Raw genomic sequence first — 57671 nt, 5'->3', positions numbered from 1 at the left:
AAGAAATATTTATTCTCGGCTTGCTGGGGCAAATTGGCTCCTTAGGGCTAGCGACGGCATACCCGGAAGAATATTCATCAATTCTTTCAAAGGCCGCGGCAACACACACAGATATCGAATTAATTGATCTCGAACGCACTGAATTCGGGCTTGATCATAATCAATTGACAAAAGAGATGCTGGCAGACTGGGGACTGCCACAAGTATTCCAGATGGTCGCTTTACATCAAGAAAATCCAGCGCTGTCTGAATTTGCCGAGGGCAATCGGAACTGGTATCTCTTAAATGTATTACATGTAGCAAATCATTTTTCCTGGATGTGCTTATCGCATGAACATCAACGGCACAAAATGGTGCAGAAATTGATTGTGATTTCCACCAGACTCGGCTTGGAGGTGAATAAGCTTACTGAGTTGGGCGATAAGGCGGTACAGGAATGGCGTGAATGGAGTAAGTTATTCGGTATCCACTCGGCAGAGATGTCCCCCCTCAAACAGATCCTACAAGCCTCGGCACCAACTGAGTTCGAAATACTTGATGCCGGTGTTTCGGAGATTGGCTTGGAGACAAGCTATGCATTACGCATCCTGTTGGTGGATGATGATTATGCTACGTCATTGATGTTGAGACTCTTGCTGACAAAGGCCGGGCATGAGGTAGCTACTGCTGGTAATGGGGTGGAAGCATTAAGCATGATCGGTAAATTTATGCCGCAACTTATCATAACAGACTGGCATATGCCTGAGATGGATGGCATCGAATTTTGCAGGGAGCTTAGAAGAAACCAGCTATGGCGCAATATCCATTTATTTGTCATGATGGCACAAGAAAGTACGGATAATTTGGAAGGGGTATTTGAGGCTGGAGCCACCGATTACTTGACCAAGCCGATTAATTCAAAAGTGCTAGGCGCGAAATTATTTTCAGCACAGCGTATGGTTCAGTTGCAGGAAGAGTTGAATCTTGAACATAAGCAGTTACGTATTATTGCCGCAGAGTTGGCGGCTTCGAACCATCGATTAGAGCAAATGGCGCTTACCGATGTGCTCACCGAGTTGCCCAATCGCCGTCATGCAAATGAGTATCTGGAGCAGCAGTGGGCGATGGCGGATCGCGGTGGGCGTCCGTTATCTTGCATGATGATAGATGTGGATTCCTTTAAGAATGTTAACGATACTTATGGCCACAAGGTGGGGGACGAAGTGCTGAAACGGGTGGCGCAAATTTTACGCTCATCCGCACGCAAGCAGGATTTGGTTTGCCGTTATGGCGGCGAGGAATTCTTAGTGATATGCCCGGATGCAGATGCGGAGCAGGTCTATCAGTACGCGGAAAGGTTGCGTCAGAAGGTAGCTGCGGGAAATATTCATATGAATTTAGTAGTCACTATTAGCATCGGGGTGTCTACTAAAGAACCAACATTGTTAAATGCTGAAATGTTACTGCAACTTGCCGATAAGCGGCTGTATATAGGTAAAAAACTTGGGCGTAACCGTACTGTTGGGAATTAATTTTATTCCCCGGTTTCTGTGAAAAATTGCGCACAAAAGTGGTAATGATAATTGCTAGCCTCCGTAGTTATGCGAACATAGTATTGATTGAATTTTCAAGGCAGCGACAGTTCATATATCCAGATTTTCCAATCTGCATAATTGCATATAAAGGTTTTCTTGCTGATTCTGCTCCGTGAGTCTGAACAGAAATATTTAATTTGTGACGCGTGCACTCACTAAAATTTGTTGAGTGGTATGTACGGATAGCTACACCGTCACTCAACAAATTTAATATTAATCAATATAATGTGAGGCTGGTTGGTGAGTTTATGAATTATTAAGGTGGAGTAAGCAAGGTAATAAATTAGACAACAACAACTTCGTCCGTAAACTCCAGTTGCACTTTCTCGTCCTTGTCCACCGTGACGATCACCTTGCCGCCGTTGGATAGCTTGCCGAACAATAATTCGTCTGCCAGCGCGCTACGTATGGTGTCCTGAATCAAACGTGCCATCGGGCGTGCGCCCATTAGTGGGTCGAAGCCAGTCTTGGCGAGGTAGTCTTTGAGCGCATCGGTGAAGATGACTTCCACTTTCTTCTCATGTAGTTGTTCCTCAAGCTGCATCAGGAATTTGTCTACTACGCGCAGGATCACTTCTTTATCCAGTGCGGCGAAGGAAATGGTAGCATCCAATCGGTTACGGAATTCCGGTGTGAATAGCCGCTTGATTTCGGCCGTTTCGTCACCGCTCACTCCGCTCTTGGTGAAGCCTATCTGTGCCTTGCTTAATGCATCGGCCCCCGCATTGGTTGTCATAATAATAACCACATTACGGAAATCTGCCTTGCGTCCGTTGTTGTCGGTGAGAGTACCGTGATCCATCACTTGTAACAGAATATTAAAAATGTCCGGGTGTGCTTTCTCGATTTCGTCTAGTAGTAACACGCAATGAGGCTGCTTGTTGATTGCTTCAGTGAGTAGACCACCCTGATCGAAACCGACATAGCCGGGTGGCGCTCCAATGAGGCGCGACACGGCGTGACGTTCCATATATTCAGACATGTCAAAGCGGTGTAGCGGCATGCCCATTGCAAAGGCAAGTTGACGCGCTACTTCGGTTTTTCCCACTCCGGTTGGGCCAGAGAATAAGAAGCTGCCGATGGGTTTTTGCGGGTTGCCCAAGCCACTCCGGGACATTTTTATGGCGCGTGCCAACACGTCAATGGCGGCATTCTGGCCGAACACTACGGTCTTGAGATCGCGATCCAGCGTTTTCAACAGATTGCGATCATCGGAAGAAACGGTGCGTGAGGGTACGCGCGCAATCTTGGCGATGATGTCCTCGATTTCATGCTTGCCGATAAGTTTTTTCTGCTTTGATTTTGGCAGTATGCGTTGTGCCGCACCCGCTTCATCTATCACGTCAATTGCTTTGTCAGGAAGGTGTCTGTCATTGATAAAACGCGATGAAAGCTCGGCCGCACTGGTTAGTGCAGCGGCGCTGTATTTGATACCGTGATGAGTCTCGAAGCGAGACTTCAACCCTTTTAGAATCTCAATGGTCTGCTCAACTGAGGGTTCTGGCACATCTACTTTTTGGAAACGGCGCGATAGCGCATGATCTTTCTCGAAAATGCCGCGATATTCTTGATAAGTAGTAGCACCGATGCACTTAAGTGTGCCATTTGAAAGTGCGGGTTTGAGTAAGTTGGAAGCATCCATGGTGCCGCCCGAGGCTGCGCCTGCGCCTATGAGAGTATGTATTTCGTCGATGAATAGAATGGCATGAGGTTCATCGGCTAATTCTTTGAGTACAGCCTTCAGGCGTTGTTCAAAGTCGCCGCGATATTTAGTGCCGGCCAGCAGTGCGCCCATGTCTAATGCATAGATCTGAGCGTTTTTGAGAATTTCTGGCACGTTGTTTTCCTTGATTCGGCGCGCCAAGCCTTCGGCGATAGCGGTCTTACCCACACCAGCCTCACCGACCAGTAGCGGGTTGTTCTTGCGACGGCGACACAAGGTTTGAATAACTCGCGTCAGCTCGGTTTCGCGTCCGATTAGCGGGTCGATTTTGCCAGCTAAAGCTTGTGCGTTGAGGTCAAGCGTGTAGTCGTACAGGGCACTCTTCTGGCTCGGTTCTTGTTCTATTTCGGCATCTGCTGATTTCTGGGTACTTGATTGAGCCGCTTTATCGATTCCATGTGCAATATAGTTTGCTACATCCAGCCGGGTGATAGCACGCTGGTTTAGGAAAAACACGGCATGAGAATCTTTTTCGCTAAACAGGGCAACCAGGATGTTGGCGCCGGAAACTTCTTTTTTGTTAGATGATTGCACGTGTAAAATGGCGCGCTGGATGACTCGTTGGAAGCCGACAGTGGGCTGCGTGTCTACTTCGCTACTACCGGGCGCTACTGGCGTATGAGTATTAATAAAATCGGTCAATACCGCGCGCAATTCTTCAATATCTGCTCCGCAGGCGCGCAATACATGCGCCGCAGAAGAGTTATCCAGCATGGCAAGTAGCAGGTGCTCAACCGTGATAAATTGGAAGCGTTTTTGGCGTGCTTCGACGAACGCCAAGTGTAGGCTGATTTCAAGTTCTTGCGCGATCATAATTATGTTTCCTCTAATTCGCATCGTAGCGGATGTCCGTGCTGTTTGGCAAATGCCGATACCTGTTCCACCTTCGTTTCTGCGATATCCTTAGTATAGACTCCGCATATTGCCAACCCTTCATGGTGTACTTTGAGCATCAATTGAATGGCGCGTTCACGGTTCATCGAAAAAAAAGTTTGCAAAACTTCTATTACAAAATCCATCGTGGTGAACTCGTCGTTAAACAGTATCACTTTATATAGTTTGGGTGGTTTGATTTTGCTCCGTTCTGCTTTCAGCAGGGATGTGCTTTCATATTTTGTTGCCATAGTTGCTATTGTTACATTTATGTATGACAGTATGTTCAATGATTCATGAGGTTTTTTCAAGTACTTTTGAAAATTATTCTGAAAATAAAGTGCATAAGTCTTGACGAAATCGCTCAAACAGGAGTAAAAAGTGCATGGGTGTTTGAATGCAAGTTACCTGCAGTACTGGTTTTGCCATGTACGCTCTTGGAATTCAAACAGTTTAACGGGAATCCACCCGGTTTTTTAGTTAAGGAAGTGAAACATGGCAAACGGTACAGTTAAATGGTTCAATGATGCAAAAGGTTATGGTTTTATTACTCCGGATGACGGTAGCGAAGATCTATTCGCGCATTTTTCCGCAATTACTATGAGTGGCTTTAAGTCTCTTAAAGAGGGCCAAAAAGTTACTTTTGATATTGTTCAAGGTCCTAAAGGTAAACAAGCTGCCAATATTCAGGCCCCTTAAATAGGTTCTTGGTTTAAAAAAGCCCGCTTAAGCGGGCTTTTTTATTTTTTTTATTAATTTAAGATCGGGCGGATTCAAGTTCGAAGTGCAACACTGGTTTCATCAGGTGTTCTCATTGCATTTTTGAGTTTGATCGATACTTCTGGCGGCATCAAGGGCAAGCACCACACGTGGCGCGGCTTAGCCGCCCTTGACCCCGCCAGAAGTATCAACCCCTTGGTCTTTATGCAATAAAGGTGGATTGGCAATGTGTTGCACTTCGAACTTGAATCCACCTCGTCAAATAAAATTTTCGATGTGAAACACAGAGTTTTAGCAGGAGTTTATCAATCGCAGAACCAATCCTAACCCTGCTTATACCTCACTTATAGAGCTGGCCATCAAGTAGTGAGATTCGTTATACTCGCTAAGGTTGGAATCCGGATGTTCTGAGCAATTTGCTTGATGGCCGTTTCTATAAAGTTTGCAACGGCTCAAATAGCATGGCTAACTCTTCTGTGGAAAGAGGAGCGATAGCTTCTCCGTTATCATCCAGAATGCCTCGCGCTAAGTCACGTTTTTTCTCCTGCATAGCAACAATTTTTTCTTCCACCGTGCTTTCAGTGATGAGCTTGTAGACGAAAACTGGGTTTTCCTGGCCTATGCGGTGGGCGCGGTCAGTAGCCTGATTTTCTACCGCAGGGTTCCACCACGGATCGTAATGAATCACAGTGTCGGCGGTGGTGAGATTCAGCCCTACACCGCCCGCTTTGAGACTGATCAGGAAGATGGGTACTTCTCCGCTCTGAAAACGTTGTACTGGTGTGGCGCGATCGCGGGTGTCTCCGGTAAGCTTGACATAGGGCAAGCTAAATTTGACAAGTTCTAATTCGATCAATGCCAACATAGAGGTGAACTGGGAGAATAACAGGATGCTCCGTCCTTCTTCCACCATGTCCGGCAGCAAGGACATAAGGAGATCCAGTTTTGCTGAATGCGTTACCTGCTTCGCAGCAGGCAATTTAAGCAGGCGTGGATCGCAACAGGTTTGACGCAATTTAAGCAGTGCGTCAAGAATAATAATATGACTGCGATTCATACCCTTCTTGTCGATTTCCAAGCGTATTTTTTCGTGCATGGCTACTCGGATAGTTTCGTATAAGTCGCGCTGAGCGCCGGATAGTTCGCAGGAGCGTATGATTTCTGTTTTGGGTGGCAATTCTTTGGCTACTTGTGCTTTGGTGCGGCGCAGCAGGAATGGGGCAATGCGGCGTGAAAGTACCGCGCGCCGGGTGTTATCACCTAGTTTTTCGATGGGTGTGCGAAATAGCCTACGAAAATTTTTGTCATCGCCCAATAATCCTGGCAGCAGAAAATGAAACAGCGACCACAATTCACCAAGGTGATTTTCCAGCGGTGTTCCAGTGAGCGCAAGCCTGTGGCGTGCTTTGATTTGATGCACAATTTGAGTGGCTTGCGACTTTGGATTTTTGATAATATGACCTTCATCAAGGATTAGCAAATGAAACTCTTGCCCAGTCAACACCTCTTTGTCGCGTGGCAGCAAGGGATAGGTGGTGAGCACCAAGTCATAAGCTCCGATAGATTCGAAATGTTGCTTGCGCAATTGTCCCTGCAATACCAATACGCGTAAATCCGGCGCAAAACGCTCTGCCTCCCGCAGCCAGTTGAACATCAGGCTGGTGGGTGCGACCACCAGGCTAGGATGGTTCATGCGCCCGGATTCTTTTTCTACCAGAAGATGGGCTAAGGCCTGTACGGTTTTACCTAACCCCATGTCGTCAGCCAGAATGCCGGCCAGTTCATATTCGCGCAGAAATTGCAGCCAGTTAAGCCCTTCTTGTTGATAGCCCCGCAAATCGGTCTTCAGACCAACTGGCGGCGCAACCGGCTGAATCCCGTTGAAATCGCGCAGCTTGCGTCCTAATTCACGTAAACGCTCGCCGCCCAGCCAGCGCAAACCCGCAACCTCTTCCAGCTCTGCCAGGCGCCCCGCCTGAACTGCGGACAACTCGATTCGCTGCAAATTATGTACTGCATCTTTATCGAATAGCTCCACCAGTACTGACAGAATGTTTTGTATGCGGGAAATCGGTAACGTCACCAAGCGGCCATCAGCAAGGCGTGCCACGAGCGGCATGTCTTCAGCGCTAAGCTGCGCCAGCGCCTGCATGCTCATTTGTTCTGGAAACTGGCGAATTAAATCCAGCAAGACGGGCAGCAAATTGACGGGTAGCCCATCTATCTGAATCCCCAGCTCCAAGTCGAACCAGTTATTGTTACCGTCGTTTTCATTAACGGTGGCGGTCCAGTCTTCAATCTCGGCGAAACGAAAGTTGAAGCTTGGTTCCATTTCGATCTGCCAGCCAGAGGCTCGCAGATCGGGGAGGTTGGCAAGGCAAAAATTGATCCACTCTTGGTCATCCCCACCCAGAATAAAAGAACCTTTGTGTTTTTTATGTAATTCGGAAAAAATTGATAAATCAACAAAGAAAAATCCCAAACCGGCAAGTTCGTCGACATAACTCTCTTCGGCGGTTACATCGCGGTCGATGCGCAATAATTCATCTCCACTACGCTGTGCTATTGACTTTTCGGTCGACATAGCGTCAATGCGCACGCCACCATAGTCGAATTCAAGACGCACCAAGTCGAGTGTTTTCGGCTCATCGTCATGATCATCTCTATAGTGGAAAGAGTCAAAATAAGGAGGCGGATTCAATGCTACTGTGTAAAAACGTAAACATGGAACAGGATGCCGATCGCTTACCTTTCTTTCACGTAGCACCTGCGGCAACTGAACATTTATACCGGGCAGCGTTTGTGTCAATTCCTTACCGATACGGCCAGCCAGTGCTGATGGAATCGCTGGTGCGCTAACCAGAGCGTAAGCAATTTCGTCTGGCAGGCCGATATCCAATTCGCCGCAGACCGATGTGACTTCATTGACATACCAAGGGGGAGAAAACGGTAGCACCTGTGACGGTGGTGTGGTTTCAATCTGTAGTCGCTGGTTCCCATGTGTGTCCATGGTCCAAACAGGCTGAGTGACGCATTTCTCACCAAAGGACAGAGGCTCGGAATCAGGTATTTCCCAGAAGCACCTGCCAGTGGTAATCATTTCTGTCATCCAGCGGGCACCATGTGCACCAGCTAAATAGCCTCCTGTCGCACGCATCAAGTTTAATGCTGCGATGATTTCCTGGTCCCGCTCGGTAAAATATCGTGGCGCCGCGCCGATAAAGATATTGGCTATGGAATCATGAAGCGTTTTTTTGCCAAAACCCCCGGCCTTGAGCAATCTGGCAGTGAAAAATGTCACCTCCACTCTCGCTGGTTTACTATCGCTTAATTTTAAGACGTACAGTACACGCTGCAACACGTTCAATGGCAAGCTATCGCGGCCTAGTGTCGGCATGGCCGCACGCGCCACTTCATTCAGCCAGATGGAAATTTCATATGGCAAGTCCGTAACATTCGGCAATGCTTTATCAGCTGGCGCAGGAACTTCAAGTGGGGATTCCGCTTGAGCCTTGATCAGCGTTGCGACTACATGCTTGCAGTTGTAGCCCACCGGGCAACTGCATTCCCCGTTGACCAATACATGACCTCCCGGTTGTGCCTGCAGCAGGATATTGACGTGATACCGGTTTTTATTTGAACCTGCGACAAGTGCGGTAACCAAGGCGCCATTTTGGCTAATACCTAGCGCCGTGACTTTGTTCTCACGATAATATTGACGTCCCCGCGTCAGATATGCGTTTGAAAAAGATGAGGCTATGTGAACGGATGAAACAAGAGAATGCACTTTATTCTAGAGCCTTAAAGTTAAAAACACCGTTTTCAGCTGATTGTGGGTGACTGTATAAGATAAATTCTTGATCTTGCCCAACCAACTTACTGTCGTTTACATGTTTTTAACTATTGCTTCGCCGAATGCAGAGCACGATATTTGTTGTGCCCCTTGTGTCAGCCGCGCGAAATCATAGGTGACGGTCTTGGCGGCGATTGCCCCGTTCATGCCCTTGATAATTAGATCGGCGGCTTCCGGCCAGCCGATATGGCGCAGCATCATCTCTGCTGAGAGAATCAATGAACCGGGATTGACGTAATCTTTGCCAGCATATTTCGGTGCGGTGCCATGGGTGGCTTCAAACATTGCAATGCTATCAGACAGATTGGCGCCCGGCGCGATACCAATACCGCCAACTTCTGCCGCTAGTGCATCAGATATGTAGTCGCCGTTGAGATTCAAGGTGGCGATAACGTCATATTCTGCAGGACGCAACAAAATTTGTTGTAGAAAAGCGTCGGCAATTACGTCTTTAATGATGATGCCGCCGCTTCCATATTTTTCGGGCAATTTCAGCCATGGCCCGCCGTCGATTTCTACCCCACCGAATTCTCGCTTGGCGAGTTCGTAGCCCCATTTCTTGAAGCCGCCTTCAGTGAACTTCATTATGTTGCCCTTATGTACCAGGGTGACAGACTTGCGCTTATGATCTATGGCATACTGAATGGCGCGACGAATTAAACGTTCACTACCTTCGATGGACACCGGCTTGATGCCGATAGCAGAGGTTTCTGGAAAACGGATTTTCGTGACGCCCATTTCATTTTGTAAAAAATGGATTAATTTTTTCGCTTCTGGTGACCCAGCTTCCCATTCGATACCGGCATAAATATCTTCAGTGTTTTCACGGAAGATTACCATATCCACTTTTTCTGGTGCTGTCACTGGAGTAGGTACGCCCTCGAACCAGCGCACTGGACGTAGGCATACATATAGGTCAAGGATCTGACGCAACGCCACATTGAGCGAGCGCATACCGCCGGAAGTAGGGGTGGTGAGCGGGCCTTTAATAGACACAACATGGTCGCGCACTGCTTCTACCGTCTCATCCGGCAGCCATGTATCGTTGCCATAGATATTTACCGCTTTCTCGCCAGCATATACTTCCATCCATGCAATCTGGCGTTTACCATTGTAAGCCTTGGCGACTGCCTCATCCACCACGCGCCGCATAACAGGGGTTATGTCCACGCCTGTACCATCACCCTCAATGAAGGGAATGATGGGTTGATCTGGCACGGTGAGTGTGTAGTCTTTGTTAACGGTAATTTTCTGGCCTTGAGACGGCACCTTGATGTATTGGGTCATGTATTTTCGCTCCCCGATGAAAAGCTTGGGGTAATATTGATCGCTTTAGTGAGTGGAAAAGTCGGATGAGTCGCATCCTGTTGTTCAACAAACCTTATGGTGTGATCTGTCAGTTTAGCCGCGACGGTCTGCATCCAACGCTAGCTGATTATATCGCGGTTCCCGATTTGTATCCAGCGGGACGGCTGGATGCTGACAGTGAAGGTTTGTTGTTGCTCACCGATGACGGTGTGTTGCAACACCGCATTACGGATCCACTCCACAAGTTGGCCAAGATTTATTGGGTGCAAGTGGAAGGTAAGCCAAGCGAGACGGCACTAGCGCAATTGCGCAGTGGGGTAAAATTGCCTGATTTTGTTACTTTGCCTGCTATGGCAAGATTGATGGAAGAACCGGTAAACTTATGGCGGCGTACTCCTCCGATCCGCGAGCGTAAAGATAAACCAACCAGTTGGCTGGAACTGATTATTCGCGAGGGCAAGAACCGTCAGGTACGCCGCATGACAGCCGCGGTGGGTTACCCTACCTTGCGCTTGATCCGTTACCGGATTGGCGAGTGGACACTGGATGGGTTGGAGTCAGGCATCTGGCGTGAGGCTGCGGTATAATGTACGCCTTTTTGATTCATAACAGGAGGATGCCATGCCTATTTACGAATATCGTTGCAGCAGTTGTGGTGTACAAAAAGATGTCATGCAAAAGATCAGCGATACGCCGTTGACCGTATGTCCTGCATGTGGCAAACCTACATTCAGCAAACAGCTTTCAGCTGCAGGCTTTCAACTCAAGGGAAGTGGTTGGTATGCCACGGATTTTAAGAGTTCGGGCAGCAAGCCAGAAGCTAAATCGGAATCAGCGGCCAACACCGTTAGTTCTGCCACGCCGACTGCGGGTGGCAACGGGTGAAGAAATATTTGCTCACCGGACTATTGGTGTGGGTTCCGCTTGGCATTACTATCTGGGTTCTGGACCTGACGATTAGTACGCTAGACCAGAGTCTGCTGCTACTGCCGGTGAATTGGTATCCAGATAAACTGCTCGGTATTCACATTCCCGGTTTGGGCGTGATTCTCACCGTAGTGATCGTGCTGGGTACCGGTTTGCTGGTGCACAATGTTCTCGGACAGCGTCTGTTACGTTACTGGGAAGGTCTGCTACGCCGCATTCCTGTGGTAAGTAGCATTTACCACAGCGTAAAACAGGTTAGCGATACGCTACTGTCCAGCAACGGACTTGCCTTTCGTAAGGTGCTGCTGGTGCGGTACCCGCACCCCGAGGCATGGTCGTTAGCATTCCAGACCGCTATCCCGGGTGAGGTGACGCAACAACTTAAAGAAGAGTATGTGGGGGTATTTATTCCCACCGCACCCAGCCCGGTAAATGGGTTTTATTTCTACGTGCGCCGTGCTGATACCATCGAGATCAACATTAGCGTGGATGTGGCTTTAAAATCCATTATTTCAATGGGCGTAGTTGCCACCCCCGCTATGCCTTACGTCCCAAAAAAAACAATGAAATCCCCTGAATTATTAGATTAACTTATTGAAAATATGCGAACTCATTACTGCGGACATCTTAACGTTTCAAATCTTGGTCAAGCTGTTACTTTGTGTGGCTGGGCACACCGTCGCCGTGACCACGGCGGGGTGATTTTTATTGATCTTCGCGATCGCGAAGGGCTGGCGCAAGTGGTATGTGCCCCGGACCGTGCTGACATGTTCAAAATTGCTGAATCGGTGCGCAGCGAATTCGTGCTTCGTATTAGTGGACGTGTGCGTCGCCGCCCGGAAGGCAGTTCCAACAGCAATCTTGGTAGCGGTGAGATCGAAATTCTATGCCATGAAATCGAAGTGCTGAATGCTGCGCTTACGCCGCCGTTCCAGCTGGATGACGAAAATCTGTCGGAGAACGTGCGGCTGACACACCGCGTGATTGACCTGCGGCGTCCGCAGATGCAGAAAAATCTGATACTGCGCTACAAGACGGCAATGGCGTTCCGCCGTTTCCTGGATGCAAAGGGTTTTATCGATATTGAAACGCCGATGCTGACCAAATCCACGCCGGAAGGTGCGCGCGACTATCTGGTGCCATCGCGTGTTCATGCAGGCGAGTTCTTTGCGTTGCCGCAGTCGCCGCAGCTATTCAAGCAGCTGCTCATGGTGGCAGGTTTCGACCGTTACTACCAAATTACTAAATGTTTCCGCGACGAAGATTTGCGTGCTGACCGCCAACCGGAATTTACACAGGTGGACGTTGAGACCTCATTTTTGGGCGAAGAGAAGATTATGATGCTGATGGAGGAAATGCTCCGTACCGTATTCAAAGAGGTGTTGGGTACCGTTTTGCCAAATCCGTTTCCGCGTATTTCTCACGCTGAGGCGATGGCGCGTTTCGGTTCAGACAAGCCCGATTTGAGAGTGACACTGGAAATCACCGATGTCACAGATGCGGTAAAAGATGTGGCATTCAAGGTATTTTCTGCTCCTGCCAATCAAGCTAATGGGCGCGTGGCAGCATTGCGTGTGCCGGGTGGCGGCTCATTCACGCGCGGCGAGATTGATGAATACACCAAATTCGTTGGCATCTACGGTGCGCGCGGCTTAGCCTATATTAAAGTCAATGACGTGACCCAGTTGAATGAAGCTGGCCTTCAGTCGCCTATCGTGAAGAACCTGAATGAAGACGCACTGAAAATAATCATAGCTCGCACTGGTGCACAGAATGGCGACTTGATTTTCTTCGGAGCGGACAAGGCCAAAGTGGTCAATGACGCGCTCGGCGCGTTACGCACCAAGATTGGTCACGAGAAAAATTATGTCAGTGGCGCAGCATGGACCCCGCTGTGGGTGGTGGATTTCCCCATGTTTGAATACGATGATGAGGCCAAGCGTTGGGATGCCTGCCATCACCCGTTCACTGCGCCCAAGGACGAGCACCTTCACCTCTTGGAAAATGATCCCGGACGTTGTCTGGCGAAGGCATACGATATCGTGTTGAATGGTTGGGAACTTGGCGGTGGCTCGGTGCGTATTCATAAGGAAGAAACTCAGTCATTAGTATTCCGCGCGCTCAACATCGGTGCGGAAGAGGCGCAACTAAAGTTTGGCTTCCTGCTCGATGCACTGCAATATGGAGCGCCACCGCACGGCGGGCTGGCCTTCGGCCTGGATCGCATCGTTACGCTGATGAGCGGCTCAGAGTCGATTCGTGACGTGATCGCTTTCCCCAAGACCCAGCGTGCGCAGTGCCTGTTAACCCAAGCGCCCAGTGCCGTTGACGAAAAACAACTGAACGAGCTGCATATTCGTTTGCGTCAGAAAGTGCAAACGACGGTGGAAGTGACGAAGGAATAGTGTGGCAGTGCAATGCGATTGAAATTTGAAAGAATCTGCAGGGTACGTTCTCGCATCAAAATATTGTGAGATGGCTAGAATGAATTTAGCGTTTTGCATGGATATGTAGCGGAGACTCGTAAGATGAGAATGGTTAGCGCACGGTTCATCCTGCATTATTTATTTGTCTTGTTTGCAATGCTGTTGGCACTGGCTTCAGCACAAACTCATGCTTATGCGTTGGGGTCAAATAATGACCGTGAAATGCAGATTATCGCGGTGTCCGCGTTGCCGCCGGAAGGGCGAGAAACCTTGCATCTTATTAAGCAGGGTGGCCCGTTTCCATATCCACGTGATGGTGTGATATTCAGTAATTTCGAAAAACGATTGCCCAAGCGCGAGCGTGGTTATTATCGTGAATTTACGGTGAAAACGCCTGGAGCACGCAATCGTGGCTCACGGCGCATTGTCTGTGGCCAACCTGTTGAGTGTTATTACAGCGCGGACCATTACCAGACTTTCCGGCGCATCACGGAATAACATGGATAATTTGTCGCTACGCTTAAAAGATGTAAGAGAGGCGGGTGCATACCGGCTGGGTTGCCGCTTGGACGAGTTGTATGCAGCAGTGGCAGAGGCAGGTTGCGTCTTGTTCGAGGTTGATCTGGCTGAGGTAGAGGGCAAGGAAAATTTTATCGCTGCCATCGCTCAAGCAGTCCATGTGCCGGACTGGTTTGGTGGCAATTGGGATGCGCTGGCCGATACATTGAGTGATCTTTCCTGGCAACCCGCTTTCGGTTATGTGCTGCTGTTGCGAAACGATAATGACACCCTTGGGATGGCTGCTGAGGATCATAATATTGCTATGGAAATTTTTGCTGATACGATAGCTTTCTGGAAATCGCAAGATAAACCATTCTGGATTTTTTTCTGCTAGCGCCATTCATGCAATATAAATTACCAGTTTCGGTGTTAGTGGTGATTTATACTTTGGATTTTGAGGTGTTGCTTCTGGAACGCGCTGATCACCCGGGTTTTTGGCAATCAGTCACCGGTAGCCAGGATGAAGGCGAATCTTTGTGCGAGACAGCTGTGCGCGAAGTGTTTGAGGAAACTGGCTTGGATGCCAATTACTATACCTTGGTGGATTGGCAGGCCCAAAATATCTATGAAATTTATGCAAAATGGCAGCATCGCTATGCGCCCGGTACCCGGCACAACACTGAGCATGTATTTGGATTGGAATTACCCTGCGTGCTTCCTGTCCAATTGTCACCGCGGGAACATCTCAGTTATAAATGGTTGCCTTGGCAGGAAGCTGCGGGGCTGGTATTTTCGCCAAGCAACCGCGAAGCAATTTTGCAGTTGCCTGAAAGAGAAAGAGCGGGGGGCTGAAACCGCCCATACATAGTGAACGAAAGATTGTCAAATGAAGGAAATTGAGAGGCAGGATGGCATGATATCGGTTGCCTACGATCATCCCGGCTGCGCCACTTCGACAGCGTGGGCGAAGAAGCCGCGCGAACCGAAGCCCGATGAAAAAGCAATGCTGATCGAGCGCATCAAACGACTGTTAAAAGAACAGGATGCAGTGCTGGTGGCGCACTATTATGTGCATCCGGACTTGCAGGACTTGGCCGATGCTACAGGCGGTTGCGTATCTGACTCCCTTGATATGGCCAATTTCGGCCATCAACATCCGGCGCAAACGTTAGTGGTGGCGGGGGTGCGTTTCATGGGCGAGACAGCGAAAATCCTCAACCCGGAAAAGCGCGTGTTAATGCCCGATTTGGATGCCAACTGTTCGCTCGACCTTGGTTGTCCGGTGGAGGGGTTTACTGCTTTCTGTGACGCACACCCGGATCGTACCGTGGTGGTATATGCCAATACCAGTGCGGCGGTGAAGGCGCGCGCCGACTGGGTGGTAACCAGTTCTATCGCGTTGCCCATCGTTAAGCATCTTAAAGAGCAGGGGCAGAAAATATTATGGGCACCGGATCGTCATCTTGGCAATTACATTCAGCAACAAAGTGGCGCCGACATGTTGCTGTGGCAAGGGTCATGTGTGGTGCATGACGAGTTCAAGGCCAAGGAGTTGGCTGAACTTAAGGCGCAACACCCGGATGCCAAGGTGTTGGTGCACCCGGAATCTCCCCCGGAAGTGATTCAGCTTGCTGATGTGGTGGGCTCCACCACGCAGCTCATAAAGGCAACACAAATTTTGGCTGCGAACAAGTTTATTGTGGCGACCGATAACGGTATTCTGCACAGAATGAAAACTTTATCGCCAGACAAGGTGTTTCTCGAAGCACCTACGGCTGGAGATGGCGCGACTTGCACTAGCTGTAATCACTGTCCATGGATGGCGATGAACGGGTTGCTGAATCTGGCCCAAGCGTTGGAAAGTGGGAAGAATGAGATACATGTCGATCCGGTAATCGGGCGTCGTGCCAAGGTCTCTATCGAACGCATGCTGGATTTCGCGCGTCAAATCAACCTTCCCCTCCGAGGCATAGGTAACGCCTGACGGATGTTTGCGGCCAATATCACGCTCATTGCGTATATTGTAATGATATGTGGTCTGCTGATGCGGTATTGATGAGCCACTTATGACCACACTGAACATTGTCACCTACAACATTCACAAGGGTTTGTCCCATTTCAACCGGCGCATTGTGCTGCACGAATTGCGCGAGCGCTTGCGTGAACTCAACGCCGATATCGTATTCCTGCAGGAGGTGCAGGGCGAGAACAGCCGGGATGGTCGGCATCTCCATGGCTACGCCACTTCGCCGCAACATGAGTTTTTGGCTGACCAGATATGGCCGCATCATGCGTATGGAAAGAATTCCGTATATATAGGCGGGCATCACGGAAATGCCCTCTTGAGCCGCTACTCGATTGTGGAGTGGGATAATCTGGATATTTCCGCGCACCGCTTTGAGAGTCGGGGTCTGCTGCATTGTGTAATTGACCTGCCAAAAACCGATCAAAGGGAAATCAGTCAGCCGCTGCATTGCATTTGTGTACATTTCGGTTTATTCAAACGTGGCCGCGGGGTGCAATTTAATGCGCTGATTGAGCGTATCAAGCAAATGGTACCACTGGATGCGCGACTTATTGTCGCGGGTGATTTCAATGACTGGCGCAACAATGCCAGTCGTCTGTTAGCCCATGAATTGCAATTGCATGAGGTATTTGAAACAAATCTTGGCAGGCCGGCACGCAGTTTTCCGGCGGGCATACCGCTACTGCGCATGGATCGCATTTATGTGCGGGGGCTGGAGATTCAGCGCTGTGAGGTGCATTCGTGGAGGAAAATTTCAGACCATGTAGCGCTGTCCGCAACGCTCGCCCTATGAGTAGTACGCATCTGGTTGATGGTCATATTCTGACTCTGTTACGCAACGGCGAGGAATATTTTCCGCGCCTGGTTGCGGCGATAGACGCCGCAACCCGCACGGTTTATCTGGAAACTTATATTTATGCCGCCGACACCTGCGGTCGTCTGGTCTCGCAGGCGTTGCAGCGCGCAGCCAAGCGTGGCGTGATGGCGCACTTGCTGCTGGATGGTTTCGGCTCGGCCGATTTGCCGGATGCGTGGGTGAATGAGCTGCGTGGAGCGGGCGTAGAGGTGTTGTGGTATCGCCCGGAAATCGCGCGCTTCAGCTTGCGCCGCCACCGCCTGCGCCGTTTGCATCGCAAGCTGGCGCTGGTGGATGAGCATATCGCTTTTGTAAGCGGCATCAATATTATCAATGATGTGCCGGGTGGTCGGATTATGGCGCCACGTTTGGATTATACGGTGGAGGTGCAGGGAGCTACGGCAGGGCAAATACACTTCGTAATGCGGCGTTTGTGGACGTTGGTGTCGTGGATAAATTTTCGGCGGCAGCGCGAGCGCGTAAAACTACTGGCCGCGCACAAAAATACTGAGCAACACAAAGTGGCTTTCGTGTTGCGCGACAACTTGCGTCATCGTCACGACATTGAACACGCTTATCTCAAAGCCATTGCCGGTGCCCGGCGAGAAATCATCATTGCCAATGCCTATTTTCTACCTGGACTGCGCTTCCGCCATGCTTTGCTAAATGCGGCTCGACGCGGAGTGCGCGTTGTGTTGCTGTTGCAAGGGCAGGTGGAATATCGCCTGCAGCACTTTGCTACGCGTGCACTTTATGACGAATTATTGCGAGCAGGTATGGAAATTCACGAATATCACGCCAGTTTTATGCACGCCAAGGTTGCGGTGGTGGATGGCTATTGGGCAACCGTAGGTTCATCCAATATAGACCCATTCAGTCTATGGTTGGCGCGCGAAGCTAACCTGGTAGTTCGCGATGCAGGTTTTGCTGAATCATTGCGTGCCGATTTGTTGCAAGAGATTGCGCACAGCGCCCGGTTGATTTCTCATTCTGCGTGGCGCAAGCATGGTATATGGATGCATTTGCTGATGCGCATCAGTTATACAATGGTACGTTTCCTGACTGGCGTGATTGGTTATGCACGCGGACATGATAATGTTTAGCCGCTATCCGTAGAATCCATGAAACGTATTCCGCGTCGTATTTTTACGGCAGAATTTAAACGTGAGGCAATCAAGCCATCATACCCATCCTTTCATATGAATCCCGTTTATAGGGAACTCAGAAATTGGCACGTACGCCCAGAAGAAAACCGCGCCCCGGTAACGGGGCGAGTTCCTTCAGGAACGAGGTATGCGCTCGTGCTTCCTGGTTGAAAAGATTATTGCCCTTGATATAGGCGTCCCAGTTAACTGCTTGCGTCTTAAAGCGGTAGTTCAGCGTGGTGTTGGTCAGCGTGTAGCCACGGGTGGATAGTTCGTTCGCTGCCACTCGATCCTGCTTGAAAGAATGGGAAACGTCGAGCCTCGCACTGAACTTGCCAAGTTGGTAATCAAGTCCCGCGCCGAGACGCATGGGAGTAATGCGCGGCAATGGCTCGCCCGTGTCACTGTTCTTCGCCCGCACATAGTCGCCGCGCAGGTTGAGATCGAGATTACCTTTTTCCTCATATACTCGGAATTTTCCTTCCGTTTCAAAACCATGAAATTCAGCCTTCACCGCGCGAAATAGCACCTCAGTCAGTTCTTCCTGCTCTTGGCCGCTTCTGATCAATGCAATGTAGTTTTGGAAGCGGGTGTAGAAGCCGCTGATACTTGCTGAATGCGGGCCCGAACGCCAGCGCAATTGCAAATCAGCGCCGTTCGATTTCTCCTTTGAAAGCGTTGTGTCACCCACCTCGAACTGTCCAGTTGCTACATGTCGGCCATTCGCGAATAGCTCGGCGTACGTCGGCACACGCTCGGTGTGCGAAAAGTTTGCAGTCAGGGTAACATTCGGATTGAAGGTGTAGAGCGCGCCTAAGGCACCGCTATTGGCCGAAAACTTGCGCGCCTGGGCCGCGCCAAAGCGCGTTGTTGTTGGGCTATCCCCGGCCGATGCTACTGTGGTATGTTCGTTACGGCCCCCTGCGGTAAGCTTGACGTCGCCGAATACGGCTTCCTCATAAATGAAAAGCGCTTTGGCGTCGGTATTGACTTTCGGCAGAAATGCTTCTTCGCCAAGCGCCGCGAAATCAGTATTTGAAAGCTGCGCTCCGAAGGCGCCGGTGAATGGCCCCAGCTTGGCGTGAGTCGCGTCTACCCGTGTTTCATACCCCCTGTTTTTGAAAGTGGTTGCAATTTCACCGTTCTCCAGCTCATTGTGCAGGTAATCGGTGTAGCCATATTTGAACTTCACCCCCTGAACGAACGTGCCCAGCTCGCGCACTTCTCCAGCCACGCCTAACCGTTTGCTGTGCATGTCGACGCGCACGTCCGGTTCCGCCACTGTGCCGTAATTCGATTGCATATCGCTATATGAGAGGCCGAGATATCCCTTGTCCAAAGTGAGGGAAGCACCCACAGCACCGCTATCGCTCTTCAATGAGCTATTTGGCAGGCGTCCATGGGGCTGTTCGACTGTAGGGTCATCCAGAGCACGTTGTCGGTCTGATCGCGCAAAACCGGGGATACGGAGGTCGTCAGTTCGGCGTAAAGCGATGTCAGCGTGGAGTGCGACCAGGCCATTGCCGGCTTCCAGCACGGCTGCACCGCTGCGCTCGTTGGCGGCACCACCAATCCGTGGTTCAACACGGCCCGTGAAGCCTTTGATGGGCGATTGGGGAATGCGGTTGTCGAGCGAGTTCACTACGCCTCCTACTGCGGCACCTCCATACATCAGTGCTGCAGGGCCGCGCACCACTTCGATCCGATCTACCACCAACGGATCTACGGTCGTAGCATGGTCGGGGCTCAAGGCCGAAACATCGAGCATGCCGACACCGTTCTGCATTATCCGTACGCGATCACCGTCCAGGCCGCGGATTACGGGACGGCTCGAGTTCGGGCCAAAGTAGGTTGAACTTACGCCGGGAAGTTTGGAAAGCGTTTCACCTAAAGTGCTCTCTTGTCGAAACGATAGATCTTTTCCGCTCAGCACAGAGACCGGGGATACGAGGTCAAACAGGGCGCTTCCCAACGGGTTAGCGGTAACAACGACCGGCGGCAGTAAGACAGGTTCATTTGCAGCTTGCTCTGTAACCACAACCTGCGGCGACACAATGACGGGAGGAGTGATTGCGGCCGGGGCGGCTACGACGACCGGCGGCGGAACGACAGGTTTGGTAATGACAAAGGTGGGGGCTGGAATCGCCACAGTTTCGGGCTTGCCTTCTTTCCCTGGCTTCTTCATCTCGGCTTCCTCCGAGCTCCGTCGCCTGGATTGGAGCTGCTTGCCTTTGGCGTTAAGTTGCGCAGCACCTAATAACACTTTGACATGTTTGTCCACGCCTTTGCCTACTCTTACTTCCTGTTCGAATACGCGAGCACTAAAAGCATCCACTTTCTTTTGAACTTTCAGCTTTAACTTGCCAGCGGGAACGGTTAAATCCAATGGGCATTTGCCCTTAAATTTGCCGTTGATAAACACTTCGGCGCCCATGTCCTCATCGTTGCAAGTAACACTCAGCATGGAAACAGCCGCGTGTGCTTTAGAGGATGCCGCGAAAGCCAACAATAGCAGGGGTATTAAGTAAACTGATTTCCTGGTCGCGGCATGAGTGAATTGCGCCGCGCAGAGTATGACGTGCTTAAACATAACAATTCTCCAAAAATGAATGACATAACCCCGCGTTAAACGGGGCGGTCTTATGCAATTTCTTGGAGAAGACCAGGCGGGCCGCGCGCAACGACGATAAGGGGTTGGTTGGAACGGAATGGAATGGTATTAAGCTGTATCGTTCCGTTCGGAATGGCGATAACGCCGAAGGAATGGGAAGAGCTGCTAAGTACGCCGCCCAGTTGTGTGTAAGCCGCACAATGTCCGCATGCCGATGAATGCGGTGCATGCTTGTCATGCTGCTGATCATGCTCCGCAAGTGCATGGCGCAGAGCATGCATAGCCCCGCCTTGCTGGGCAAAAAGCAGCAACAAGGTAAGCAGCAGCGGGAAAAGGGCACGGGAAAATTGCATGATGCGGCCAACCTTAACAAAGATTGAAAGATGGTGCAAGATGCGGGGGATTTCTGTAGCGTAATGAAACGTCTGTTTCTTATGGCACGGAATAATGGCCGATTTTGGATTTGGAATGGAAATATTCTTGAACCGGGCGCATTAGTTACAAAAGTCGCGATGTCTTCGGTAATAAAATCAAGGTTGTCCACTTCAGTCTCTACAGGATTCACTTGTGCCTCCTTGAGCTTAAATACGCTGGTGTAAATCGTATAGTAGAGAGATCGTTATATGATGTGAATAAGCAAATTGCTTATTTTTATTTTAGGAAAAACCGTAATAACTCAATATCGATGTATCGAACGTAATACTGTTCAGGTCGGTGAGGATCCGTCCAAACCACTTATGGAGAATTTAAGGTACGCTGAAAAAATATCTCATGGCAAAGTGTGCACCAGAGCCGCTAAAAGTTACTAAGGCGATGGATCGGTAATGAATCCTATACGCACCACCCCGGCTTTCGCCGCAATCGACATTACCTTCGCTACATTTTCGTAATGAACATGCTTGTCGGCAAGGATATGCAGCTCGGTATTAGGATTCTGAGTTACCGACGCGGCAAATCGCAGTGTTAATTGGTCCAGTGCGACAGGCTCACCGTTCCAAAATAAACTGGCATCTTCGCGAATGCCAAATTCGATATGCTCCGATTGCGTTATATTCGGGGTGCTAGACGCCTTAGGCAATTCGATCTTCACTGCATTCGTGAGCAACGGTGCAGTAATTATGAAGATCACCAGTAGCACTAACATTACGTCCACCAGCGGCACTACATTGATATCGGCCAAGGGTGTTTGACGATTACTGCTCAAGTTGCCAAATGCCATTACGGTCTCCTTTCAGTGAGTTCAACCATATGCGACGGATGCTCATCGTCCGCAGAACTATTGGACTTGACGCCGACGGTGACGAGCGCGAAGAGGTCATGAGCGAAGGCATCCAGGCGCGCCAGCCATAAACGATTGCGCCGCACAAATGCGTTGTAGGCCAACACTGCCGGTATCGCCACTGCCAACCCCAACGCCGTCATTATTAGTGCCTCACCTACTGGGCCGGCCACTTTGTCCAGCGTCCCTTGGCCGGAAATGCCGATTTGCACCAGCGCGTGATAGATACCTAAAACCGTGCCGAACAGACCTATAAAGGGTGCAGCCGAGCCAGCTGAGGCTAACATTGTAAGGCCACTTTCAACGCGCGCAGCTTCTTGTTCGATGCTATTGCGTAGTACGCGGGTAATGAACTCGCTTGTGCCGCCACCAGTAATTGCGAGGTGCTTCAAACCGCGTGTTTCCGACTCGAGGGCGGCATCCAGCGCTAGTTGTGCGAGCTGCGCGAAGGCGTTATCAATCGCATTGACGGTCAGGGTCGCATTTACCTCTTGTAAAGAATTGGCGTTCCAGAAGCGCTTGAGAAAAGTCTCCGCGCGGCGCGCAGCCAGAAAATTGGCAATAGTTTTGGTGAATATGAGATACCAACTCGCCATTGACAGCGCAAGCAATAGTACAAGTACGCCAATGCCGATATCATCGACCTGGGAGAGAAAGTGTGAGAAACCGAGTCCTTTTTCCATTAGTTCAATCTCCTGGCAGTATAAAGTTAAATGGTTGCATGGCGATTGCCCGAACTGGCTGGCCGTTGCGTCTGGGCGGATTGCAATGCCAGGTTTTTACTGCGCTCAGGGCAGCCTCGTCGAGATGTTTGTAACCGCTGCTATTAATTACCTGCGCTAAGCTTACGCGACCGGTTTCATCCAGTTCTACCCGTAGCATCACCTTGCCCTCTTCACCACGCTGGCGCGAGAGTTGCGGGTAGGAAGGCGCACTCAATTTAGGACAGGTGAGCGATAGTTCAGAGGATAGCATGACTGGCGCAAGTGATATCGGCCCAGATGGTGCTGCCGGACCCTCTATTCTTTCTGGTTCTGGTTCATGCGGTGGTGGTGACGCGACAGGTTCGCTTTGGGAAAGCACCGGTGCTTCAGCTACCAATTGCTGCTGTTTTGGCTGCTTTATTGGTTGCGGCTTGGATGAAAGTCGGAATACAGGTTCCGGCTTGGGTGTAGAGCGAGGTGGCTCGGGCTTGGGTTCTTCTTGCGGCTTAGGTGTGGCGATGACGTTAACGAACATTACCACCTGTTTCGGTGGTGGAATCAATTTCTGGCTCCATAGGATGTAAAACAATGCACCGTGAAGCGCAAGGACAAACAGTACCCCCGGCAAAGAGGCGGTTTTGCGTTTCGTTGCCATTTATTCACCGCCGCACCGAGTGAGGTGCAGCTTTGCGAGTCTGCCAGTCAAGTAGCAAACGATGCATCAGGTATTCATTGATCAATTTCATGCCCTTTCGGCGGATGTTCACGATGATCATTAATAATTATCGACCTTCAGTACTGTGCGGTTTCAAGTTTTTTCTTTAACTTTAATCGCGTTATTTGAGCTTCAATAAATTGCATAATAGGATGACAATCATAAAATTAGAATAGGCAATATGCTTAATTCTTGGCTAACGGAAATTTGTCAGCTATTTTAATCTCGTGCAGTTAGCCCTGATGCAAGCAAAAGGTGACGAAGGCAAGCGGTTTCCTCGATCTAGGGATTAGCATTTGCAAACCCGTGATTTTTCCCACTGTGACATCCGCTACGCTGTAAATCTTAGCTGGTACCTTTGAAATCGTGTGGGCGGAATGGTTCGTCATGTTCATGCCGTAGCCGAACGCTTTCTTTCTGGTGTGCCAGTTGATACAGAATAGGCAGGACCAGCAACGTCAGTGCAGTTGATGACAAAATACCTCCAATCACAACCGTCGCGAGCGGGCGTTGCACTTCGGCACCAGTGCCGATTGCGATCGCCATGGGCACGAAGCCCAGAGAGGCCACCAGTGCGGTCATCAGCACTGGGCGCAAGCGGGTGAGCGCCCCCTCCTGGATCGCTGCATCAAGATGCATGCCTTCATCGCGCAAAGATCGAATGTAGGAGATCATCACCAGGCCATTGAGCACGGCAACGCCTGACAACGCAATGAAGCCTATCCCCGCCGAAATAGAAAGCGGAATATCCCGCAGCCACAGCGCCAGTATCCCGCCGGTCAAGGCAAACGGCACGCCGGTGAACACCAGCAGTCCATCCTTCACGTTATTAAACATTGCAAACAACAGCATAAATACTAGCAGCAGTGAGACAGGAACCACAATTCGCAGACGCTTTGCCGCTGATTGCATTTGCTCGAAGGTGCCACCCCAGGTTGTCCAATAACCAGTAGGTATGGGGACCTTCTGCTGAATCTCCTGTTCGGCTGCTGTGACGAACGAGCCAATATCCCGTTCCCTTACGTTAGTTGTTACCACTACGCGACGTTTGCCGTTCTCGCGACTGATCTGGTTCGGTCCAGGCACCACCTCAATGACCGCGACTTCACTCAGTTGTATATAGTTAGATGGGGGGCGACCAACGGTCCCAAAGTGTTCAACGTCACCAAGTTGCAAATAGTTGGAGCGAAATCGGTCATTGGCTTGATTATCAGGCAAACGAATCGGCAATCGTTTGAGCGCCTCCATATCACTCCGTAACTTCTCAGGCAGACGCACGACAATGTCGAAGCGGCGGTCGCCCTGAAATAATACTCCGGCTTTCTGGCCGCCCATCGCAATTGCAATCGTATCCTGCACATCCCCAACACTGACGCCATAGCGAGCGGTTTTCTCACGATCTATCTTGATGGTAAGTACTGGCAAACCCGTGGTTTGCTCAACTTTGACATCCGTTGCGCCGGAAATCTTAGCCAGCACGTTTGAAATTTCATCGGCGGTTTTGTTCATTGCGTCCATGTCATCGCCGAACACCTTTACGGCCACGTCGCTGCGAACGCCAGATAACAGCTCATTGAACCGCATCTGGATCGGCTGGGTGAACTCATAGTTGTTGCCGGGTACTTTGGTTACCGCTTGCCGCATGGCATCGATCAGGTCGGCTTTGCTACGGCCTGGATCGGGCCACTCTGTTTGCGCTTTCATCATCACGAAATTGTCGGCGACGTTAGGTGGCATGGGGTCAGTGGCAATTTCGGCGGTTCCCATCTTGGCGAAAATTCTGTCGACCTCGGGAAACTGCTTGATTGTTCGCTCCAGTTCAGCTTGCATTTCGATCGCCTGTGACAGGCTGGTTCCGGGAACGCGCAGTGCATGCAGTGCGATATCGCCTTCGTTTAGGCTCGGCACGAATTCGCTTCCCATGCGCGTGGCAAGCAGGCCGCTAAGTATCACTGCGACAATCGCTACAATTAACACCAACTGCTTGTTAAGCATTGCAAAACTAAGCATCGGTTGGTAGCCGCGTTTGGCCAGGATCATCAATCGATTTTCTTTTTCGCTAATTTTGTGGCCGATCAGCACCGATACCGCCGCAGGAATAAACGTGACCGATAGAATCATGGCTCCCAGCAAAGCAGCCACCACAGTAAACGCCATCGGGTGGAACATCTTTCCTTCCACTCCAGAGAGTGCAAATATTGGCAGATATACCACCATGATAATTAGCTGGCCAAACAAAAGTGGTCTACGCGCTTCCTTGGAGGCTGCAAATACCTCATGAAAGCGCTCATCGGGAGTTAATGCCCGGCCCGCCACGGTTTGCGCATGGGCGAGCCGCCGTATGCAGTTCTCTACAATCACTACGGCACCGTCGATGATAATGCCGAAGTCCAGAGCCCCCAGGCTCATCAGGTTGGCGCTGACCTTGTTAGAGACCATGCCGGTGAAGGTGAACAGCATAGCCAACGGAATTACCAAGGCAGTAATAATGGCGGCGCGGATGTTGCCGAGAAATAGAAATAGGATCGCAATCACTAGCAGCGCTCCTTCGATAAGATTTTTTTTAACAGTATTGATGGCCTTGTCGATCAGAATCGTGCGGTTATAGACTTCATTGGCTACCACGCCTTGTGGCAGCGTGCGGTTGATCTCTTCCAGGCGCTTGGCGACGGCTTGGGAGACTGTTCGACTGTTCTGCCCGATCAGCATGTACACGGTGCCGAGTACCACCTCGCGGCCATTCTCGGTCGCGGCACCGGTGCGCAATTCTTTGCCGATGCCGACTTCGGCCACTTCTCGAATCCGGATAGGAACGCCCTGTTGGCTGCTAACAATTATGTTGCCGATGTCTTCAATGGAGGCTATCTGACCAGGCGCGCGGATCAGATACTGCTCGCCGCGCTTTTCGATATAACCAGCCCCGACGTTGTTATTGTTACGTTCGAGCGCCACAATCAGGTCTTGCAGCGTCAGACTGTAAGCCACCAATTTGTCCGGGAGCGGCGCGACTTGAAACTCCTTCACGTAACCACCAATGCTGTTGATTTCGGTCACGCCGGGCACATGGCGCAGCTGCGGTTTGATGATCCAGTCCTGGATTTCGCGCAGATCGGTGGAAGTATAGAGTGAGCCATCAGCTTTGCGCGCACCTTCCTTGGATTCGACCGTCCACATGAAAATTTCCCCGAGGCCAGTGGAGATTGGCCCCATGCTGGGTTCGATACCTGCCGGTAATTTGCCCTTGGCCTGTTGGATGCGCTCGTTGACGAGCTGGCGTGCGAAGTAGATGTCTGTACCGTCCTTGAAAATCACGGTGACTTGCGACAACCCATAGCGCGACAGTGATCGGGTCTGCTGCAGGTTGGGAAGGCCGGCCATGACGATTTCTATCGGAAACGTGATGCGCTGCTCGGATTCCAGCGGCGAATACCCAGGTGCTGCAGTATTTACTTGAACTTGCACATTAGTAATATCGGGGACGGCATCGATCGGCAAATTCTGATAACTAAAGATACCCAATACTGCCATTCCGAGTGTCATCACCAGCACCAGCCAGCGCTGATCAATGGCAAAACGTATTATTTTTTCGAACATGAGGATCCCCTAGTGCTCATGGCTTGCGCCGGCTTTGCCCAAGTCGGCCTTGATCAGGAAACTGTTCTTCGCGGCGTACCGCTCGCCTGCACTTAACCCCTTGACCACTTCAATAAACTTGCCGTCGCTACGTCCCAGTTCGAGAGGGTGCGCTTCGAAGAAGGTGCCATAGCGGACGAAGACAGCCGTCCAGTCGCGCACAGTCTGAATGGCGTCCGCGGAGACTGCCACCGGCACCTCGATCTCATCAGCCACCAGTTCGATATTGACTGGCATGCCGGGTCGCCAGATGCCTTCGGGGTTGGGCAGAATGATGTGTGCTTCTGCTGTGCGAGTCTGTTCGCCCAGCAATCCGCCAAGATGGTCCACGCGGCCACTGCTCTGGTATTCAAATGCAGTCGCTTTGACGGTGGCCATCTGCCCGACTTTCACGGTATTCAGATCCTTGGCGTAGATGGTCAATACCGCCCAAACTGTGGACAAATCAGCCACGACAAAGATGTTGGCATCCTCCTGGAGCACTTGGCCGACCGAAATTTGCTTCTTCATCACGATGCCATCGATTGGCGCGCGAATTTCATAGCGCGTGAGATTGCTGCTGGTCGTCAGAGCGCCGCCGAGCGAAGCCAGTTTCTGTTTTACCCTCTGGGTGATGATTTCGGCTTCATGCATGACGTTGCGTGCTTGCAGGTAGTCCTGCTCGGCGGAAATTTTTTCTTCCCACAACCTTTTTTCGCGCTCGAAGGTGGTGCGCGCCAAGCTTAACCGTTTTTGCGCCGCCAGCAGTTCGCTTCGCAGGTCGGCCAGCGCTTGGCTGGAAATAACTGCCAGGATATGCCCTTTGCGCACTTGGTCACCGGCATTCGCGTTCACCGATTCAACCACTCCGGCTAGTCGCGGTACAACATACACCACCCGGTCTTCGTTGAAACTGATGTGACCAATAAGTTGCAACGTGCTCTTGATGCGCGCTGGTCCAGAGGTCAGTATTTCGATGCCGCCTTGCTCGACCTGTTGATCGGTCATGCTCACGCGTGCTTCGATCTGCTCATAGGTGAACGAGTAAGGCTTATTGCCGAATTGCGCGTCGACCGTTACTTTGAAAGAGTGCGGCTCCGCAATTACTGCATTGCCTTTTAGATAATCATTTTGCTTTACGAAGGTGATTTTCTGAGGCTTGCGACCGAGGCGTTCGAGGGTGATTGTAACCTTGCTGGTGGCAGGATCGAGCGGTTTGCCGTTCTTATAGGTATAGACGCGAAACTCAGGTTCCACGCCCTCTTCGAAGATAGTTATTTCAACACCATAGCCGTTTTGCGTGAATAGCTTTCCGCCGTGTTGACCTTTCTGCGGTTCATCTTCTGAGTGTTTATTGTGTGAGTGGCTGTCGTGCGAGTGTCTGTCGTGACCGCTTCCATCCCCCTCGTGCGGCTGCTGCTTTGTGCCTCCTTGGCTGATGAGTATCAGGATGGCGAGTACGATGCCGATCGCCAGAACAACGGCAATGTAAATGGTTTGCTTCTTGTTCAGATTGAAGTTCATGTCGATTTCCCTATGACGTTGTGGCGACTGGCTTCCACGGTTATCAGAGTGTTGGTATATCGGGCGCTTCGCCAAGAACACGTTCGATTTCGGCAGCAGATCGATGTGCTTCTGCCAAGGCGCGCAGGTATTGAGATTTGGCTTGGAACAGCGTGCGCTGAGCGTCGAGCACTTCAAGGAAACTGAACTTACCCATAATGTAACCTTTGGTCGCGGCATCGTAGGCACTTTGCGCACCAGGGAGAATCTCTTGCTGTAAAACTTCAATTTCTTGACGGGCAACATTAAGACGTTCGAGCGCCTGAGCGATCTCATTATTGAGACGGATCTCGGTTCCAGACAGTTCGTCCCTTGCCTTGTCGGTGCGGCGTAACGCCTCCAATATATTTCCTTGGTTGCGATTGAAGATCGGGATTGGCAGTGACACGCCAAGAAGCGCTTGGTTGATGTCTACGTTGCGTCTGCCACCCAAACTAAGTGTCACGTCCGGAATGCGAAGACTGCGTTCTACTTCCACCAGTGCCTGTCGGCGGTTCACTTCAAGCTGCGCGCGAGCCAACCCGGGTGAATTTGCCAAGCGGGCAGTCAAATCATTCAGCGCGGGTAGTGCAGGTAGCGCTTCAACCTGACCCTCAGCTCGCTCGAAACGAGGCGTCGCATTTCCCCATATAGCCGTGAGGCGTTTACGTGCCATTTTCAGGCTGGTGGCCGCTTGACTAAGTTCGACCCGAACGCTCGCTTCAGCAACACGTGCCTTGGTCTCTTCGACTGGGGACACCTTGCCAGCCGTTACTCGTTTTGAGGCAGCAGTGGTTGCGCGTTGCGAGAGTTCGACCAACCCTTGCGTTAAAAGAAAACGTTCTTGCGCCACAAGTACATCAAAAAAAGCCACCATGACGGCTGCGCGAATTTCTGCACGCATGGCATTCAATTCTGCCGAGGCGACATCACGGCGCCGCTCGGCGGCGGCAATGCGCGCGGGCCGTTTGCCGCCGAGTTCTAAAGACTGACTTACGTATATTGCGGTAAGACGATTCTCGGGTCGCGGATCCTCGATTAATGCTTCAACTCTTGGGTTCGGACGAAGGCCAGCTTGAAGGATCGATCCAGCGACTGCTTCGAGTTCCCGTTTAGCGGTAGACAGGGCTGCATTGGCGCCATAAGCTAATTCGAGAGCGGATTTTAGCGTAAGAGGGGCGGCTGGTTCGGTAACGCGCAGTACGTTGCCTCCGGCAGCCTCATAATTGCTGAGGCTTGCCGTCTCAAGAGCGAAAGAGAGATTGAAAATTATCGCCGCCAACCCAAGTGATAAAAGAAGTATCTTCATCCAATTCTCCTGGTGAAATAGGTAAGAAATTCGGCGAAATATCGAAATATGTTAAATGCAAAATTAACGTTCCGCCAATTTAACCCGAATATTTCATAATGCGCACGGATCCCTCACCCTTAAATATTTGTTAAGCAGTTTTTGCTTCGTCGGATGCATGAACAACTACACCACTCCTTCACATTGTTGCCTATCAAACAAGCGAGGTTCGCAGGAATGAGCGATTTGCGAGTTTTTGCCATGCAAATCCTGCTGTAAGCACCTCGCTTAACTCGTAAAAATTCTGCGCACCACTATGCAACCATGTGAAACGCCCAGGTTTTATATGTTATTTCCCTTAGGAAACCGGAGGTGCCTGAGCTGGAGGGCGGCAATACGAAAAACGAAAAGAAGTTTGTTTCGTTTGGCCAATATTGGCCAGAGGTATTGCATTTAATAAAGTAGCCGACAATTTAGTATGTGACGGTCCCTGATTATCTGTCAAAAACAGGATGAAATCATCTTTATATCCTTGCGCCATGCCAATGGTCGGAAATTCTGCCTTGACATCGCTCAACTCTGGTTTGGCAGTTGCAGCACCACCATGATCGAGTATGTCGCCATTGAGGTGGAATTGTATGCTGCCGGAATGGGAATCGCTGCTGACATGGGCATGCACTAGCGGCGCGATGCATTGCAGCATCGACAGTAGCGCGACCAAGCTTAAGTTTCTCCATTTTTTCGTCATATGATCAATTCTGAATATGTCAAACAGCTGTCTCTAATGCAGTTTCATTGTTCAGGAATTTCAATAATAGGTCGAGAGACATAAAAATAAAATAGGTAATTTGCTTATTCTTGGTGGATGAAAATATATCAGCTATTTTCAATCTTGCACTATAAACCAGAATGCAGGCCCAGAATGGAGGCAAGGATACCGCGAGGCGGATACTCGCAAATTCGATTTTTGGGAAATCTGTCATTCACTTTGCAGAGTGTCGGCTGAGGTAAATGTCCAAGTGCGTGTGATAGTAAGAATGTCAGTGTCTTTGCGGATGTCTGGCGGGAGCGGGGAGAAAGGCCCGGCCAGTTTTACGATACGCCGTGCCGCAGCATCCAGGATGGGCTGACGGGATGAGCGACTCACCTCCACATTTTCCACGCTGCCGTCTGCACGGATAGAGACACTGAGTTGCAATGAGCCATAAATATTTTTCTGGCGCGCAGCCTGGGGATAGTTCATATTGCCTATGCGTTCTACTTTGATGCGCCAGTCTTCAATATATTGTGCGAAGCGATATTCCTGAGTGCGCGCACCAATAAACTTTCGCCGTGGCAGTTTTTGATAAGCGTCAAAATCCTTGCTGATCTGTGCTTGCAGGCGTGCGATCTCCAGCCTGCGTTGCACCATGTCTATGTTATTTTTACTGTCACTGGCTTTTTGTTGTTGTTCTTGTCCCTGGGTTTTTTGCTGCGGTACGCTGTGTGTGCTGATGGCCGCCTGTGCCAGCAGGAGTTTGACTCCTTGCTCAAGCTGCTGCACGCGCTGCGCGGATTGTTCAGGCGTGAATTGTTTGTCATCGCTCAAGGTGGGCAGCGGGCTTTTTGCACGACGATCTTCCGGTGTATTACCACCGCCGTCGAGGTTGTGTTGCGCCAAGGCATCGGCCTTAACAGGGCGCGATTTTGATTTGCTGTTTACCAGTACCACTTGCAGCGGTTGCATGAAATCAGTAATTTTGCGTGGGTCGGGCAGGGCGAAGCCGATGCCAAACAGCATAAAAGCATGCAGCACTAGCGAGAATGCCAGGGCAATAGCGATTGGCTGTTTGAACTGTACTAGCAAGCGGTAGCCTCCTCCTCTACCGTGGAGATGAAGCGGGCATTGAAATTCAAGTCGAGCAGATCAATTTCGCCTATTTCCAGGATTACACGCGTATTAGGCGGCAATTCCGGTAATGATGGGATGCGGCTTATCAGTGGGATGTGCACGAGCTTCACCAGGTTTTCACGTAGCACCAGCGCTTCGGCCTGCTGAATATTCTCCTGCAGCAGCCAGCGTAAACACCAGTAGCGTTCCATATTGCGCTGGAATTCGTTGTAAACCATATAGGCAGCGTCGAAGTCGCGAATAACGGCGAACAGTGTTGTATCGTTTTTGGTGTAGGCGGGTGGATCTTCGCGTAACAGGCTGATGATCTGGCGCTGGTTGATAAAGTCTATGTAGCGGCGCAGCGGCGAACTTGACCACATATACTGTGCCACGCCCAATCCTTGGTGTGGTGCCGGCACGGTGCTCATCTTCACCTTGCCGTTGCTTTGCGTGCGGTAGATGCCCGCTACATCGTGCGTCGCGAGCAGCTTGCCCCATTCCGAGTTAACGAAAATCATCAGTTCTGCCACCACCTTGTCGATGGGTGAACCACGCTGCCGAGTACTGATGCTGATGCGATCGTTTTCCACGTGAAAATTGTAATCCACCTGCTGGATACTATTGTCGGCGGATTTGCCGCGCGTTGCTTCCAGCTTTTGCGCTAATTTCCATAATAGCGTGAGCTCTGCCGCAAAGAGAAAATCCTGCTTGCCAGCAGCCAGCGTATCCTCGTTGAATAGCGGTTCCAGTGTGTCATGACGCAGATTGGCGGCGATATGGATGCGCTCAATGCGGCTTTCCGTACCGAGCACGGCCAGGGTGTCGGCATCGACTTCGAGATACATGGAGAGCGACGGGCAAACCTTGTCGGCACTTAGGGTAAATGCCTGCACCACGTTGTCTGGCAACATGGTGATCTTGTCTCCAGGCATATATACCGTGGACATACGCTGCATCGCGATTTCATCACCTGGCGAACCGGGCGCTATGCCCAGTGAAGGGGCGGCAATGTGCACGCCGATACGCCAGTTGCCGTTGGCAAGCTCTCTGACCGAAAAGGCATCGTCGATTTCTGTAGTGGTCGCATCATCTATGCTAAATGCAGTATCTACTGCCAGTGGCAGGTCGGACCAGACAGCCAAATCGACTTCAGCGAAACCGGTTCCATGCGGGAAATTTTCAAATAAGAAACGCTGCAAATGATAAGCCTGCGTGGAAGGAACTGCTCCGCAGCGTTGCAACAAGTGCGCGGCCGACAAGTGCGTAGCGGTGCAGGCGGCCTCCAGCGCTTTCACCTCGAGGGTGTTGCGATCCGGTTTGTATAGCAGATGCGGCAACTTGTCGGTGAATTCCGGCGGCAAGGTGAAAGCGATCAGCTCGTTGGTGTAACGTGCTTGCAAGGCGGCTTGCAGACGTTTTTTTTCGGCGCTGGCTAGCGCAGATTTGAGTGCATCCGGTGGTGCGGCCTTGTAGTGCCCCTTGCCTTTTTTGTAAAAGTGCATTGGCGAGGAATGCAGGCGGATCAAGGTGCCCGCTGCCTCGATCGGATTGGGCGCGTGGCCAAAATATTCGCTGGCCAGCTCGTTAAAGCCGAAATCATCCGGCGGGCTGCATTCCCACAGAAATTCCACATCTATGTCTGCTGCGATGCCTTCCGCCTGCGTCATAAACTCAATCAGCCCCGGTTGGGCAAAGCGTAACAGCACGTTGGCTGCCTTGATCTTGCTGCGCTTGCCATGCATGCTTTCCACTTGCAGTGAGGTTGTATTGTCAGCGAGTATTGAGCCGACCTTGAAAGCGCCGTCTTCTTCGTAAAAAACGTTCATAGGGAATGTGGCGAAAAGAGTAGCGAGATTATACCCCAGCGCTGATCATGGCCTGGAATTTCACTTCAGTTACGAATATCAATTGAGCTTTGACCTTACCAAAGCCAGCAGACTATAGATGCACTCTGAATGGCAAAGAGAATTGCGCCTATTAAACAGCCCGTCGAATTGGCTTTGTGCAATGAACGTGATCGCAACTATTTTTGCATGTGTGCGATATCGCACAGACTCTGCATTATTTTGCTGTTATTTTTCGCTTCAGAGTCAGCTAAGTTAATAAGAATAGTTAGGCTCGTTTTAAATGTGTAGAAGCGCAGTATGCTCCGCCTCTACGCAACCATTAATGTAATAACTTAATATTAAGGAGATTATCATGAATAAAACTATTCTTAGTCTGGCGATTGTTTCCAGTCTTGCATTGGTTGCTACATCGGCGTATGCGATAAAGGACCCAGCCGGGTGGCAAAGAGAAGGGCAAAAAACGATAGAAATGAAGCATGACAAGAGCTTCGATGACATGTCAAATTCGATTACTAATGAAGAGTATAAAACTTATTTTGATAAACGTCTCCAGCAATTAGGGAAAAAGAACGATGGCAGAGTCTCGCATGAACAAGTGCTATTTATTGACTTTGTTTTAGCAGATGCCAATCGTGACGGTTACCTAACCCAGGATGAAGCGGCAACTGTTCCGTTGATAAAAGAACATTTCGATGAAATCGATGGCAGTATCGATATCAAGAAGGATGACAGAATAACAGGAGATGAATTAATAGAATTCATGGCAAACTGGAGAAAAAATCATGAAGGCAAGATGTTGCATTAAGTCTAGCTAGATTCGTCTTAAGCAACATTTAGCGATAAGGCGACTTTATACTCGTCTTATCGTTTCTGCATGAAGCGGATTGCAGTACCGAGTTCAGGAAATCTCATAATCCCCTTATTACATCAATATTAATGGACTGAAATGATGTTCAGCTGCTGTGAGTTGAGCAACGCGGCATTGACGATCAAGGTAGGAATTAGTCTAAATCAGGTCTGGGTAATGAAAGTGGAGGGAACATAAAAACAGGGATGAAAACTTTTTTTGACCTGGTGATCTCAAAGTTCTTGACACATTCCGAATCTGGCCCGTAGTATGCTACTCTGAGTCTGCCGAATTTGGAGTATGGGTAGGCTCCGTAAAAGCCTGTGGCGTAGAAGCTTGGCATGCCTTGACTCTATTCAACTAATCTCGCAAGTTTTATATATAAGGAGCTTCTCATGAAAAAAAATGTTATTAGTCTCGCTATTGCTTCCTGTTTTGTATTTGGCGCTTCGTTAGCGCAGGCGCAAGCAATTTCGGCACCTAAGCCGGCATTTACAGCAGATAAAGCCACCCCGTTTACAGGGAAAGGCCTGAACACCCCATGGAACTGCTGCAAACAGTATGTCGGTTTTGAAGGTGAGCGTGATGCGCCTGGACACTCTCATGCACCTGGGGCATTGATAAACCTTTCGCAAGCCCGGGACTTTACAATCGATCCTGGCCATAAAAATGATGATGGTCAACGTATGCCAGATTTCAGGCTAGCATCAGCGGTGGTTGGAAATAACGAACCTACCGACACTAAAATGTACGGGGCTGGAAAAGATGCTGCAACCACAGGCAATGCAATGGGAAGTGGCGATACTTTAGGTAAAGTGCATTTCACTCCTACTTCAGGTTTCAAGCAGTGGCTTAAAAAATAATTATTACGATTTTAAAAGTTAAAATTAAGGCCAGCTTTAAGCTGGCCTTAATTTTTAAATAGGCCTTGTGCTATGGCAAGCTGAACAAGTCACATAGAGCCCACTGTGGCCGTTCCTGTGCCATTATCATTTGCTAGCAGGCAGACGCGCTGTTCACTAATATCAAGCCCGTAAATTTCCGGCTGGCGTTCTTGGCCAAACCTCAATTGCGCACTTTCGTTTAACCCTTCAATCGTTGATTACCGCAAAGACGGGCACGACTCTCGCTCTGGTCTTTGATTCGTCCCGGCTTTTTACTGCGTCTGATTTTATCGACTTCACCGCCAGATGTACGGGTGCAATAGTTGATGAAGTCATGGATTTCAGTCGCTTTTCTGTGGATCAAATCCTTTTAGTCGGCATATGCTGTACCCATATTTTTACAATATCCCTTGGCGCGATCATTCTCAAGACCCTTCTGGTTATATTGAGCAATTCGAGCAGGCCAAGGTTTGATGATTCACGTAAGTCCAATGGTCTCTTTTCTGAAGATTAAACACTTGCTGTACTAGCAGTCGCCACCTTCATTATTCATGGCGCAATTATTGCTAAATGGAGGTAACGTCACGTTGCAGGCTGCGGTGAAATGTGGATTGAAATTTTTCTAATTTATTAAATGCGCCCTAAAGTTTCCAGTTGCGCCGCCGTTACAAGTAGCTGTAAGAAGGATATTTTTTACGAGACTTAACGCCACATGACATTTCGTGGATCAATCTGAAATATGTGAAGTGAAGTCAATAAAAAGTGGTGGGGTGATATCTTTTTAAACTAAAAATTTAGATTCCAATTTAACTTATGGAGCTAATAATTTTAATCATTGCGCAGCATTGACAATTAAGCGATTCAGGTTGAAATAAAAAAATAATTCGAATTAATTGTTGCTGTGTAATAAATAGTTTCTTTTTATATAAGGCATGTGGCAAATCATGAAAAATATTTCTATATCAAAAAAATTGATACTGTTACTGGCTCTGCCGCTTATTGGGCTGATTATTTTCGCGGCCTTTAATGCTGAACAAAGCTATAGGGAGTGGAGAAGTCTGACGCAAACCGAAGCATTGATGAACGTCGCTGTTGCTATAGGTGACGCTACGCATAACCTGCAAATTGAACGCGGTGCCACGGCGGGTTTTGTTCAGTCCAAAGGCGAGAAATTTGCCAATGACCTGCCGGGATATCGCGCCGAAACGGATCTAAAAATAGGGGTGCTCAAGAGTAATTATTCCCATCTGAATACAGCCAGTATGCCAACGTCCCTCCGCACTACGATGGATGCCGCAATAAGCAAGCTGGATGGCCTTAAAGATAACCGCGATGCCGCCTCGCAGTTCAGAATCACCGCGCCAGAAGCTGCCGGCTATTACACCAAGGCCGTCGCCACTCTTCTTGAAATAATGCCGGTGATCACCGAGCAGGCCAGTGACTTGCAAGTGGCCAAACAAATGACGGCATACCTTGCTTTCCTTTATGCTAAGGAACGTTCTGGACAAGAGCGTGCGTTAATGGTGCCGGTATTTACAGCCAGCAAAATTGAACCAGCGCAGTATCGGACTTTTATTGGCCACATCTCCGCGCAGCTGACGCATCTGGATACTTTTATTAATTACGCGACTGATGAGGCCCGCGCACTTTACAAAAGCAAGATGTCTGGTTCATCTGTGGATGAAGTGGAAGGCATGCGCAAGGTAGTGATAGAAAAAGTGGCTGTGGGTGATTTTGGTATTGAGCCAACCAAGTGGTTTAGCAGTATTACATCCAAGATCAATAGCATGAAAGAAGTTGAGAATCTGCTTGCCGAGCGCATACGAGCATCTTCTGCTGCTACTGCAGCCAGTGCCCGCACGGCTTTCATGGCCAGTGCGATATTCGGCTTGTTGGCCATTCTGGTGACCGTGATGGCGGGATTGTTTATCGTCAGAAGTATTGTTACCGAATTGCATTCCTTGCGCGAAACTATTGCCCTTATTCAGAGTGACAATAATCTCACGCACCGCATCGTTGTAGAAGGCGAGAATGAAATTGCGGAGACGGGTAAATCCTTCAATCTGCTGATTGGCAGTATGCAGGTAATTATTAATAATGTTATCGAAAGTTCCAAGCAGGTTCGCCAGAGTACTACTCAGCTTTCTGCAGCCTCTCTGAAAATTACTCACAGTTCGCAGTCGCAGAATGAAGCAGCGGCTTCCACAGCTGCAGCGGTAGAGCAGATGACGGTAAGTATTTCGGAAGTGGCGGCGACTGCTGCAGATGTGCATAAGCTTTCCGAGCAAAGTCTGCAACAAACCAAGAAAGGTAATCAAAGCGCCGAAGTCATGATTCTCGAAATCGCCAGCATTGAAAAAGCGGTGAATCAGATTGCGGCATCGGTCGGTGATTTCGTGCAAAGCGCGCGGACAATTGCTAGTATGACTCAACAGGTAAAGGATATCGCCGATCAAACCAATCTGTTGGCGTTGAATGCAGCGATTGAAGCGGCTCGCGCGGGTGAACAAGGGCGAGGCTTTGCGGTGGTGGCGGACGAAGTTCGCAAGCTGGCTGAAAAATCTGCGCAATCGGCCCGTGAAATCGACAAGGTAACCAGCACGCTGGATGTGCAATCCGGCAATGTGGAAAAAGCCATTGAGCATGGCTTGCAGTCATTAAAGTCTACTCAGCAGCAGATTAACACTGTATCCAGCATGCTGGTACAGGCGGGAGCTTCGGTAACAGATGTCAGCAGTGGAGTGAGCAATATTGCCGCATCAGTGGATGAGCAAAGCAAGGGCAGCCATGAAATTGCTCGTCATGTCGAAAGTATTGCGCAAATGGCGGAGGAAAACTATGCGGCGATCGAGCATGTCGGACAGGACATATTACGGTTGGAGAAGTTGGCTGGAGATATGGAGGCCGCTGTGGCCCACTTTAAGGTGTAATTACTAAAACAATAATGCCGCGCGCTCCCGCGCTTCATTGTCCAGCTTGTATACCTCTCCCTTCTGTGGAGAGAGTGAATACGGGGAATGAAGTGTTAAGGAGAGAGGGGCTTACAGTAACGGGGTTAGTCATGTCTGAATTGCTTAGAAATATAGATGGGCGCACCAAGCTGGCAGGTACCAACAAGCTGGAAATTCTGATGTTCACGCTTGGCTTGGATAGTCGCACTGGACGCTGCGAAACCTTTGGTATCAATGTGTTCAAGGTACGTGAAGTGATGCGTGTGCCGCCCATTACTCATGCGCCAGAAATGCCTGGCTCAGTGGAGGGCATGGTAAGTCTGCGCGGAGTGCTGGTGCCAGTGATCGATTTGGCGAAATACACCGGGGTGCAGACTGACATGAAACCAGGAATTATGGTGGTCACTGAATACAATGGCCACACTCAGGGCTTTTTAGTCGAGGCGGTGGATACCATTCTGCGTCTCGATTGGGCCTCTATGAGGGTGCCGCCGGAAATGCTTAATGCCCAAATGGGTGGTTTGGTGACTGCCGTCACTGAGCTGGCAGATGGGCGGTTGGTGATGATGATGGATGTAGAAAAAGTGTTGGCTGAAACCGGACATTTTAATGATGACCTTGCATTGAAGACTGTTAAGCCCTTAGGTGTGGCTGATCGAACAGTTTTTTTTGCCGATGATTCTGCAGTAGCGCGTAAGCAGATTGTCGGTGCGCTAGACGCAATGCAGGTAAATCATATTTCTGCTATTAATGGTCGCAAGGCGTGGGAAGAATTGCAAAAGATTGCTAGTTACGCTGAATCGGCGGGGATACCCGTGAGTGATATGGTGCAGGTCATTCTCACCGATGTAGAAATGCCGGAAATGGACGGCTACATGCTTACGCGCAAGATCAAGGAAGATAGGCGTTTTGACAATATCCCGGTGTTGATGCATTCGTCGCTCTCCAGCGAGTCCAATCAGCAGCTCGGCAAGGCTGTCGGGGTGGATGAGTACGTACCAAAATTTGAACCGAAGAAGCTTTCGCAGACGCTTGCTCGGCTGCTGACCAGAAACAGAAAGGACTGATCATGTCGATTGCCGAATATCAATCACAGTTGGTGGACGATGCGTCTCTGTCGCAGAGTACAGGTGGCCTGTTCGATACTGTGGATGCTAGAACCAGCCTGGCCGGTTCTAATAAGATGGAGATACTGTTGTTCTCGCTGGGCACTCCAGAAACCTTTGGCATCAATGTATTCAAGGTCAAGGAGGTGTGCCGTGCGATGGCGATTACCAAGACACCCAACATGCCGTCTGGTGTAGATGGCATTGTGTCACTACGTGGACATATTCTTCCCGTACTGACCTTGGCTAAATTTATGGGGCTTGATGGATCAGCGGCGGACGCCCAAAGCACTATGATGGTGGCCGAATATAGCCGTCATATTCTTGGTTTTCTAGTGCATGACGTAGATCGAATTATTCGAGTTGACTGGGATAAGGTGCGCCCTGCGGATGACATGTTTTCAGGTAACAAGGACATGATTACTGCGATCACAGAGTTGCCGGATGGCAAGCTCGTTTCGATATTGGATGTCGAGCAGATTCTTGCATGCGCATTTGGTGAGGATGTGGTGGGCAGCGTAGATAAGATCGAAAATGGACATGAATTATGCATCTTTTTCGTGGATGACTCAGCAGTAGCGCGTAAGAAAATAACCGAAGTGTTGGATAAGATGGGTGTTAAAAATTTGCACGCGAACAACGGGCTGGAAGGATGGGAGCGCTTGAAGGGACTGGCGGATACCGCGCAGAGTAGTGGTATGGATCTGCATGACCAGATTCAAGTGGTGCTTGTAGATGCAGAAATGCCGGTGATGGATGGCTATGTGCTGACTCAGCATATCAAGGCGGACAAGCGTTTCGATGGCATTCCGGTGGTTATGCATTCGTCGCTGTCGTCTGATGCCAACCGTGATATGGGGAAACGGGTTGGAGTGGATTATTACGTGCCCAAATTTGATGCGGTGATGTTGAGCAGTACATTGCGGCCTTTGCTGACTTGATGTATCTAAACATGGTTAACGGGATAAGGAATAAGAATAAAAGATAATAAAAGACGTAACACAGCGAATGGTTTTACATTCCTACCTGTCCACCGTTCCCCTTAGAACTAAAAGCAACTGGAGGTATATTGTGGTAGATGCAAATATGAAATTTTTGGTGGTGGACGACTTTTCCACAATGCGTCGTATTGTGCGTAACCTACTCAAGGAGCTTGGTTTCGTCAATGTGCAAGAGGCGGAAGATGGTGTCGATGCGTTAAAAAAGTTACATAGTGAGAGTTTTAATTTTGTGGTGTCTGATTGGAATATGCCTAATATGACCGGCATTGAACTGCTTAGAGCCATCCGTGCTGATGCAACACTGAAACACTTGCCAGTATTAATGGTGACCGCTGAAGCCAAGCGCGAAAACATTATTGAGGCGGCACAGGCAGGTGCCAGCGGCTATGTTGTTAAGCCGTTTACCGCCGCCACGCTAGATGAAAAACTGAAGAAAATTTTCCTGACCATGCAAAAGTGAGTGATGCCATGACTAAGAAAGCAGTTGCAGGACAAGATTCAGATGACTTGGAAGCGTTGTTTGACAGCATTGCTTCGGCAAGTGATGGTCGTGAAGGAGAGGCTGCCAATATTGCATCGCCTTCGGATAATAAGGGGTTGAACCAAAACGCTGATGCGGGTATTCCATCGGACAATGTAGTAAACAAGTTAGGACAAATGACGCGCAAGTTTCATGACACCCTGCATGAACTAGGTTATGACAAGGATCTCGAGAAAGTCGCGTCTTTTATTCCTGATGCTCGTGATCGCCTAGGTTATGTAGTTACCATGACTCAAAAAGCAGCTGAACGGGTGCTAAATGCCACTGAGGCTGCGCAGCCTATTATGACAAAAATTGAGGCCGACTCTCAACTACTGGCACGGGAATGGCAGCAGCTTTTTGACAAACAACTCGATATTGAGAAGTTTAAGAGCTTGGTAACGCAGACCCGTGCTTTTTTGACTGAGGTGCCCAAACAGGCAAAGGCTACTAATGCCTACTTGACTGAAATCATGATGGCACAAGACTTTCAGGATTTGACTGGACAGGTCATCAAAAAAATTGTGGATGTGACACAAAACCTGGAAAAGCAGCTTGTGGCGTTGCTGGTTGAGAGCTCTCCACCTATGGATAACCATGATGCTCATGCCGGGCTGCTGAATGGTCCGGTGATAAATGCGTCAGGGCGAACCGATGTGGTAACCAATCAGGATCAAGTAGATGACTTGCTAGAAAGCATGGGGTTCTAAAATGAATGATTTTGCAGGTATGGAAGAATTAATGCAGGATTTTCTGACGGAAGCCTCAGATTTGCTGTCTGACGTCGACAGCAAGCTGATTGACTTGGAAAAACAGCCACATGATCGCGATCTGCTCAATATCATCTTTCGTGGTTTCCACACCATAAAGGGTGGCGCCGGATTTCTCAATGCGACGGAGTTAGTCACGTTATGTCATCTCACTGAAAACCTGTTCGACAATCTGCGAAACGGTGAGCTAGTTTTGAATGCGGATCTTATGGACGCGATTTTTGCAGCGACGGGAGAGGTCAGGCTGATGTTTGACGCATTAGCACAATATAGGCAGCCAGACGCCGCTCCTCCCCACCTGATTTCCGCGCTGCACGCCGCCCTGAATGGAGAGGTTGTTGTGGTTTCGACTGTTGCACCGCAGGAGGTTATGCTCGAATCTGCGGTTAATAATGCTCTATCTTCATCAGTAGCTAGTCCAGAATGGGATGTTTTGTATCAGGCCTTGGTGACTACTTCACCCGTTCAAGTTCAGGTCGGATCCGGTGCGATATCAGTGTCATCTGCTGCAGCTCCTCCTTCACCAGCCGCAACGCAGGCACCATTGCCGCCTGCAGGCGGCGTGGAAACGTCACCCCCAGAACTTCGTTCGTTTGGCCGACGTGGCACCGATACTCCAGGTAATAAAGCTCCAGCTGCCGGGCGCCGCGAAAATGAGGCGGGCAAGGATAACACTATTCGTGTTGATACTGACCGGCTGGATCAAGTGCTCAATCTTTCCGGCGAAATTGGATTGACCAAAAATCGCTTGACCCATCTACGCACCGACATTCTGCAGGGGCGATCTGACGCGGCCATATTGCTTGCATTAGACGAGTCAGTCAGTCAGCTCGATATGCTGGTAGTAAATCTGCAAAATGCAGTGATGAAGACGCGTATGCAACCTATCGGTCGCCTTTTCAATAAATATCCTCGTTTGGCTCGCGACTTGGCGCGTCAACTTGGTAAGGATGTTGAGTTGGTGTTGTCCGGTGAAGAGACCGAGATCGATAAAACCATGATTGAGGATCTTAACGATCCTCTAGTGCACTTGATTCGTAATGCGGTGGATCACGGCGTGGAAAGTTCGGAACAGCGCGCGGCGGTGGGTAAAGCAGCGAAGAGCTTAGTGCATTTGAGCGCTCAACAGGAGGGGGATCACATCATCATAAGGATAACCGATGATGGCAAAGGCATGCGTCCCGAGGTGATCCGCAACAAGGCAATTGAGAAGGGAATAATCAGTGCGGAATCCGCGAGTAGTCTGGATGATGAGCAGAGCTTGAGTTTGATTTTGCTTCCAGGATTTTCAACTAAAGAAGAGATTTCCAGTGTCTCCGGTCGTGGGGTCGGCATGGATGTGGTGAAAACCAACATTGAGAAGTTGAGCGGCACCATCGGTATTACATCTGTGCCGGGTAAGGGTAGTGAGTTCACCATTTCATTGCCACTCACGTTAGCGATCCTGCCAGTGCTGCTGTTACGCCTCTGCAATCAATCATTTGCAGTGCCACTGTCATTGGTGCGGGAGATTTTATCGGTTCCACCGAATGATCTGCAACAGATAGCCGGCAAAGCCACCATGGTGGTGCGCGGTGAGGTACTGCCGGTGCTTTCATTGGCCAGCCTGATTGGCTGGGAACAGACTGACAAACCTGAAGTGGGTGTGCTGATGCAGATCGATAAAAACAGTTTCATCCTCTCGGCAGATGGTTTTGCCGGACACGATGATGTGGTGATCAAGTCATTGGATACTTTCCGGCCCAAGGGTGTGGCAGGCGTGACAATGTCCAGCGAGGGTGAGATTATATTAATCTTGGACATCAAAGAATTGTTTGGCGAGCTATCCAGATGAGGCAGAGATTAACGGATCAAGTCAAAAAATTGCTGTGAATTAGTTCGGCCGATTGACTTTTTTATTACCAGGCGCTTAGCTGGCAACCCCATGCAATTATTTCGATTTTAGTTAACGGCTGAAGTCTTAATGCGTGGAAATTTTATAAATATCCTCAACGTTAATATCTGTTTACCCTGCTTTCGCAGGGCTAAAGAATGGGGAATCACTTATCCAGCCAGATAAATGTTCCCATCCTCCCCGTTACACTATCACGCCGATAAGAGAAGAAGTTTGCGCTGTCTGTATAGGTACATAGGCCGCCTCCATATACACGCGTAACACCCAATGCATTCAGGCGCAGACCTGCAAGCTGATAGATGTCGGTGAACCATTTCCCGGATGTGCCAGGCACGAAGGCTGCAACAGCTTGCGGATCCTTGGCAACAAACTCTGCACGCACTTCATCGCCCACTTCGAAGGCTTGCACACCTATTGCAGGCCCCAGCCAAGCCATAAGCGTATTGGAAGACATGCCCATGGCATGCACGGCGTGTTCAATTACACCGTCGCACAATCCACGCCATCCTGCATGCACTGCGCTGACTACACTGCCTTTATCATTGCACAGCAGCACTGGCAGGCAATCTGCTGTCATAACTACACACACTGCGCCTGGGTGTGTAGATACACAGGCGTCGGCCTCGGGCCAACATTCGGCCCGTGCCGCATCAGCTACTGCCACACCATGCACTTGCTTAAGCCACACCGGCTCGCTTGGCAGCATTGGTTCCAGCAGCATGCGATTGCGCGCCACGGCTAAAGGCGCATCGCCTACGTTACTGCTGAGATTGAGAGTGTCGTAGGGAGCAGCACTGATCCCGCCGTTACGCGTAGTTTGTAGTGTCCTAACATTTTTTGGAGCAGGCCAGTCAGGGATAAGGCAATGCTCAAGCAAGTTCATTCGATGCGCTCCTGATGTTTTTTAGCAGCTGCATTATGTCGTTTGGCATTGGGGCTTGCCATTCCAACCATTCACCCGTTATCGGATGCTCTAGACCGAGTTGAGTCGCGTGCAACGCCTGACGTGGAAAAGCGGCCAAGATTTGGCGCAAATGTGGCGCGCATTTCTGTGCCCCCTTGATATATACGCTGTCTCCAATCAGCGGATGGCGAATGTAGGCAAGGTGAACGCGGATCTGATGGGTGCGTCCAGTTTCCAGTTTGCAGCGAAGCAGGGTGCAGCCGGGGAAGCGCTCCGCTATGGTGTAATGTGTGATTGCGGGTTTGCCGTCTTCCACTACTGCCATCTTGGTACGCAGCGTTGGATGACGGCCTATGGGTGCATTTACCGTGCCGGCGCGTACCACTTCGCCATACACCAGCGCATAGTATTCGCGCTGCACGCTGCGTGCTTGCAACTGGCGCACTAGCGCCGTCTGCGTGGTAAGTGTTTTTGCAACGACCAGCAATCCGCTGGTATCCTTATCCAGCCTATGCACAATGCCGGCGCGCGGTATTTCTGAAAGTTGAGGCGCATGATGGAGCAAGGCGTTGAGTAGAGTGCCATTCCAATTGCCGCTTCCGGGATGCACCACTAGTCCTGCCAGCTTGTTGATGATGAGTATGCTGTCATCTTCAAATAAGATGTTTAGCTCGATATCCTCGGCTTGATAAGGTTGTTCGGCAGGATTCGATTGCAGCATGACTTCTATCGCTTCGCCGCCCCATACCTTTTGTTTGGAAGTGGTGGCCGCACCATCGAGTTTAACCTGCTGCTGCGTGATCCAGTCTTGCAGACGGCTGCGAGAATACTCTGGCAGCAGCTTGGCTAATACCTGATCAAGGCGCATCCCCGCGCATTCGTCGGGAACTTTGAACGAAAGTGGGGCAGTCTTCAATGTAAGCAGGCTAGGTACAGAAAGGTTTGCGGTATAATTGGACAATATTTTTTTGGATTCTGCCATGCGCCATAGTTTAACTTTAATTCTGCTGTTCATGCTAACTGCGTGCAGTATTTTCTCTCCGAAGAACGAAAAATCCGCAGCGGATTCCGCCGAGGGAATCTACGCGCAGGCCACGGAGCAGATGAATAATGCCAATTACCCTGGCGCCATAAAGCTATTTGAGACCTTGCAATCCCGATACCCTTACGGCCGTTATGCACAGCAGGCACAGATGGAGATAGCATACGCATACTACAAGCAAAATGAACCTGAATCAGCACTTTCTGCGGTGGAGCGCTTTATTAAGCAATACCCGAACAGTCCGAACGTGGATTATGCCTATTACTTGAAAGGATTGGTCAATTTCGACGAAGATCTCGGTATCTTTGGCGAGGGCTTTCAACCGGACGTGTCCGAGCGTAATCCCAAGGCGCCGCGCGAGGCTTTTGATGCATTCAAGGATCTGGTTACACGTTTTCCTAACAGTAAGTATGCAGCCGATTCAAAATTACGCATGCAATACTTAATTAATGCATTGGCGCGCCATGAAACGCAAGTCGCGAGTTATTATTTACGCCGCGGAGCCTATGTGGCCGCTATCAACCGTGCCAATGGTGTACTCATTGAATTCCCGCAGGCTCCGGCTACACGCGACGCTCTGCAAATCATGGTGCAGGCCTATGATGCGATGGGACAGAAAGATTTACGCGACGATTCACAGCGCGTGCTAGACAAAAACATTGCGAAGGATGGTATTAAGCCGGCCGTCAAAAAATCCCCGGAGAACAAAAAATCATGGTGGCAATTCTGGAAATAGAACACAAGAATTGTTGTATATTATAATAATAGGGTCCGGCAATATTGCTCCGGCTGTTCTATAATGAATTGATTATAAATTGAAAGTTGTATATCTAGGGGTATGTCGATATAAACGTGAATTTTCTTAAAACTGAGAGTTTCCCATTGCGATTTTTCGTCATGTATTCAAGTAAACAGCGTTAACCTGAATAAGATGATTAATTTCTAAGCCAAAAAGAATGCTATTGCGACTAACATCCAATGTATTAGATTTATTTATTCTTCGATAAATATGAAAAAGGCATTATTCGATCAAGTGGTTTTTGATTGCGTAACGAACCGCTTCGGCATTGTTCTTCAGTTTCATTTTTTCCAATAAGCGTGCGCGGTAAACGCTTACGGTCTTGGCACTGAGCGATAGAGTCTCCGCCATTTCGCTTAGACTCTTGCCAGATGCCATCAGGCACAGCGTCTGGTATTCGCGGTTGGATAGGGTTTGGTGCAGCAGTTCCTGATATCCTTGTGACAGGCCATTGGCTAATTCTTCTGCCAGTTCGTTGCTAATGTATTTCTTGCCGCAGGCGACTTGGCGTATAGCGGTAACCAGTTGCGTCGGGGCGCTTTGTTTGCTGAGATAGCCTGCCGCACCGGCCTTCATAGAACGCAATGCATATTGGTTTTCCTCATGCATACTTAATATCAGCACCGGTAATTGCGGCTTATTGAGCTTGAGTTGTTTGAGTACATCAATGCCATGTTTATCAGGCATGCTGATATCTAGTAACACCAAATCGTATGCGTTTTCTTGCGCCATCTTAATGGCTTGCATGCCATTTTCAGCTTCTCCGGTTACGCGTATGTCCTCGGTGTCATTGAGGATCTGCTTCATGCCTTTGCGGATCAGTGCGTGATCATCCACAACTAATATATTAATCATGGTTGATTTTAATAGTGTTCATCACAACAGCTTTTGCTGTGGCTGTGGCAAAAAAAAGCCGCCAACAGCTGTTGGTTCAGGTTGATGCGGGATGCGTGCTTTAATTGTGGTTCCTGAACCGGGTGTGCCGTTGATATGCACATTACCGCCGAAATAGGCGACTCGTTCGTTAATGCCACGCAGGCCGAAAGAGCGCGGTTTGATGCGGTCGGATTCGGTAAAGCCGAGACCATTGTCGCTAACGGTCATTTCGACGCAGGTAGCTTGATTATATAGATCAATTGTTACTTTGCTGGCATGTGCATGTTTCATGATATTGGTGAGTGTTTCTTGCAGGATGCGGAACAGCGCGATGGCGATATCTGGACCTAGAGTGATATCTTCATCTGGGTGGTTGAATACGCAAGAAATGCCGGTGCGCTGTTCAAATTCATCCACTTCAATTTCCATTGCTGCGATGATTCCGAAGCAGTCCAGCGTGCTTGGACGCAGGGAATGAGAGATGTCATTGGCGGCGGCGGTACATTTATCAACCAGGTTTTCAACATCCTTAATTTTTGCAATCAGTTCAGGTGCTTCCTTACTCAGGCGTCCACCCAGCCAAGCGATGTTGAGCTTAATGGCAGTAAGAGTACTTCCCAAGTCGTCATGCACCTCACGCGCAATGTTGAGTCGCTCCTGTTCGCGTACGAGCTGGATGTGAGAGGATAGTTCACGCAATTGCCCCTGCGAATATTTTATTTCGATTTCCGCCTGTTTGCTTTGGCTGATGTTGGACATGATTCCTTCCCACTGAATGTCGCCATGCAATACTTTTCGAGGGCTGCAGCGTAGGTTGATCCATTTAATCTCGCCTTCTGGCAAGATCATGATACGTCCTTCCCAGTTCCAGAAGGAAAGATTATCTGCTGAAGTGCGCATGGATTGCTCATAGGAGAAGCGGTCATCCGGGTGAAGCATATCCATGAATAAATGAGGATATTTTTCTAAATCCTGCGGGTTCAAGTCGAGAAGCGCTTTGCTGCCGTCGCTGATATATGGAAAGGAAATGTCGCCGTCATGTTTGAGCAATACTTGATAGGCCATACCCGGCAGGTTGGTGATGAAGGCTTGCAGACGCGCTTGATTTTCTTGTAAGGCTGTTTGTGCTTGGCGGTGTTCGCAACGAACACGCGCCGCACGCAAATTATGCGCTATTGAGGGAGCGAGCCTATTTAAGCTCCCCTTAAAAATATAATCATCCGCGCCGGATTGCATGGTATGGATGATGGTTTCTTCATGCAAGTCATGCGACAGGAATAGAAAAGGAAGATCCACTTCTTTCGATTGCATTAGCTCGAGCGCGGCAAGTCCACAAAATCCGGATAGGTCATAGCTGCATAGCACCACGTCCCACTCATCTTCAATCAAAGCAGCTTGCATGGCTAACGCATTATCTACTCGTCGATGTTCAACCGCATAACCGCTCTGTTCCAGTTTTGTGAGCGTGCGTTGGGCATCCTCTAGCGAGGTTTCCACTAATAAGACTCGAAGTTTACTGGCAACCATATTCTATTTGTTATTTCATAAGGTTGAGACTAATTACTATGATACATCAATCAGGTTTTCAGGATGGTGTAAGAGTTATCATCGTTGAATGAAAAATCAACTAATTTAGCGTGCTCACAAGTATTGCTGATGCAGGATAGTAGGGCTAAATTTTAATCTAGCAGCGTCAACTCTGTATAAAAATTCTTTCATTAGCCCATTCCTAACGCTAAATTATTTGGCTACTCAGGGAATCAGTGAGTATTTGCCATGCCACCCATTCAGAAAAATATTGGCAAGGTATCAAGTATGCAAATGTGGGCGAAGCATGCGGTCCATAACTGTATGGCAATATATATCAATGGTTTGCGCTATTTGTCACGTCAAGTGAAATATATTTCAAAAAAAAGCTAAAGTCTTGCTATTGGCTGTCGATAACAAAAACGTAAGCTTGAATTTGTCCCCTTGCAGATTCAGGTAAGCATGGAATCCTCCGCTTACAACCTAATACGGGTAAGTGGAGGCTTGTCTGTCCGTGTAGGAAAGTTTCTTACAAAGAGATCGGAAGTCTTCTGATTTCTTTCTGTTCGTTCGCGTAGCAATATTCAACCGTCGAAAAAGACAGTGTTGTTAACTTGCAAGGGGACGAATCATGAATACAGATCAACTTCATCAAGAAATTAAAGAAGCCAATCTTTCTTATATGCTGCTCGCGCGGCAGATGATTCAGGAAGATAAGGAGGCAGCCATTTTTCGTCTTGGAATTAGCCAAGAAATGGTTGAACTCATCGCCGGGTTAAGCTCAGCACAATTACTCAAAATGGCGGCATCCAATATGTTGTTGTGTCGCTTTCGCTTTGATGAAAAACTTCTACTCAATATGATTACCGATTACAACAAGAACAGGATGATGTCGCAAGCGCACACCACTATCCTGATGACCGGGCAGACTTTGGAGGCTTTAGCTGCTTGATTTAAAAATCAACTATTAGTGGGGGATCATAATGCGAAACAAGAGTGTGGTCACTGAAGCTTACCAAATCCAGATTGCCGTGGATTTAATCAAGCTAGGAGCACGTTTGCAATTGCTGCAGGAAGAAACCGCTTTAAGTCGTGAACGTTTGCTTAAGCTATACAAGGAGGTAAAGGGTGTTTCGCCGTCCAAGGGTATGCTGCCTTATTCAACCGACTGGTTCATGAGCTGGTCGCCTAACATCCATTCTTCGCTGTTTATTGACATTCATCAATTTCTGCTGAGGCATACCCGCTTAACGGGCGTCGAGGCACTAATTAAAAGTTATTGTTTGTATCTCGAGCAAATCAATGCTAGCGGCGATGAGCCGATATTGAGTGTTACACGTGCATGGTTTCTAGTACGGTTCTTTGATGCACAGATGCTGCAACTGACAGGTTGCACCGAATGTGGTGGACATTTCATAGCACATGCCAATGGACTGTATGCCGGCTATGTGTGCGGCATCTGTCGCCCACCCTCCCGTGCCGGGAAAACAAAAAGGAACGCCGCAGCATCAAGTTTGTTGGCATTAAGCGTGGCGAATTAAAGTTTTACTATCGGGTGCCGTTACCGTCACAAAAGGCCATGTGGAATAATCATGATGATGTTTACGCTATCCGGTTGTGTGAATGCACGAAATAATGTCGATTTATCCGATTTTTATCCGAAGTTTTTCAAGAAGTTGATACTACACTGCCACAAAAGATCGCTTTGGGCGCAATTCAAGGGAGCTGGGCCATGTTGGTAATTGCCGGATATGTAATAGTTTTAATTTCTGTGTTCGGTGGATTTGCATTGGCAGGTGGGCATTTGGCAGCATTGCTTCAACCAATTGAGCTACTGATGATAGCAGGTGCTGGCTCGGGTGCTTTTTTAGTGGGAAATAGTAGCAAGGCAATCAAGGCTACTTTGAAAGCATTGCCTAGTATATTTAAGGGGGCAAAATATACTAAAAACCATTACATGGAATTAATGGCCCTGCTTTATGAGTTGCTTGGAAAAATCCGAAAAGAAGGATTAATGGCCATTGAAAACGACATTGAGAATACAAATGAGAGTCCTCTCTTTGCAAAGTATCCAAAAATAATGGCGGATCATCATATAATTGAATTTATGGCAGATTACCTACGAATCATGTTGAGCGGCAACCTGAATGCGATGGAAATCGAGAACCTGATGGATGTAGAAATAGAAACCCATCACCATGAGGCAATGGTACCGTCGCATGTGCTCGCCAAGCTTGGTGATGCCTTGCCAGCTTTCGGAATAGTTGCGGCAGTTATGGGGGTTGTGCATACCATGGGGTCTGTCGGACTACCACCCGCCGAATTGGGCGCGCTGATCGGCGCAGCATTGGTCGGCACCTTTCTGGGTATCCTGCTGGCTTATGGTTTCGTCGGCCCCTTGGCGACTCTGCTGGAACAAAAGGCGGAAGAGTCGGGCAAAATGTTCCAGACAGTCAAGGTTGCATTGCTGGCCAATCTGAATGGCTACGCCCCGGCGATGGCGGTAGAGTTTGGTCGAAAGGTGCTAAATTCTACTGAACGTCCCAGTTTCATCGAGCTGGAAGAACACGTCAAACAAAAGCGCTGAATAGAAAATTCACCTTGAGAGAGCTGCATCATGGCGAGCGATGATAAAAGACTCATAGTAGTTAAGCGTATTAAGAAGGTGGCGGGCGGGCATCATGGAGGCGCATGGAAAATTGCCTACGCCGATTTTGTTACTGCAATGATGGCCTTTTTTCTGCTGATGTGGTTGTTGGGTTCGACTACTAAAGGTGATTTGAAAGGTATATCTGAATATTTTAATACGCCGCTCAAGGTTTCACTGTTGGGTGGATCTGGCAGCGGCGATAGCTCCAGCCTGATCAAGGGAGGGGGTAAAGACTTGACGCGTAGCGAAGGCCAAGTGAAGCAGGGGGAGCTTCCGACTGAAAAGAGGACAGTCAACCTGAAGGTGGCAACTGAAGAAGCTTTGCGTATTGAAAGACGCAACGAACTGGACAAGCTCAAGATGTTGAAAGCCAGCCTGGAAAAAGCGATCGACGCCGACGCCAAACTGCAACAATTCAAGAAACAGATCCTTCTTGACATTACCACTGAAGGCCTGCGCATCCAAATCGTGGATGAAGAAAATCGTCCCATGTTTCAGAGTGGGAGTGCAAAACTCGAACCCTATACCATAGTAATTCTGCGTGAAATTGGCAGGATGCTGAATCAAGTGCCAAACAAGGTGAGCTTATCGGGACATACAGATGCTCGGCCATATTCTTTTGGAGAAAAGGGCTACAGCAATTGGGATCTGTCGGCAGATCGTGCCAATGCCTCGCGCCGTGAGTTGATTGCAGGGGGGATGGCGGAGGAAAAAATGGTACGGGTGGTGGGATTGTCTTCTGCTGTGCTGTTCGACGGGAAAGATCCATTCAATCCGATTAACCGTCGCATCAACATTATTGTAATGAACAAAATGGCGGAAGAGTCTGTGCGCACAGATGGAGGTACAGTCCAAGTGGAAGCTGAAAGCGGACCGTCTGCCCAGCAGTTTATAAAGAGCAATATTGAGAGCAACAACACCCATCGTTAAACGTTGTACCTCTGAATTCTTCTCGGAGGCTGAGAAATAATCAAATTTTTATTCGGCGCATCCTAAAGGAAACTACTGCCAGCAAAATTGCCATCAGAAAGAAGATGCAGAATTTTGTCCAGTCAATGATTTGGTAGCGTTGTCAATAGGAGACCTGAAATAATGCTCCCAATTTTGCTGTCGTAGTGTCACCGTTAAGCATCAAACCCGTTGTAGTATTACGCGAGTCGAACCTTGGTGACATTGAGTGCTCCTTCAGTGCTCCACTTGCGTACATTGACCCTCATATTCACCGTCCGAAACAGCCGCGCTACCCTGCTTGTCGTTTTGCCTTCCAACCTGTTTTCCAAAGCCGTGAACATATCGCCACGAACATTCTCAAGATAAATTACGCAACGCTTGAATCCTTTTTTCCGACAGTAAACGATAACCTTTTCCAGCCGCGCTTTCTTGGATCCGATCATCGCTTTGATCGTATCGGGGCAGTCTACCAAAGACCGGATCGCGCATATTTCCATAAGCTCCGCCACAATATGCAACCATTCTCCGCTTTTCCGTTTGACGCCGTCCGACCATAAAACATACTGTGCCTGATAGGGGATATGCCATAAACATCGCTGGACAAGCACCGTCACTTTTCCTTTCAGGCTTTCAAAGATAGAAATATCACCGCCGGCCGTAAGCAAAAATGGTTCCTTGAATTTCTTGATCACCCCGATACTCTTTTGAAGCAGCTTGTCCCATGAACCGTTGTAGTTGCCGATATCGATGCCCGCCACCCTGATTCCGCCACTTTTCTTATACTGCACCAACACCTTCAATTCCTTGCCCCGTTTGGCGATTCCGGTAATCCCAACGCCGGTTCCATCCGCCTCGCAACGAGGTTCCTCATTTTCGTCCAGAACAAAATCCATCCCGGCACCAACCTGTTGCACCGACTTCCAGATCGTCATCTTGTCTATCGCCCACCCGAACATCTTGCCGAACTTCTCCGATACACGGTAGGACGTCAACGCTCCCATCAGAGCCAACTTGCGCAGGGTTTCTTCGGGAATCCTCTTCCTCGGCTCCATGCCGAGCAACGCCCGGGTGATGTACTGCTTGCTGCCGCACCCCTTGCATTCCACCTGGAGCTGTTTGAGCGTGATATAGCGGAACCAGGTAAGAATGGTCGTAGCCTTTCCATGCCGCGTCTTCCATATAAATTTGGTGTCATTGCCACAACATTTACAGACGAATGATTTTTTCTCCTGGGACATCTCGTACTCGCCTAAGGCAACAAGTACTTTCTGAAAGAAATCTTCCAGCAACTGTGGCAACAACATAAGAAACGCTTTCATAATCGATGAAAAAAGCGGATTCAAGTTCGAAGTGCAACACGGGTTGCAACAGGAGTTCTCATGGCCTTTTTAAGTTTGATCGATACTTCTGGCGGCATCAAGGGCAAGTACCACACGTGGCGCGGCTTAGCCGCCCTTGACCCCGCCAGAAGTATCAACCCCTTGGTCTTTATGCAATAAAGGTGAATTGGCAATGTGTTGCACTTCGAACTTGAATCCGCCTTTTGATTTTTTCACAGGCTCTCAGTTTATGCGAGGGCTACACGTGGCCAGTGAGCTTACTGACCAAGCGTAGCCCCTCCATAATCTATTCAGTCCTGCCTGGTAGTCATTTGTCTATTCTCTTACGGTTTTTAGGTGATTGAAGATGGTACGATGATGGCCACTTCTGATTTTGATCGTGTCGAATGCGCTGCCAGCTTTGCTGATGGCGCATACTTCGCTCTTGATACAGGCATACAATCAACGCATCAAATTTACTATGTGACCGCAATGACTTCCGCGTAGTTGATTACTCTTAACGCCATGCAACTCAGCATGAGTGGCATTTTTTCGCGCAGGGAGATTTGATCAAGTGTGCATTGATACCTGAACAGATTTGTTGGCGCTCGTGCAACTTGATTAAAAACTATGGTTGCTCTGAGTATCCGGACGATGTATTTGAATTGAGGTTAAGACGCTGGCGTTGGTTTATAGCGATGGGCATAATAATATGCGAGCGCCGGAAATAATTGCGGCGGAGCGTAGCTTGGATGTTAGGGTATTTGCGTCAGACTAATTCCAACGCAAATACCTTCTCTCGTTATCCTATACAATCATTAGCGTGCTGCATTGGCCAACGCAGCCAGCGTGTCGGCTCCCAAATCGGCACTGTAGTAGCCCAGGTTAGCGCCAGTCTCATCTATACTCACCTTTGGCATCAGCCCGGCGGCTAGTAGCGATTCATTCTTGGCAGCACGATGCACGTCGTGAGGATCAACGATACCTGCATTGCTATACACGTTAGAAACTGCGCTGCTATCGTTCTTGTCTGTGCTGTCGTCCAGCGTGTATATGGTGCGTTGGTTAAGTAGGGATACAGCATGGGAATCATACTCATTAAGTAGAAAAACCAGAATGTTTCTGCCGAATACTTCTTTCTTGTTAGTTGATTTCACATGCAGGATCGCGCTTTGGATTACGCGGTGGAAGGCAAGTGTAGGTTGCGTATTAATTTCGTCGCTGTCAGGTGCGACAGGTGTATTTTCATCTACAAAATCAATCAGTAAGATGCGTAACTCTTCAATATCCACTCCGCGGGACTGCAATACCTCTACCGCTGAAGAATTATCCAACATGGCCAGCAGCAAATGCTCCACTGAGAGGATTTTATGACGCTTTGCGCGCGCTTCGACGATTATTTGGCGCAGGTTAGTTTCTAGATCTTTCCCAAGCAAATCTGCCCGATAGAGTTTCCACATTGATGTTTCCTCCAGTTGAGTTATAGCGAATGTCATTGCTGTTTGGTATATGTCGAAACCTGTACTACTTTAATTTTGATCAATGACTATTTTTTAAGTATATTATGAAAAATATGTGGCGGGCAAATAAAATATCTAATCCGTTTGTTGGACAAGCCCGGCCCATGAGTGAGGGTCCGGCCTCTAGAAAATATATCTTTTTAATTTCCCCGGATTGAAAGTCCTGCCGGGCGGAAGAGGGCTTGAAAGCTCGTTTTTTGACAAGTCAATTTGATTTGTGAGTTTGTGCAGCGCATGGGGCTGATTCAGTATCTGATATCCAGCTTTAGCCGAAACATGTCTCCCTGGGGAGTTTGCGCTTGGTATTCTCTGTTTATTAGTATTTACTGAAAGGTTTTTACGGTTGGCTCAATAAGAGCAATCGCCTTGCTTATTATCTAATGTGTACGGTATCGCACAGACCATATATAGATTGTCTCGTAAAATAAAAAAAGGGTGGAATGCTGTCTTGCCCAATAATAGGATCTCAGCAAAACTCTTAAAAGCAATATGAAGTTAAGTATACTAAACAATCTTTTGTAAGTTTATAAATGGAGTTACATATGAAAAAAACTGTTAATTACCTTGTGGTTATGTCTTGCTTTGCATTAGGCGCTACATTAGCTCACGCGGATCCCGATGCACATCATGGTAAAATGCATGATTCCGAAGCTCATCATCATGGAAAAATGCATGAAAAAATGCATGAAAAAATGTTCAAGGCTATGGATGCTAATACCGATGGTGCAATCACCAATGACGAATTTGATGCTTACCACGCTAAGAAATTTAAGGAAATGGATGTCAACGGTGATGGCAAAATTACCTCAGAGGATATGAAATCCGAGTCTAAGAAGATGGATAAAGATTAAAGAAATTCTTCTGACAAGCGGATATCAATCATGATGGCCAGATTGGTGGCTATAACTTTGGCTGTGTTAATCAACTCTTAACAAGGGTTGCCGATATTGGACAAAACCATTTAGTTGACAAGTTGGCCAATGGTGTCTGCGATATGGTTGTTGTGTGATCCGGGTAATGCCTAAATAAAAGGCCGGCTTATGCTGGCCTTTTATTTAGGCAAAAGGCAGTTACGTGGATGTTAACAATGTGCATTTCTGCTATGCACGGTAAACAATTCTATTTCCAGTTTGTGTTGATATTTTTGAAACATGGTTTTTAGTTGTTCATTACTGCTGAGGTATCCACGTATTCTGCGGTCTATCGAATATGAATTTGCTCATTCATTTTCATGTGCTAGTGGTATTCGTGTGGCTTAAACGATTTGCTTATTTACTTTTTATAGCCATCGTCCTATTATGCGGCTCTCACTAATATATATAAATAAAGGTGAGGCACGTGAAACTGAGCGGGACTAAAGTTGACGACTGGTTGCCTTATTATTAAAGACACTTGCCGGAAACTCCATGAAGTTGATTGTGGCGTGAGAAGTTGTATGCAGTGGTTGCTGTAGACGGTGCGATTTTTAAATGCCGTTTATAAGCTGCTACATGTACTTATATCCATGTGGTCAATGTAATTCGATCAAATGGGCATGGTATTTTAATTGAAGCAAGATGTTATGTATTATGCATTTAATAAAAATGGAACAGGGATTTATCAGGAGAATACTTTATACGTATGTTTTTTTCTGTAGCCGGTGAATCTTAATTTTAGTATCAATGAGTTATGTGGATATTGAAATAAATTAAATTCAATAAATACTGTTTGGTACTATGGAGAGCTTGAATATTGATTTACTTCCATGATGATTATTTGCACACTTAACGCAGTAGCAATAAAAGCTTGTAGGAGTGAGGCACATTTCACCCCCGCTCAACTATCCTCGTAATATTTGATATTAAGGAGCTTATAATGAAAAAAACTGTTATTAATCTAGCTATCGTTTCCTGTTTTGCATTTGGCATTTCATTGGCACAAGCTTCTACCCAGGAGAAGAATGGGCATGGAGCTGCTGATGCGCATGCTTCTCCTAGCACTGATGATGGGCATGCTCATGATACGTCGGGTAACTATTTCACGAAAGCAGATATAAGTGGTCAGGCACAACATATTAAGGTTGATGCCAAGGGAGTTCGTCTTCCCTATAACATGGCTGAAGATATGCCAAGTGTAGGTGAGAGTGAACATGGGGTAAGGGCAGTGCATGGTCCAGCTAATCCGTTCCTTGTAGCCCATAATGTAGCAAAGCCAAAAGTTGAATCCAATAATGTTTGGTGCATGGTAGGAACTAATAATCCATCAGGATCTTGCTTTAATGCATACCCTACTAGTTCTGGAAGAAATTTTTATAATGCCAGGTAATACTTGGTAACATAACACCATGATGTTTACGTAAAAATTGAACGACAGGCCAGCAGTAATGCTGGCCTTGTCGTTCATGTATTACATAATGTTTTTGATTATTTTCGGCACCGACGTTTTTGCTTTTGGTCGACATCAGCGATTCCCCCCCCCGTATTTCACTCCACCTCCGTCATTACGTGCTTTCACTTCCAGCTTGATTTGTGCGTGTTTTTTTTCTTTATATTTTGCAGCGAAAATGTGCACTGATGTTTTCTTGAAAGCCTCCATTTATTGCATGTGAGCAAGCTATGAAAACATTGTTGCGGATAATCACGCGGGAATTGAGCAGGCAATAGCAACTCATTCCTAAGGAAACACTGATTTATTCCACCGCACTTCACTGAACTTCGCCACCATGATA

General features: G+C 48.8%; 48 protein-coding genes (1 of these 48 running past the window's edge). 27 read left to right on the top strand and 21 right to left on the bottom strand.

Features of this window, described 5'->3' with window-relative positions; translation table 11 throughout:
• On the top strand, window positions 1-1511 hold the 3' portion of the coding sequence (locus MJ768_RS01540) for a diguanylate cyclase (protein ID WP_239287535.1). 397 nt of this gene lie to the left of the window's left edge; the window shows 1511 of its 1908 coding nt (coding positions 398-1908); the start codon falls outside the window, past its left edge; it ends in the stop codon at window positions 1509-1511.
• Between the two features lie 346 nt (window positions 1512-1857).
• Here MJ768_RS01540 and clpA read toward each other — a convergent pair whose 3' ends face one another.
• Both clpA and clpS read right to left on the bottom strand, forming a co-directional pair.
• Complete coding sequence (gene clpA, locus MJ768_RS01535; RefSeq protein ID WP_239287533.1) at window positions 1858-4110, bottom strand: ATP-dependent Clp protease ATP-binding subunit ClpA; 2253 nt, start codon at window positions 4108-4110, stop codon at window positions 1858-1860.
• A gap of 2 nt (window positions 4111-4112) precedes the next feature.
• Window positions 4113-4421, bottom strand: coding sequence for an ATP-dependent Clp protease adapter ClpS (gene clpS / locus MJ768_RS01530; RefSeq protein ID WP_239287532.1), 309 nt, complete (start codon window positions 4419-4421; stop codon window positions 4113-4115).
• 244 nt (window positions 4422-4665) lie between these two features.
• On the opposite strand from clpS, the gene MJ768_RS01525 reads away from it, so the two are divergent.
• Window positions 4666-4869, top strand: a complete 204-nt coding sequence (locus MJ768_RS01525; protein ID WP_173055488.1) for a cold-shock protein — start codon at window positions 4666-4668, stop codon at window positions 4867-4869.
• A gap of 454 nt (window positions 4870-5323) precedes the next feature.
• On the opposite strand, the gene MJ768_RS01520 is transcribed toward MJ768_RS01525, so the two are convergent.
• Window positions 5324-8554 (bottom strand): DEAD/DEAH box helicase, encoded by a 3231-nt coding sequence (locus MJ768_RS01520; protein ID WP_239287531.1) that lies wholly within the window; start codon window positions 8552-8554, stop codon window positions 5324-5326.
• A 222-nt stretch (window positions 8555-8776) separates the two neighbouring features.
• On the bottom strand, window positions 8777-10030 hold the full coding sequence (icd, locus tag MJ768_RS01515; protein WP_239287530.1) for an NADP-dependent isocitrate dehydrogenase: 1254 nt from the start codon (window positions 10028-10030) through the stop codon (window positions 8777-8779).
• Window positions 10031-10095: 65 nt separating this feature from the next.
• Here icd and MJ768_RS01510 point away from each other — a divergent pair, with 65 nt between their 5' ends.
• The 10 genes from MJ768_RS01510 (at window position 10096) to clsB (ending at window position 17890) form a co-directional block, all read left to right on the top strand.
• Window positions 10096-10638: a pseudouridine synthase gene (locus MJ768_RS01510; RefSeq protein ID WP_239287529.1), complete on the top strand. Its 543-nt coding sequence runs from the start codon at window positions 10096-10098 to the stop codon at window positions 10636-10638.
• Between the two features lie 34 nt (window positions 10639-10672).
• The gene (locus MJ768_RS01505; protein WP_239287528.1) at window positions 10673-10936 is read left to right on the top strand and encodes an FmdB family zinc ribbon protein; all 264 of its coding nucleotides are present in this window, start codon (window positions 10673-10675) and stop codon (window positions 10934-10936) included.
• Complete coding sequence (locus tag MJ768_RS01500) at window positions 10933-11568, top strand: DUF502 domain-containing protein (protein WP_239287527.1); 636 nt, start codon at window positions 10933-10935, stop codon at window positions 11566-11568. The genes MJ768_RS01505 and MJ768_RS01500 overlap by 4 nt, the downstream gene beginning before the upstream one ends.
• Window positions 11569-11580: 12 nt before the next feature.
• Complete coding sequence (aspS, locus tag MJ768_RS01495) at window positions 11581-13383, top strand: aspartate--tRNA ligase (protein ID WP_239287526.1); 1803 nt, start codon at window positions 11581-11583, stop codon at window positions 13381-13383.
• A 123-nt stretch (window positions 13384-13506) separates the two neighbouring features.
• A complete protein-coding gene (locus MJ768_RS01490; protein ID WP_239287525.1) occupies window positions 13507-13902 on the top strand; it encodes a ribonuclease domain-containing protein in 396 nt (131 codons plus the stop codon).
• A gap of 1 nt (window position 13903) precedes the next feature.
• Window positions 13904-14299 carry a barstar family protein gene (locus MJ768_RS01485; RefSeq protein ID WP_239287524.1) on the top strand — a complete coding sequence of 132 codons (396 nt, stop codon included), beginning with the start codon at window positions 13904-13906 and terminating at the stop codon, window positions 14297-14299.
• An 8-nt stretch (window positions 14300-14307) separates the two neighbouring features.
• Complete coding sequence (gene nudB, locus MJ768_RS01480; RefSeq protein WP_239287523.1) at window positions 14308-14757, top strand: dihydroneopterin triphosphate diphosphatase; 450 nt, start codon at window positions 14308-14310, stop codon at window positions 14755-14757.
• Window positions 14758-14791: 34 nt separating this feature from the next.
• Entirely contained in the window at window positions 14792-15889 is a 1098-nt protein-coding gene (gene nadA, locus MJ768_RS01475) for a quinolinate synthase NadA (RefSeq protein WP_239287521.1), read from the top strand.
• Window positions 15890-15971: 82 nt separating this feature from the next.
• Entirely contained in the window at window positions 15972-16724 is a 753-nt protein-coding gene (locus MJ768_RS01470) for an endonuclease/exonuclease/phosphatase family protein (RefSeq protein ID WP_239287520.1), read from the top strand.
• Complete coding sequence (gene clsB, locus MJ768_RS01465; protein WP_239287519.1) at window positions 16721-17890, top strand: cardiolipin synthase ClsB; 1170 nt, start codon at window positions 16721-16723, stop codon at window positions 17888-17890. The genes MJ768_RS01470 and clsB overlap by 4 nt, the downstream gene beginning before the upstream one ends.
• A gap of 118 nt (window positions 17891-18008) precedes the next feature.
• On the opposite strand, the gene MJ768_RS01460 is transcribed toward clsB, so the two are convergent.
• The 11 genes from MJ768_RS01460 to MJ768_RS01410 all read right to left on the bottom strand — a co-directional run bounded on the left by MJ768_RS01460 (window position 18009) and on the right by MJ768_RS01410 (window position 33382).
• Window positions 18009-20522 (bottom strand): TonB-dependent receptor, encoded by a 2514-nt coding sequence (locus MJ768_RS01460; protein WP_239287518.1) that lies wholly within the window; start codon window positions 20520-20522, stop codon window positions 18009-18011.
• Window positions 20523-20572: 50 nt separating this feature from the next.
• On the bottom strand, window positions 20573-20896 hold the full coding sequence (locus MJ768_RS01455; protein ID WP_239287517.1) for a DUF2946 family protein: 324 nt from the start codon (window positions 20894-20896) through the stop codon (window positions 20573-20575).
• A 452-nt stretch (window positions 20897-21348) separates the two neighbouring features.
• The gene (locus MJ768_RS01450; RefSeq protein WP_239287516.1) at window positions 21349-21762 is read right to left on the bottom strand and encodes an ExbD/TolR family protein; all 414 of its coding nucleotides are present in this window, start codon (window positions 21760-21762) and stop codon (window positions 21349-21351) included.
• Window positions 21762-22505 carry a MotA/TolQ/ExbB proton channel family protein gene (locus tag MJ768_RS01445; RefSeq protein WP_239287515.1) on the bottom strand — a complete coding sequence of 248 codons (744 nt, stop codon included), beginning with the start codon at window positions 22503-22505 and terminating at the stop codon, window positions 21762-21764. The genes MJ768_RS01450 and MJ768_RS01445 overlap by 1 nt, the downstream gene beginning before the upstream one ends.
• A 4-nt stretch (window positions 22506-22509) precedes the next feature.
• Entirely contained in the window at window positions 22510-23181 is a 672-nt protein-coding gene (locus tag MJ768_RS01440) for an energy transducer TonB (RefSeq protein ID WP_239287514.1), read from the bottom strand.
• A 405-nt stretch (window positions 23182-23586) separates the two neighbouring features.
• Entirely contained in the window at window positions 23587-26835 is a 3249-nt protein-coding gene (locus MJ768_RS01435; protein WP_239287513.1) for an efflux RND transporter permease subunit, read from the bottom strand.
• A gap of 9 nt (window positions 26836-26844) precedes the next feature.
• The gene (locus MJ768_RS01430) at window positions 26845-28377 is read right to left on the bottom strand and encodes an efflux RND transporter periplasmic adaptor subunit (RefSeq protein WP_239287512.1); all 1533 of its coding nucleotides are present in this window, start codon (window positions 28375-28377) and stop codon (window positions 26845-26847) included.
• 43 nt (window positions 28378-28420) lie between these two features.
• On the bottom strand, window positions 28421-29704 hold the full coding sequence (locus tag MJ768_RS01425) for a TolC family protein (protein WP_239287511.1): 1284 nt from the start codon (window positions 29702-29704) through the stop codon (window positions 28421-28423).
• A 337-nt stretch (window positions 29705-30041) separates the two neighbouring features.
• Entirely contained in the window at window positions 30042-30431 is a 390-nt protein-coding gene (locus MJ768_RS01420; RefSeq protein ID WP_239287510.1) for a hypothetical protein, read from the bottom strand.
• Window positions 30432-30662: 231 nt separating this feature from the next.
• Window positions 30663-31529 (bottom strand): energy transducer TonB, encoded by an 867-nt coding sequence (locus tag MJ768_RS01415; RefSeq protein WP_239287509.1) that lies wholly within the window; start codon window positions 31527-31529, stop codon window positions 30663-30665.
• A complete protein-coding gene (locus MJ768_RS01410; protein ID WP_239287508.1) occupies window positions 31523-33382 on the bottom strand; it encodes a ribonuclease catalytic domain-containing protein in 1860 nt (619 codons plus the stop codon). Before MJ768_RS01410 ends, MJ768_RS01415 begins: the two co-directional genes overlap by 7 nt.
• Window positions 33383-33755: 373 nt before the next feature.
• On the opposite strand from MJ768_RS01410, the gene MJ768_RS01405 reads away from it, so the two are divergent.
• The 8 genes from MJ768_RS01405 (at window position 33756) to MJ768_RS01370 (ending at window position 43316) form a co-directional block, all read left to right on the top strand.
• Entirely contained in the window at window positions 33756-34208 is a 453-nt protein-coding gene (locus MJ768_RS01405) for an EF-hand domain-containing protein (RefSeq protein WP_239287507.1), read from the top strand.
• 437 nt (window positions 34209-34645) lie between these two features.
• Window positions 34646-35113 carry a hypothetical protein gene (locus tag MJ768_RS01400; RefSeq protein WP_239287506.1) on the top strand — a complete coding sequence of 156 codons (468 nt, stop codon included), beginning with the start codon at window positions 34646-34648 and terminating at the stop codon, window positions 35111-35113.
• A 965-nt stretch (window positions 35114-36078) separates the two neighbouring features.
• Entirely contained in the window at window positions 36079-38064 is a 1986-nt protein-coding gene (locus tag MJ768_RS01395; protein WP_239287505.1) for a methyl-accepting chemotaxis protein, read from the top strand.
• Window positions 38065-38195: 131 nt separating this feature from the next.
• Window positions 38196-39152: a chemotaxis protein gene (locus MJ768_RS01390; RefSeq protein ID WP_239287504.1), complete on the top strand. Its 957-nt coding sequence runs from the start codon at window positions 38196-38198 to the stop codon at window positions 39150-39152.
• Window positions 39153-39154: 2 nt separating this feature from the next.
• Window positions 39155-40132 (top strand): chemotaxis protein, encoded by a 978-nt coding sequence (locus tag MJ768_RS01385; RefSeq protein ID WP_445082955.1) that lies wholly within the window; start codon window positions 39155-39157, stop codon window positions 40130-40132.
• A gap of 145 nt (window positions 40133-40277) precedes the next feature.
• A complete protein-coding gene (cheY, locus tag MJ768_RS01380) occupies window positions 40278-40652 on the top strand; it encodes a chemotaxis response regulator CheY (RefSeq protein WP_239287549.1) in 375 nt (124 codons plus the stop codon).
• Between the two features lie 8 nt (window positions 40653-40660).
• Entirely contained in the window at window positions 40661-41422 is a 762-nt protein-coding gene (gene cheZ / locus MJ768_RS01375) for a protein phosphatase CheZ (protein ID WP_239287502.1), read from the top strand.
• Window position 41423: 1 nt separating this feature from the next.
• Window positions 41424-43316 (top strand): chemotaxis protein CheA, encoded by a 1893-nt coding sequence (locus MJ768_RS01370; protein ID WP_239287501.1) that lies wholly within the window; start codon window positions 41424-41426, stop codon window positions 43314-43316.
• A 205-nt stretch (window positions 43317-43521) separates the two neighbouring features.
• Here the strand turns inward: MJ768_RS01370 and pgeF are convergent, their stop codons facing one another.
• Together pgeF and rluD are read right to left on the bottom strand one after the other, a co-directional pair.
• On the bottom strand, window positions 43522-44259 hold the full coding sequence (gene pgeF / locus MJ768_RS01365) for a peptidoglycan editing factor PgeF (protein ID WP_239287500.1): 738 nt from the start codon (window positions 44257-44259) through the stop codon (window positions 43522-43524).
• Window positions 44246-45295: a 23S rRNA pseudouridine(1911/1915/1917) synthase RluD gene (gene rluD, locus MJ768_RS01360; protein WP_239287499.1), complete on the bottom strand. Its 1050-nt coding sequence runs from the start codon at window positions 45293-45295 to the stop codon at window positions 44246-44248. Before rluD ends, pgeF begins: the two co-directional genes overlap by 14 nt.
• On the opposite strand from rluD, the gene MJ768_RS01355 reads away from it, so the two are divergent.
• A complete protein-coding gene (locus MJ768_RS01355) occupies window positions 45261-46058 on the top strand; it encodes an outer membrane protein assembly factor BamD (RefSeq protein ID WP_239287498.1) in 798 nt (265 codons plus the stop codon). The genes rluD and MJ768_RS01355 overlap by 35 nt on opposite strands.
• Window positions 46059-46343: 285 nt before the next feature.
• Here the strand turns inward: MJ768_RS01355 and MJ768_RS01350 are convergent, their stop codons facing one another.
• Both MJ768_RS01350 and MJ768_RS01345 read right to left on the bottom strand, forming a co-directional pair.
• The gene (locus tag MJ768_RS01350) at window positions 46344-46976 is read right to left on the bottom strand and encodes a response regulator (RefSeq protein WP_239287497.1); all 633 of its coding nucleotides are present in this window, start codon (window positions 46974-46976) and stop codon (window positions 46344-46346) included.
• Window positions 46977-46997: 21 nt separating this feature from the next.
• Window positions 46998-48494 (bottom strand): hybrid sensor histidine kinase/response regulator, encoded by a 1497-nt coding sequence (locus MJ768_RS01345; RefSeq protein WP_239287496.1) that lies wholly within the window; start codon window positions 48492-48494, stop codon window positions 46998-47000.
• Between the two features lie 661 nt (window positions 48495-49155).
• Here MJ768_RS01345 and flhD point away from each other — a divergent pair.
• The 4 genes from flhD to motB all read left to right on the top strand — a co-directional run bounded on the left by flhD (window position 49156) and on the right by motB (window position 52104).
• Window positions 49156-49476 (top strand): flagellar transcriptional regulator FlhD, encoded by a 321-nt coding sequence (flhD, locus tag MJ768_RS01340; RefSeq protein ID WP_239287495.1) that lies wholly within the window; start codon window positions 49156-49158, stop codon window positions 49474-49476.
• A 31-nt stretch (window positions 49477-49507) separates the two neighbouring features.
• Window positions 49508-50065: a flagellar transcriptional regulator FlhC gene (flhC, locus tag MJ768_RS01335; RefSeq protein WP_239287494.1), complete on the top strand. Its 558-nt coding sequence runs from the start codon at window positions 49508-49510 to the stop codon at window positions 50063-50065.
• Between the two features lie 191 nt (window positions 50066-50256).
• Complete coding sequence (gene motA, locus MJ768_RS01330; protein ID WP_239287493.1) at window positions 50257-51111, top strand: flagellar motor stator protein MotA; 855 nt, start codon at window positions 50257-50259, stop codon at window positions 51109-51111.
• Between the two features lie 30 nt (window positions 51112-51141).
• Entirely contained in the window at window positions 51142-52104 is a 963-nt protein-coding gene (gene motB, locus MJ768_RS01325; RefSeq protein WP_239287492.1) for a flagellar motor protein MotB, read from the top strand.
• 218 nt (window positions 52105-52322) lie between these two features.
• Here motB and MJ768_RS01320 read toward each other — a convergent pair whose 3' ends face one another.
• Window positions 52323-53444: a hypothetical protein gene (locus MJ768_RS01320; protein ID WP_239287491.1), complete on the bottom strand. Its 1122-nt coding sequence runs from the start codon at window positions 53442-53444 to the stop codon at window positions 52323-52325.
• Between the two features lie 818 nt (window positions 53445-54262).
• Window positions 54263-54904, bottom strand: coding sequence for a Clp protease N-terminal domain-containing protein (locus MJ768_RS01315; RefSeq protein WP_239287490.1), 642 nt, complete (start codon window positions 54902-54904; stop codon window positions 54263-54265).
• 602 nt (window positions 54905-55506) lie between these two features.
• Here MJ768_RS01315 and MJ768_RS01310 point away from each other — a divergent pair.
• Both MJ768_RS01310 and MJ768_RS01305 read left to right on the top strand, forming a co-directional pair.
• Window positions 55507-55815, top strand: coding sequence for a hypothetical protein (locus MJ768_RS01310; protein ID WP_239287489.1), 309 nt, complete (start codon window positions 55507-55509; stop codon window positions 55813-55815).
• Between the two features lie 1003 nt (window positions 55816-56818).
• Complete coding sequence (locus MJ768_RS01305; RefSeq protein ID WP_239287488.1) at window positions 56819-57268, top strand: hypothetical protein; 450 nt, start codon at window positions 56819-56821, stop codon at window positions 57266-57268.
• The last annotated feature ends 403 nt before the right edge of the window (window positions 57269-57671 follow it).

This window comes from Candidatus Nitrotoga sp. 1052 (assembly GCF_927312905.1).
GTDB lineage: Bacteria > Pseudomonadota > Gammaproteobacteria > Burkholderiales > Gallionellaceae > Nitrotoga.
This window is presented reverse-complemented; position numbering and strand designations above follow the sequence as displayed.

Excerpts from the sequence above, each read along its gene's own strand:
- nudB (WP_239287523.1), top strand. The coding sequence starts at position 14,308 with ATGCAATATAAATTACCAGTTTCGGTGTTAGTGGTGATTTATACTTTG.
- clsB (WP_239287519.1), top strand. The coding sequence starts at position 16,721 with ATGAGTAGTACGCATCTGGTTGATGGTCATATTCTGACTCTGTTACGC.
- MJ768_RS01400 (WP_239287506.1), top strand. The coding sequence starts at position 34,646 with ATGAAAAAAAATGTTATTAGTCTCGCTATTGCTTCCTGTTTTGTATTT.
- MJ768_RS01510 (WP_239287529.1), top strand. The coding sequence starts at position 10,096 with ATGAGTCGCATCCTGTTGTTCAACAAACCTTATGGTGTGATCTGTCAG.
- MJ768_RS01490 (WP_239287525.1), top strand. The coding sequence starts at position 13,507 with ATGAGAATGGTTAGCGCACGGTTCATCCTGCATTATTTATTTGTCTTG.
- cheY (WP_239287549.1), top strand. The coding sequence starts at position 40,278 with ATGAAATTTTTGGTGGTGGACGACTTTTCCACAATGCGTCGTATTGTG.
- clpA (WP_239287533.1), bottom strand. The coding sequence starts at position 4,110 with ATGATCGCGCAAGAACTTGAAATCAGCCTACACTTGGCGTTCGTCGAA.
- MJ768_RS01405 (WP_239287507.1), top strand. The coding sequence starts at position 33,756 with ATGAATAAAACTATTCTTAGTCTGGCGATTGTTTCCAGTCTTGCATTG.
- MJ768_RS01505 (WP_239287528.1), top strand. The coding sequence starts at position 10,673 with ATGCCTATTTACGAATATCGTTGCAGCAGTTGTGGTGTACAAAAAGAT.
- pgeF (WP_239287500.1), bottom strand. The coding sequence starts at position 44,259 with ATGAACTTGCTTGAGCATTGCCTTATCCCTGACTGGCCTGCTCCAAAA.
- flhC (WP_239287494.1), top strand. The coding sequence starts at position 49,508 with ATGCGAAACAAGAGTGTGGTCACTGAAGCTTACCAAATCCAGATTGCC.
- MJ768_RS01305 (WP_239287488.1), top strand. The coding sequence starts at position 56,819 with ATGAAAAAAACTGTTATTAATCTAGCTATCGTTTCCTGTTTTGCATTT.
- MJ768_RS01310 (WP_239287489.1), top strand. The coding sequence starts at position 55,507 with ATGAAAAAAACTGTTAATTACCTTGTGGTTATGTCTTGCTTTGCATTA.
- cheZ (WP_239287502.1), top strand. The coding sequence starts at position 40,661 with ATGACTAAGAAAGCAGTTGCAGGACAAGATTCAGATGACTTGGAAGCG.
- MJ768_RS01450 (WP_239287516.1), bottom strand. The coding sequence starts at position 21,762 with ATGGCATTTGGCAACTTGAGCAGTAATCGTCAAACACCCTTGGCCGAT.
- aspS (WP_239287526.1), top strand. The coding sequence starts at position 11,581 with ATGCGAACTCATTACTGCGGACATCTTAACGTTTCAAATCTTGGTCAA.
- MJ768_RS01370 (WP_239287501.1), top strand. The coding sequence starts at position 41,424 with ATGAATGATTTTGCAGGTATGGAAGAATTAATGCAGGATTTTCTGACG.
- motB (WP_239287492.1), top strand. The coding sequence starts at position 51,142 with ATGGCGAGCGATGATAAAAGACTCATAGTAGTTAAGCGTATTAAGAAG.
- MJ768_RS01525 (WP_173055488.1), top strand. The coding sequence starts at position 4,666 with ATGGCAAACGGTACAGTTAAATGGTTCAATGATGCAAAAGGTTATGGT.
- MJ768_RS01420 (WP_239287510.1), bottom strand. The coding sequence starts at position 30,431 with ATGACGAAAAAATGGAGAAACTTAAGCTTGGTCGCGCTACTGTCGATG.
- MJ768_RS01440 (WP_239287514.1), bottom strand. The coding sequence starts at position 23,181 with ATGGCAACGAAACGCAAAACCGCCTCTTTGCCGGGGGTACTGTTTGTC.
- nadA (WP_239287521.1), top strand. The coding sequence starts at position 14,792 with ATGAAGGAAATTGAGAGGCAGGATGGCATGATATCGGTTGCCTACGAT.
- MJ768_RS01445 (WP_239287515.1), bottom strand. The coding sequence starts at position 22,505 with ATGGAAAAAGGACTCGGTTTCTCACACTTTCTCTCCCAGGTCGATGAT.
- motA (WP_239287493.1), top strand. The coding sequence starts at position 50,257 with ATGTTGGTAATTGCCGGATATGTAATAGTTTTAATTTCTGTGTTCGGT.
- MJ768_RS01410 (WP_239287508.1), bottom strand. The coding sequence starts at position 33,382 with ATGAACGTTTTTTACGAAGAAGACGGCGCTTTCAAGGTCGGCTCAATA.
- MJ768_RS01470 (WP_239287520.1), top strand. The coding sequence starts at position 15,972 with ATGACCACACTGAACATTGTCACCTACAACATTCACAAGGGTTTGTCC.
- MJ768_RS01485 (WP_239287524.1), top strand. The coding sequence starts at position 13,904 with ATGGATAATTTGTCGCTACGCTTAAAAGATGTAAGAGAGGCGGGTGCA.
- MJ768_RS01390 (WP_239287504.1), top strand. The coding sequence starts at position 38,196 with ATGTCTGAATTGCTTAGAAATATAGATGGGCGCACCAAGCTGGCAGGT.
- MJ768_RS01320 (WP_239287491.1), bottom strand. The coding sequence starts at position 53,444 with ATGAAAGCGTTTCTTATGTTGTTGCCACAGTTGCTGGAAGATTTCTTT.
- MJ768_RS01350 (WP_239287497.1), bottom strand. The coding sequence starts at position 46,976 with ATGATTAATATATTAGTTGTGGATGATCACGCACTGATCCGCAAAGGC.
- MJ768_RS01385 (WP_445082955.1), top strand. The coding sequence starts at position 39,155 with ATGTCGATTGCCGAATATCAATCACAGTTGGTGGACGATGCGTCTCTG.
- MJ768_RS01455 (WP_239287517.1), bottom strand. The coding sequence starts at position 20,896 with ATGCAATTTTCCCGTGCCCTTTTCCCGCTGCTGCTTACCTTGTTGCTG.
- MJ768_RS01355 (WP_239287498.1), top strand. The coding sequence starts at position 45,261 with ATGCGCCATAGTTTAACTTTAATTCTGCTGTTCATGCTAACTGCGTGC.
- rluD (WP_239287499.1), bottom strand. The coding sequence starts at position 45,295 with ATGAACAGCAGAATTAAAGTTAAACTATGGCGCATGGCAGAATCCAAA.
- clpS (WP_239287532.1), bottom strand. The coding sequence starts at position 4,421 with ATGGCAACAAAATATGAAAGCACATCCCTGCTGAAAGCAGAACGGAGC.
- MJ768_RS01315 (WP_239287490.1), bottom strand. The coding sequence starts at position 54,904 with ATGTGGAAACTCTATCGGGCAGATTTGCTTGGGAAAGATCTAGAAACT.
- icd (WP_239287530.1), bottom strand. The coding sequence starts at position 10,030 with ATGACCCAATACATCAAGGTGCCGTCTCAAGGCCAGAAAATTACCGTT.
- MJ768_RS01435 (WP_239287513.1), bottom strand. The coding sequence starts at position 26,835 with ATGTTCGAAAAAATAATACGTTTTGCCATTGATCAGCGCTGGCTGGTG.
- MJ768_RS01425 (WP_239287511.1), bottom strand. The coding sequence starts at position 29,704 with ATGAAGATACTTCTTTTATCACTTGGGTTGGCGGCGATAATTTTCAAT.
- MJ768_RS01460 (WP_239287518.1), bottom strand. The coding sequence starts at position 20,522 with ATGTTTAAGCACGTCATACTCTGCGCGGCGCAATTCACTCATGCCGCG.
- flhD (WP_239287495.1), top strand. The coding sequence starts at position 49,156 with ATGAATACAGATCAACTTCATCAAGAAATTAAAGAAGCCAATCTTTCT.
- MJ768_RS01395 (WP_239287505.1), top strand. The coding sequence starts at position 36,079 with ATGAAAAATATTTCTATATCAAAAAAATTGATACTGTTACTGGCTCTG.
- MJ768_RS01430 (WP_239287512.1), bottom strand. The coding sequence starts at position 28,377 with ATGAACTTCAATCTGAACAAGAAGCAAACCATTTACATTGCCGTTGTT.